Below are 49,534 nucleotides of genomic sequence, written 5' to 3'. Positions count from 1 at the left end.
AGCAGCATCAATTTAACGGGGAGTTGGTGTCCGGTTTTGTAGGGGCAAGTCCAATCGGCCTGTACTTGTCCTTCCAGTAAGAACATCAGGGTAGTAACCAGTATTAGGACACGCATAATCACTCCCAACGCCGATTGGTGGCTCGGACCGCAGCAGTTCCTGGACTGTAGCGGCCAGCCAGGCGATAGGGCGACAGGCCAACGGCGTAGCCGAATGCCAGCAGACGATTACGCAACGAACGGCTCCACCAGCCGTCGCGCTGCCAGCGTCTGGGGTCGATCTGTAATCCCCGCTCAAGGCGTACGAAGCGGCCAAGCCTGCGTAATCGGTCTATTAATTCAACCTCCTCGAACAATGGCCAGGGGCGATGTTGGCCGCATACTTGGTAGGCGCTAGCCAGGATGAACAAACCCTGGTCGCCATACGGCACTCCGAAGCGGTTGCGCACGGCGATCAGCTTTTCGAGCGAGCGGCTCTGCCAACAAGCGGGGCCGGCAAAGCGAAAAGCAAAGTAGCCGCCCACCGCGCCTGCATCGATAGCGGCACATAGCTTGGGTAGCGGATTGCCGAACAGTTGAGCGTCGGCATGCAAAAACCAGAGGATGGAGTACCGGGCATGGGCGGCGCCCAGGCGCATTTGTTCGCCGCGACAAGGGTGTGCCGGGAGCCATTGGGCATCATGCTGTAGGCAAATTTCGCGGCAATTTTGGCTGCGCGCCGCGTCGACCACGATAAGCTGCAGGACTTGTCGCGTTGATTGTGCGAGCCAGTTCAATTGGGCGAGCAGCTGGCGGAGCAAGTAACACAAGCGGTTAGACGTGCTCCCACGGCTGTTGAAGATAAGCGATCCGCCATAACAAAAACCTGAATCGAGGAAAGAACCATGCGCTACTCATGTCCCGACCAGCCCAATGGACAAAGCCATCGTCCGATCACCGCAATGGTGTCGGCCAGCGTGCTGGCAATGGCCCTAGCCGGCCCGGCGTTTGCCGCGAATCCCTGTAGTCCCTGTGCAGCCGAAGTCACACCAGCAACGATAAACCCATGTGCAGCAACGAACCCTTGCGCTGCGAAAAATCCGTGCGCCGCGAAATGTGCGCCTTGCGCGGCCAATCCCTGCGCCAGTAAAAACCCCTGCGCTGCCAACCCCTGCGCGGCGAAGATGAATCCTTGTGCGGTCAAGTCAGTCAAACGGCCGGCTGGCTACAAACCTTACCAAGGCTCCACCGCCGATCTACGGGCCTATGGCGAGAAGCTCTACGAGGATACGAAGCTGAGTACCAATGGTCTGTCGTGCGAAACCTGTCACCAGGGCGGCAACCTGTTCCAGGCGAGCTTTGCCAAGCCATTTCCCCATGAGGTGGACATGGCGAAGAAGCAGTTCGGCATGTCCCAGGTGTTCCTCGACGAGATGGTGCAGATTTGCATGGTCGCACCCATGGCGGCCAAAGCCCTGGATTGGGAGTCGAAAGAGCTGGCGGCGCTGGTCGCCTATACGGCCAGCCTTCAGACCAGTTTCAAACCGAGCCCCGGTTCGGTTAATCCCTGTGCCGCGAAAAACCCTTGCGCTGCCAAGAACCCCGGCGCGGCCAAGTAAGCATGGCGCCTTGATCGGAGCGGCCGCTCCTCCGCTCCGGTCCTTTTTGAGGGTTTGCGATGAATTCCCGACTTCATACTTTTGATACGGCGCTCCCGGAATTCGCCATCGAATTACCCGAGGCCCAGCAGCTGACGCCGTCTGAGCGCCAGTCGCTATTGACCGCGGCGCAGGAGGTCCGGCGCTGTCAGAGGGCGCTGTCCAAGGCCGATCTGAACGTGGTCGGCGAATTGCTCAAGGGGCACGATGGGTTCTACGAGATGAATCACTATCCCGATGGCGACGTGTATGATCGGGACAGCCATGCCCAGTATTATTATCACGCCCATCGTGAAGGCGGCGTCGAGCATGGTCACTTTCATACCTTTATTCGTGGCCAGGGCATTCCCCGCAACGTGCAACCTTTGTCCGCGCCAGAAAACAGCGAACCCTGGCCGAGTAGCGACGAGGCCATCGCTCATCTGGTCGCCGTGTCGATGGATGCCTGGGGGCAACCGATAGGCCTGTTCGCCTGCAATCGCTGGGTGACCGGCGAGACTTGGTATCCCGCCGAAGCGGTAAAACAAATGCTTCCGGTCTTTTCAATTGAGCATGCCTATCCGTCCTGGGCGACCAATCTGTGGTTGACCGCGTTGCTGCAGCTGTTCCGACCGCATATCGAGGCTTTGCTCGAACATCGCGACCGGGTTGTCGAGGCCTGGCGGGCGGCGCACCCGGGAGAGGACATCTTCGAGGACCGCGCGCTGGAGATCACCGGTTATCTACCTATCTCGGTGGATGACTGGGTAGAGGCGCTGACTCAGGTCTGACGCGCGTTTGCGGATCCCTCGGCAGGCCGCCGGTAACTGGAGCAGGCCATACGGGCGACCACCGGGGCTGCGTCATGAATTGGTGGGGCTGTCGGCACCATTATCGTCTCGCCGAGCGCGGTGGATTCCGAGCTGGAGCTGGGCAGTTCTCGTCCGGCAGGCCCCAGGCATACTGGGGTTCAATTAGCTGGCTATTCCTGCAGGTGCGGTAGAGCACCATAGCTTATGCAGTCGAACTGCCTGAAGTGTTGCGCCCCCTTGCAGTAATTCTGGCCGGGCTAGCGATGCTAGGCAGGTGAGTGGCGTCCGTCAGCTAAATTAAACTCCCGGCCCGGCTGCCCTGTCAGGTTCTAGACAACCTGATCCGATTTTTCTTTCCATAGGCAGTCAGCATTGAGGAAACATCATCCATGAGCGAACAGAACGACATCTTGTTTCGTAGTTTCAAGCTAGGCGATCTGACATTGCCCAACCGAATCATCATGGCGCCATTGACGCGGTCGCGTTCTTCTCAGCCCGGCGACGTACCTAACGAGCTGAACGTTGAGTACTACCGTCAGCGTGCCGGGGCTGGGTTGATCATCGCCGAGGCTACCCAGGTATCGTCCCAGGGCAAGGGCTATGCCTTTACGCCTGGCATTCATTCTGACGCTCAAATCGAAGGCTGGCGCAAAATCACCACGGCGGTGCACGAAGCGGGCGGGCGTATCCATCTTCAACTGTGGCACGTCGGACGCATTTCCCATCCGCAACTGCAGCCCAATGGCGAGACGCCCGTCGCCCCTTCGGCGATCAAGCCAAAAGGCGCGCAGACTTTCATTACCGCCGAATCGGGGATGGTCGAGATCCCTGAACCAAGGGCGCTTGGGACCGATGAAATTCCTGCGGTGGTGGAGCAGTTCCGGATTGGCGCGGAGAACGCCAAACGCGCCGGTTTCGATGGCGTGGAAATTCATGCCGCCAATGGCTATCTGATCGACCAGTTTCTTCGCAGCGACACTAACCAGCGCACCGATCAGTACGGCGGCTCTGTGGAAAACCGTCTGCGTTTCCCGATGATGGTAGTCGATGCGGTAATCGGAGTCTGGGGGGGCGAGCGTACCGGCATCCGAGTCAGCCCCACCGGCAGCTTCAATGACATGCGTGATGCCGATCCGGTCGCTACCTATGGCGCGTTCGCCAAGCGTCTCAATGAGGCAGGCATCGCCTACATTGAGGTGGTCGAAGATTCCTTCCAGGGCAATCTGGAGAAAGGACGGCCTCAGCCGGTTATCGATACGATCCGAGCAAACTTCAAAGGCCCGTATATCGGCAATGGTCATTACACCGCCGACGAGGCGCGACAGCGTATCGAAGCGGGGCTATGCGATCTGACGTCCTTCGGCCGTCCGTTCATCTCTAATCCTGACCTGCCGGATCGGTTTCGGCGAGGCGAGCCGTTGAACGAGTGGGATTCCAGCTCTTTCTATGGCGGCGACGAGCGCGGCTATACCGATTATCCGACGCTCGGGAATACCACCCGGCCGTGAGGTCTTTCAGGCGCGCTTACCAAGACGCCTTTCCGTGCGAAGCAGTGCAAAGACCTGTCGCTTAGGCAGATCGGTTGGAGGCCCTTTGACTTACAGGAGCTAGAGCTGGCGGGCAGAGAGTCAGAAGGAGTTTTCGGGCATTGCTGGCTAAACCGAGCGCTGCGAATTATCCATTAGAAAATCCGGGACGATGACTCGTCAGTCATCGTCTTGCTTACGTTTAGACCGCAAGCCCTGGCATCACCGCAAAATAGGCGTTGAGCATGTAAAGTCCCGACAATATGAACAGGATTCCGCCTATGCATTCAATTGCCTTGTTGAGTTTTCCAAGCCCCGCAAGCTTGCCAAGCAGGCCCATTGCGGTAGCTCCGATCGCAACCGGGATGCTTCGACCCACTGCGAATACCAACAACAGCAACATGCCATAAATCGGCGACCCAATGGCGGTTGCCACACCGAGCAGAATAACCAGTGCTGGTGTGCAGAATGGGCAGATAGCCACAGAAAAAGGCACGCCGAATGTGAATGCGCTCAAGGCGTTGGTAACGGGTCTGGCCTGTAGGCTGAACGTTGGAAGAGGAAGTCGCAGCCAGCCTGGCCACATCAGTCCCAAGATGATCAGGAGCGGGCCAAGTACCAATCCCCATGCCCTTCCAAGCAGTTGTTCAACCCAGGCACCGCCCATTCCGGCAATGAGGCCTAGCAAGGCATGAGTCGTAAGCATCCCCAGGATGAAAAAACCTCCGAAGATCCTTCCTTGCATGGGAGTTCGTGACTTTGTGACATATGCGAGTGAAACCGGGATTGCGGCAATGGCGACTGGATTGAAGCTAAAGAAAAAACCGGTTGCTAAAGCGATCCAGAGTGCACCGAGTCCAGGGTTTGTCACAGTCTGGCGAAGCGTTTCGAAATCCATTAGGACTTGCACTGATTGAGCAGAAAGGCTTCGAGCTGTCTAGCAGACGGCAGCGCTGGAAAAGCGAGCGAGCCGTCGATCGCAAGGGCCGGTAAGCTCAGCACGCCAAGAGACACAGCGTAATCAAGCTCTTCGATTACGTTAACTTCACGCCAGATAAGATTATTCTCGCCAACAATCGAGGCCGCGAGCGCACGGAGGGTGTGCTGTGTGGTTGTGCATTTCTTGCAACCTGGTGCGGCAATCATTTCGATCGTAACACTCATATCGACATCTCCTGAGTGCTCGTCTCCAACGCTTCGAGAATTGCGCATCTATCGGTAGGGGCGATACCGCCGTCGCAATCGCTTATCAACCGGTCAAGCGCCCGTGACATATCCTGTAAGCGGCGTATTTTGGTTTCAATCAAGAGCTTTTTCCTGATTGCCAGACCGCGTACATCGTCGCAGCACGCATGTTCCGATGTTTTCATCGTTAGAAGCTCTTTGATCTCCGAGAGGGTAAATCCTGAATTCTGCGCCTGTTTGATGAACTGAATTCGCCGCGCGGCTTCTTCACTGTACAAGCGGTATCCAGCGGCTGTTTTGGCTTCGGGTGCGATCAAGCCTTCCTTTTCATAATATCGAAGCGTGTTGGTACTGACTCCGCCATGGCGAGCGACTTTTCCGATGGTATCCATGCAAGCCTCCTTTTCGGTCACTCTAAACCTTGGCGTAACCACCAAGGTCAAGCATTTATCTAATTGAGCCCCGATAGTGCGCCGAGCCGTATCGGGGCTTGAATATCAGGCTTTACCCAGCCCAGCTACTCGTAAGGCCTCTTCGTCGATGCCGGTGCTACTGCAACATGCGGCGAGGTGGCCGTTGATGGCTACTGCCGGCACCGCGCGGACACCCAGATCGCGGGCACGTTTAGCGATGGCGATGTCGTTCATGTCAAGAACCACAACCTCGCAGGACGGGCAGGCCAGATGGTTAACTAGGTCCACTGCGTCCTGACAGGCTGGGCAGCCAGCGGTAAAAATCTCGATTCTTCGTTTGGTAGTCATGCGATCTCTCCTGAAACGTTGAGTGCATATCCGCAGGTTAGGTCTCGCGTTGCACGTTTGTACGTTAGTCTTTGGCCCGTGCTTCAAGGTCAAGCAGAAATCGCGTTCTTTATGTCATCAGCATGGTTTTGTCTTCAATCCGAACGATCACCAGCGCCATCAACTAATCCTGTTTCGTGCGATGGCAACGTCACGACAGAAACGCCTTCACACGCTGGGTGTATCAAAAATCGGAGTGAAATCGCTTCCAGGCATGGCCCGTCCTGCCGAAACGCCGACCGGTCGCTAGCTGAGGCGAAAACCTTCGGTAACAACCACCGCAGCATTGCGTGGATACCGAAGTGGTGCATCGTTTCGGTCTCCAAGAGCGGAAACGCTACCCGAGGGAACCGGGCGTCGAGGCGGGTCAGAACAAGAACAGATTGAAAAGCGCCTGGCGGGGCTGGGCTATGAACGCCGGCAGCGCTGTGGTTGCATTCCACGCGCGATAAACGAATCGCGCCTGTCCGACGGCTGTAGCGCAGGTGTGTGCCAGCCAGACGAAGAGGGGGCCAGCAGCGGGATGACGGAAACCGTAGAGACTTTGCGGTAACTGCTGCTCCGCTGGTAGATCTGGCCGCTTGGTTGCAACAGCCGTATAGCCTGCCGAGACGAGCCTGAAAACCTAGTCGGCCCGTCTGGCGAAAAACATCGGTCACCTGTCACGCCAGGCTTTGGACATGTTCGTAGCGCTGTACGCTTGTACTGCTGGCTCGAAGTTCGTGCTGCCCTCGCGATATGACATCCACAGTTGCATGGCGCACGCCACCTTGAACCGGATCACCCAACTTATCGCATCGCGGACCAAGGAGGCTGGATTGCCACTGGAGCCCTTCACGGCGCACTACCTGCGCAGGCTGGCTCCACGCTCAACGAAGTAGGCTTCAATGGCGACTGGATTGAGAAGTGCGGGCGCTCGAGGACCGGAGTGTGTTAGGACCGGTTAAGCCAATCCGTTCCGACAAGGCTGATATCACGACAGAAACACCATCTCCGGCGGTGTGTGCATCAGAAAATCTCGGTGAGAGATATTCCAGGCGTAGGCTCCGGCCAGCGAAAACACCAACAGATCACCAACGCCCAGAGCCGCCACAGCTTGATCCCGCGCGAGCACGTCCTTGGGCGTGCAAAGTTGGCCCACCAAGGTCACCCGAGCATTCTCCAGCGCCGCTGGCCCGCCACTTCGGACAATTTCGAATGGATGATCGTGGCCCTGTGCGGCGGGCGTGCGGAAATGATGCGTGCCGCCTCGAGCGACGGCAAAGTACAGGCCGTGGTTGCGCTTGATGTCCAGCACCTGCATGACGTAATAGCCACAGCTGGCAGCGATGAAACGGCCTATCTCAAATCGAATGCGCACCCCGCACATGGCCTCCTCGTCGATCAGGGCCGCAAGCGCCTGGCAGAACGCTGCCCAATCGAAGGAGCGCTCCGGGTCTTGGTAGTTGATGCCCATGCCGCCCCCGACATTCAAGGTCGGCAGTTGAAGGCCGTGCCGGTCGGTAATCTTGTGAAAGAAGCGAAAATATTCACGCATCAGCTTCAGATGAGCCTGGGTGTCGAGCTGATGGGAGAGCAGGTGGAAATGCAGCCCCTGAAGCTCCAAGAACGGCTCGGCGGCCAGCAGTGAGAACGCCTCATCCATGGCTTCCTCATCGAGCCCGAAAGGGGTGGGTTTACCCCCCATCACCAGCCGGCTATCGGGCGCTTCTTCAAGCTTGACGTTTAGGCGCAGGAACACCGGCGCAGGATTTCCATGGAGCTTGGCTTGAATGGCAAGACGGCGCAGTTCGCCGAGGCTTTCTACATGAAAAGCCGCTACGCCGCAGTCCAGAGCCGCGGCCAGTTCGCTATCCAGCTTGCCGGGACCGCCAAAAATCAGTGGTTTGTCAGGATGGTGCTGATAGAGCCAACGCAGCTCTCCACCAGAGGCCGCTTCAAACCCATCCACCCAAGGCGCCAGGGTCTGCAGGATCGGTGCTTCGGGGTTAGCCTTGGCTGCGTAAAAAAGCTCGCAATTCGCTGGCAGCACCGCCCGCATGGCTCGAATGTGTGCTTCCAACGCTGACAGATCGTAGACATAAGCGCACATAGGGTCCGCGCTTTTACGGCTCAGCTCGGTAATGGCCTGCCGGACGGATGAAGGCAAGCTCATCGGCAGTGCTCCACGCTTACGCCAAACGGGTTGGGCAGGGCGGTATAGCCTGCGTCGCGATCGGCGCGCATCAGTAGTCGCGTCGTGAAATTCTCCTTACTCGGTAACGGTGCGCCGGCGCACAGCTCGCGGAGCGGTAAGGGGTCGCCGTGAACGAGGCGTTGCGCCTCCAAGATTTCCCCGACGGTGCGCCAAAGACACCTTTCCAGCGGAGCGTCACCGTCCGCGAGGTGGAAGACCGCTTCGCCAAGGTTGTTCACCAGTGCGCAGTAAGCGACCCGCTTCCAGGCCTTGTCTTCGGTGTAGTACAGCGACTGCCGCGTACGCTGATCCAGGTGGGCGAGACGCTCGGGGGGCCAGTATTCAGGCACTAGCTTGGTACCCTCTAGGTCACGAATCCAGACGCGGTCGGGCAGACCGTGATCATCGAATCCGATCAGGGTGTTCTGCAGGTGCGGCTCCAGCGCTACCCCATGTTTAAACAGGCAGAACAGAACACCGACTAGCAGCCGTTCGGCATAGGCACCTAGCCAGCGCTCGGCGGCCTGTGCATAGTCAATGCCCTGTTGCGCGGCGTACTGCATGACGTTTTCGCGGCACGCGCTGTGGCCGCTCAGGGTCCAGGTGAACAGCGACATGGCGACCTGTGGTCGGTGCCGCAGGCGGCTGGCTGTGTCGAGGTTCTCCCGGTACAGGATGCCGAAGCATTCGGTAACCTCGCGAGCTTCTTCCAACGTGCCAAAAGACGAAAGATCCAGGCTGCTCGCAGACGGCTCAGGCATCAATGCGAAGTCGGGCTGCGCTCGCGCGAGGCTGTGCATGAGCGGCGTTAGCAACGCGGTCAGCGCCACAGCACTGTCCAGCTCGTACCAAGCGTTTTTGCGCACGCAGTTGGTCAGCCGTACGTGCACCGAGAATTTCAGGAAATGAGGCAGATCCGGATGGTACAGGGTGCGTACCGAGGACGTTGGGTAAAGCTCAAGCCCCCGCGGCCCCAGATATTCCAGTAGTCCCCCTTGGCATACACGCTGCACCAGCGGATCGGCCAAAATCCGCTGTACCTCCCAGGGGTGGCAGGGATACAGGTGTTCGCCGCCAGCGATTTGTGCAAGCAGCGGGCGCGGGTCGCTGCCCTGGTGGCGTATCAATGTCGGATCTATTTTAAACCAATGCAGCGCAAAGCGTGCGCCGACCTCCGGTGAGCAGGCGAGCAGTTCGCTTTCGGATACCCCGTCGCGGCTTTTGGGGGTCGGATGCAGCGCATGGCCCCACACCTGGCCCTGCTCGGATTGCAGCAGGCTGTCGTCCTGATCGTGATTCGCAGCGGCCCTATGCTGCAAAAAGAGACGGGTAATCCGGTGGCTGTTGCCGATCTGCTGCAGAAGCTCCGCGTGCCTTTCCTGGCCTTCCATGGACGCCAACAGTCGTCGCGCCAGACCATCCAGATTGAGCGGGCGCCAGCCTTGGCCATCGGTCTTGATATAGGGCGGGCCGATAAACCGGCAGCGGCCCAGGGCGCTGGTCCGGTCTGCCACCAACACCATTCGTGCACCGTCAGGCAACTGGATACCGACCCGGTGGCCGGTGACTTGGCGCAGGCTCATGGGGATATCCTGTGCCTGGCAAGCAAAGGTCGCCTGACCACGTGGCAATGCGTACTCGCGCAAATAGCAATTGACCAGACAATCAATGGCGTGGCGCTGGGCGTCGACGTCCAGTGCGCGGTCACGCGGAGAAAAATTCAACGCTACAGTCATGCCGGGAGCTCCTGTTGAGGGGCGACGAGAGGGCGCGCCAATGCCAACGCGGCGAGCGTGGCCAGGCATGCGACCAGAAAGGGAGAGGCCACGCCATGGGCGTGAGTGACCAAACCGGCGGCAACGCCAGCCAGAGCCCCGGCCCACTTGCCGCTGGCGTCATACCAGCCAAACAGGCGTCCGCTGGCGCCTTGCTGGCGACGCTGGCTCAGGCAGCGGTGCAGGCCGACGAAGCAGAGCAGCATGCCCAGCCCACCAATCAGGCGGAGCAGCACTAACAGCTCGGCCTGCTGCACCATGAATTGCAGAAGGTTGCTCAGAGCCAAAAGTGCCAGGCCGGGAACAAGCGCATTGCCGACGCGCTGCTGGGCCCAAGGCAGAGCCAGCAGATAGACGAGATGAGGCAGGCTATAGAGCAGCCCGATCATCGCATCGCTTTCGACTGCAACGGACTCGCCATACAGCACGAAATAGGGAAAGGTCACGACCATGGCGAAGCTGAAGAGAAACTGCACGCAAAGCAGACGCCACATGTCGTCTGGCAGCTCGCTCACCGGTCGCGCCTTGCTGCCGGCAGCGTGCGTCGGACGGGCTGCGTCGTCGGCAGGCAAGGGCAGGATCAGCAGCAGCGCGAGGAGCGGCAACCAGGTCAGGTAGCGATACAGCTCGATACCCAGCCCTCGGGTGGCGAGCAGGCCAATTACCACAGGCGCCGTGAGCATCGCCAGGCGTGCGGAATATTGCGTCCAGTTGAGCGCGCGGGAAAGATCCTCGCCCTTTAATTGCGTCGCCAGGTAGGCATTGGAAGCGGCCATGGCGCCGCCAAAGGTGCCTTGAATGACCAGGGCGAATACGAACAGCAGCAGACTTTCGCTGAAGCCGGCCAGCAGGAAGCCTAGCGCCAATCCGGCGTGGGCGCGCAACAGGGACAGGCGGCAACCATGGCGGTCGGCCAGTCTGCCCCAGATCGGCGCAGCCACTGCGGTGCAAATGGTCGGAAGCACATAGAGAACGCCGATCGCCCACCCCGGCACTGTCACCGCCAGGTCCTCGAGGATGCGTGGAAGGAACAGCGGAATGCCAAGGGCGGTGAAGGCCGAGAGGTAATGGCCGAGCAACACGGAAGCGATCAGTCGTTGCGGCATCAGATAGTGTTCCGCAGGAAATTGGCTGCGCTGTAGCCGTAGTACTTGTTGATGTCCGCCGCGCCGGACTGCTGTTTGCTGAACAGGCTGCCGGCGCTGAGCAGGTACTTGACCGGCAGGTTGGGCCGGTCGATCAGCAGCTGCCGCGCCTCCGCGACGGGCAGCCCTTCCTGTTCCAACCGCGCAAGGCAAGCCCCCAGCCGCTCGCGCATCCAGGCATAAAACTCCGCGCGGGTTACCAAGCCGGCCGTCGCCATGGCCTCCAGCGGCGCGATGATGTTGAGCTGGAGCGTGATGGTGCAGAACATCTCGGCCAGCGGCTGGCAATCGCCGACGCGGATGCGTTCGTCCAACAGCCGGCCGGGTGCGTCCGCCAACGCCGGACAGGCTTGCGTCAGGCGTGGCGCCCAGATCCGGCCGGCATCGTTGTCCTTCATTAGCAGGCGCATCGGCTTCCCGCTTTCCATAACCAGTACGGCATTTTGCTGGTTGGCCTCCAGCGCGATGCCATATCCGAGCCACAAGCGCAGATGGACCTGGAACAACAGATCCAGATATTCCCGCCACCAACGCCGCAGGTCGCCCTGATAGAAGCGTTCCACCAGTGCTTCCAGGAACAATCGATCGTCGGGCAGGGGGCTCGCCAGTGCCGCTACGGGCACCAGTAGCGCATTCTCTAGCTCGTCCGGGTAGCGTCGCAGGATGTAGGCCAGATGGCTTTGCCCGTCCACATGCGCGCCGTGCTGCTCGTCCACGTGCAGGTAACGGGACCCCAGCTCCGAGTCGTGGGCCGCCAGAGTCTGAAGGATGGTTTGGAAGAGATGACCGTCATATAGCGTGCTGGGTTTGATCAAACGCAGATTGCGCGCACCCAATGTGCGGACTAATAGCGGCAACTTAAGATGTTGGTGCGGGTGTTCGACCGGCATCAGCGTACGTACCGACAGCGTCGGTTCGACTTCCAGCGCACTGAGCGGCGCGCGCTCGCTGCCGTCCGGTACGCCAAAGCGATCCAGTTCCGGCCAGGTTAACGGATGCACAGGCAACAAGGCATGGGTCTTCGCGAGGTCGGGTTGCAGCCCCACGTCCTCGAAGCTGGGCCAACAGGCTGGCGGTGGACAGGTTAGCTCCAGGGTGACCCTGGGCACTGCCAGCCAATTCAAGCGGAAGCGCGGAGCGAACTCGGGCGCGTAGCGTTCAAGTGCATCAGCATCGAAACCGCTCTTGGCGCGAGCGGTAGGGTAGAAGGGATGGTCGAGGTAGCTGGCCAGGCGATCGATGCCAAGCTGGCGTCTGCCCCAGTTTGGTTCGTCGAGAATACCGATGATGTCTCTGGCTTTGGTGGCATAGGCCTGGCGACACAGCCGGCGGTGTTCTACCGCGCAATCGGCTTCTTCGATGTAACTGGCGAACAATGCGAGGCTCTCGTCGTCCAACCCGCGGGACAGGCGTTCGAGCCAACGGTGGTAGCCCTGCTCGAGCACGACGCTGTCGCCGTGCCGGTACAGCCAGCTGTCAGACACGGCGCTGTAGGCCTGCAAGGGCGCATCCAGGCGGACGGGTAGCCAGATGTCACCTTCGGCGAGGTTGACGAGGCATAGCCAGACGGCTGGAGCAGGCCCGGGCCAATGGTGCTCCAGCTCCCGCGGCAGAAGGGTGGGGCGAGCCTGGCTGACCAGGTCGCGAATGTTTTCGCGCAAACAGCAATCAATGATCCGTTGGCTGATTGCTGCATAGTCCTGCTGGACACGCGCCATGTTCAGTTCGGCGGTCATGCCAGCTCCCAATGCAGCTGTTCACGAGATTGCATGAGGTGAGCCTGTAGCTGTTCGGCATCCGGCGCGATCAGGCGCAGCACACCGAGATAGTCCTTGTTGGAATGACTGATGTGGACGTCGTCGCCGATCTGGCGCAACGCTTGATAATCCGTCAGGTAACCGTTGTGCTCTTGCACAAAGCTATCGGGAGCTGCCTGCAGGCGGCCGGCGCGCGGAGCGACGAGATAATGCACCAACGCTTGCGCCGTGCCGCTTTGATGCTCGCCCAGGGGCTCGCCTAGATGTAGGCTGATGATGCCGTCGAACCAGCCTTGCGGTAGCAGCCGGTCGAGCAGGAACTCACGTCCGTCACCGATACTGCGGTAGTTGATTTCCACCAGCACCGGCCCGTCGGCGGTGAGGATGAATTCGCTGTGGCAGACTCCGAAATTGATGCCGAAGGCCTGGATCTGGGCCAGCGCGGCGTGCCGGTGCGCCTGGCTCAGCGGCCCGTTCCAGAGGGCTTCGAGCTCGACGAAATGGGGAGGCGCACTCAGATGGACATCGAACCCGCCAATTGCTTGCAGGCGCTGCCCGTCCCCCAGGGTTTCCAGCGTGAATAGCGGGCCTTCGAGAAAGGCTTCGAGCAGCAGCGCACGGTTGGGCTGGCGTTGCCAGAACGTGCGGCAATGGTCGGCGAGCTCGGTCGCATCCCGGCACAGACGAACATCCAGGCTGGCTACGCCCTCGCGGGGTTTGGCCACGACCGGGAAGGGTATATCCGACGGGATCGCTATATCTGGCGTGATCACGCTGAACCATGGACAGGGCAAGCCAAGCTGGCCCAGTCGCTCACGCATGACCGCTTTGTTCTTGGCTGCATAGCACAACCGCCAGTTCTTGCCGGGGCAATCGAAGGCCTCGGCGACCAGGGCAGTGCTGGTTTGCAGATGATCGCTATTGGAAAACACGGCCAATGGTCTTTGACCGATGGCCTGTAGAAGCTCGATGACCGCGAGCGGATTGAAGACGTCACATTCATGGATATCTAGTCCGTCTGCCGAGTGGCCAAGCCTGTCCAGCTGGCGCCAATGGTCCTGAGCATGGTCGGTGATAAGCAGCACGGGGTAACCACGCTTGCGAGCCGCAGGAAGAAAACCTTCGGTTATGGCCAGCGTGGCGATGTGATTGAGTATGACGATAGGCCGCGGCATGTCGGTCTCCGGGGAATTAGAAGCGCCGCCCGTGAACCGGGCGGCGAGGCGGGTCAGAAGCGGTAGTTGACGCCCAGGGTCAGAGTCCGGCCCGGAGCGGGCTGGCGGCCCAAGGGGCTGGTGTCGATTCCGCGGAAGTAGTACTGGCGGTCGAAGAGATTGCTGACGCCGGCGGAGGTGGTCAGTACGCCGTCCTGGAGCTTGAACTCGCGTTCGATGGAGGTATTCCAGACCCAGTAGGCGGGCAGTTCACCCACCGAGGCGGTCGCGTTTTCCTCACGGCTGTTGGCTTCGTCGGAATAGGCGCTGCTCACGTAGAGACCATCAAGGCTGTAGGTCCAGGACCCGGCGAAGCGGTAACGACCGTCGACGGTGAACTGATGCTTGGAGCTGTACGGCACTTCGTTGCCCTTGAACGCGCCGGTGCGCTGTTCAGCTTCCAGATAGGCATAGCCGGCATGCAGGTCCAGGGCGGGCAGTGCTGCCGGAGTCCAGAATACTTCGGTCTCGATACCCTGATGACGGGTACTGCCAAGGTTCCGGAAGCTTCCATTGGAGAACACGATTTGGTCGTCGAAGTCGATGCGGTACAAGCCGAAGTCGACCCGCAGATTATCCACCGGGGTGAAGCGCACGCCAGTCTCGTAGTTCTGCGAGATTTCCGCCTGCACGACGCCGTCTCGAACAATCTGGAACACCTGCGGCACACGTAGCGAGCGCTGGGCGTTGGCGTAGACGAACCAGTCGTCGGTGGCCTGGTAGCCGATGCTCAGGCCGGGCAGCCATTCTTCTGCGATGTTTTTCTGTGGCGTTTGAATGGCACCATTGACCGAGCCTTCATATTCCATGGTGGCATGCTCATAGCGTATGCCGGGGGTAATGGTCAGGCGGTCGTCGAGCAGCTTGATCTCGTTGCTCACGTAAGCGGCCTTGCCCTCGGTATCGAAAACCCAGTCACGCACTACCCTGGTAGTGCCAGTGCTCAGGTCCAGGTTATTGACGTCGAAGTCGACGTTTTCCTTGACCAGGCGCGCGCCGAGCAGCCAGGTCTGGCTGACGCGATCACCGTCAATGCTGAGGCTCAGGCGCGGCTCGCTGCCCCATACGCGAAAATCGCGTGGCGCGTCCTGGAAGCTGGTTGGCGCGGCATCGGGCGTGAATGGCAGGCCAATGAGGAAATTGCGATAGCTATTCTGGGCGAAGTTGGTCCAGCTGAACTCCACTTCGTCGAACGGGCCCATTGCGCCGAAATACTGGGTGTAGGTGCCCCAGACGCGGTCGCTGTCGCCTTCGAAACGGTCAAGGTTGCGGGTCGATTGGCGCGGATCGTCCTTGTAGTCGGCTACGCTCAGTGCGCCAGCCAGGTCCATGTCAGCTTTGTAGCGCTGCACACCGAAGCTCAGGCTGCGCAGGTCATCGATGTCCCACTGGCCGCGCAGGCGGTAGTTCTGGACGTCGGTGTCCGAATGCTCGCGGCCGTACTCGCCGTCGACCGTATTAAGGTCCAGTTGCAGACCGAAGTTGTCGGTCAGGTAGCCCCCAGTACCGATATAGCTGTCCCACAGACGACGACCACCAGCGGCGAAGGTGACGCGTTCCTGCAGCGTGGTTTCCCAGGTTTTAGGAATCGGCGGGCTGATGAAATTGATCACGCCGCCAACGTTGTTCGGGCCGTACTGTACCGCCGCACCGCCACGGACAACGTCGATGCGCTCGGTTGTCGCCAAGGTCTGCGGGAACAGCGACAGGCTGGTCTGGCCGTAGGGGGCCAGCGCCAAAGGAATACCATCAGACAACGCCTGTACCCGGCCACTGCGGCTTTCATAAAGGCCTCGCACGGAAAGCTGCGGGAGAACCCCGGTGCCGGTTTCGTCGAAAATCTTCACGCCCGGAACCCGCTGCAAGGCGTCGTCGAGCCCACGGGTGCTGGCTTTTTCCAAGGCCTGTGCGTCCACTACGCTACGGCTGCCGGGATAAGTGAGGACTTCCTCATCGCTCGCGGTGCCGAGGACGTCTCCTTTGATGACCATCGAGTCCAGGGTGAGCTTTTTGTCCACGGACTCCTGGGCTAAGGATGCTTGTGCCACGGCTGCCGCGAGTAGACCGACGGAAAAACAGAGCTCACGGGATTTCCTAATCATTAGGTTCCATTTCCTTTTTTATGGGGTTGGTGTGGTCAGGTTTAGCAGCCGGCTTTTCAGGGCGTTGAGTAACAAGCCGCGATCTTCGCCGGCGAGGTAGCTGCGAATGCCTCGGGTTCGCCAATGCTGCAGTTGTTCAGAATTGCGAGGGTTGGCGCAGAAGGGAACATCCGCAGCGGCACAGGCGTCGGCCATCTGCTCAAGGGCCTGCCAGACCTGCGAATCGAACGGATCCGGGCCGAGCCCGAGATCAAGCGCCAGATCAAGGGCGCCTTCGAGAATCATGGCTACGCCAGGCAGTTTTAGAATGGCCGGTAGCGCCGCGAGACCGGCTGTGCTTTCAATCATCGGGATGATGCGCGGTTCGGCATTGACCCGCTCGATGTAGGGCTGAAGCGGCAAAGCGCCAAAGCCGGTGCCGCGCCCGCCGGTAATGCTGCGCCGCCCCTGAGGAGGGAACCAGGAGGCTGCTATCGCGGCCTCGACTTCCTTCACGCTTTCGACGCGGGGCAGAACGATGGCGTCAAACCCAGCATCCAATGCTCGCCCGATCAGCTTAGTATCGACAGCAGGCACACGTAACCAGGCAGCGATACCAGCGTGTTCGCAGGCGCGAAGGCAATGCATTAGCTCTTCTTCGGAGCGTAAGAGGTGCTCCATGTCGAGGACGAGAAAGTCGTATCCAGCGGCGGCGCTCATTTCGCAAAGGAGCGGGGAGGGAACGGAATTCAACAGGCCGTAAATGTCCTTCCCTTTATTCAGACGGGACATGGCGTAATCGGGCTTGAGCATTTGCTTTTCGGCACGCTAAAACTGTAAATGGTTTGTAAAATCTAAACGATAACTAATCGCGAATGCAACCGTGTATTAAATGCTGGATTGGCTATGGCGACAGAGAGGAGGGCGGCGCGACCGGGGAGGAGGGCTGTTGGGCGCACGTAAATCTTGCGCTACGTTTCGGGCAACACAGGCGTTTTGCAAGTGGGACGGGGTTCTTGTTGCATGCAAGAGCATTGGTTAAGAGAGCTGAAGAGGCTAGAATTTGAGGCGATTGATTATGGTGTCGCTAGAGTCGTCACCCTTCGAATTGCTCCATCTTCCGCGAGATACAAGAGCCTAGCGGGATGACGGTAGAATCGACGGTAAATTGTACATCGATCAAATTTAGTCTCTGTAACCATGCGGGTTTAGGCGACCTATTGATGATGGAGTGGGTTTTTTACCCCATGGCTCAGATCGCCTAAGAGAGTGCTGACAACCGCTTCCTCTGGAATAGCGAGTCCTTGGGTGTCCATAGCAGCGTGCAGCTCCTTGTCCCATAGAGCCTCGACCCCAAAGATGTCCAAATCGCGCGGTCGTGTCGGCGTTACCATCACCGCCTCGAGGTAGTCTCTGCACCCGAATCGCCAAGGGGCCGCCTGCCAAGTACGCATAACGTGGTTGCCGATGGCGATCCCTGGCCAGTCATAGTCGCCGTGGTAGTGCAGGTGTGCGCCAGCTGTGATCAGTTGGTCGAGCAGGACTCGCTGTGCAGCGGCGGGCATGCCATCGGTGCACACCAATGGAGCACTGTCGGTACCCAGACGGTCGGCGACGATGGCCACGATGTTCGGGTTCTCACACACGTAGATATTTCGCCCGTCTACTTGCCAGGAATATGGCTTGCGAACCAGTTGCCGCAGCGAGAGGTAGCTGGGTTCGCCTGGCAGCCAAGTGCGGGGGGCATCCGGTGCCGCAGGTAGGTTGAGAAAGAGTGCAGGGCGGGCCAGCTCGTTGACGAGTACTCCCGCTCTTGACCAGACTTCGCGTAGCCGCTCCTCGGTGCCGCCACCACTCTCGGCTGCTGCTTCATCCTCCAGGGAGGTTCTCGTGCGCTCATGCAGGCGCCACGCCGACAGTACCAGGCTCGCTACAGGCCGACCGGCATCCAGTGCATGGGCATCGCCCAGGGTTTCGGCGGCCAATTGCGAGCGAGGCAGTCCCTCCACGGGCAGGCGACAGAGCACGCGGTCAACTGCTGCCAGCAGTTGTGTGGCGCGCGTGGGATCGCGTCCCAGACGCTTGAGCAGAGGCATGGACGTAGCGGTATCCTGCAGCCAGGCGCGAAGGAGAGGGCCATCCAGCTGCTCCAGCGCATTTTGTAGCGAGTCAGCTAGCCCAGCGGCGCGCAACCGTCCATTGAGGTCAGCAATGTCCAGCGTCATCGAGCGCGCTATGCGCGAGGGGCGGCCAGTCAGTTGGCAAAGAGCCGAGTATTCCACCGGGTCAAGGTTGTTCAAGTGAATCGAGGATAGCGTCTCCTCTGCATCGGCCAGTTCAAAACGGCGGCGCAGGCGCTGACGTAAGGCAACCAGTGCTGGTTCACCCAGCAGACGTTGTAGACGTGAGTCAGGGATGGTCTTCATACCAGGGGGAACCTGCGGTCAGGATCTTCTTCGAGTCGCTTTGCACGACCATCCCAGGTCCAGCGCGAGACGAACACCGCGTCGATACCTTCGCGGCGCTGCAACTGGCAAATCGACACGCCAGGTAGCTCCGCGTAGCAGGCCCACTCCCGTTCGCTGGTGATGACGAAGTCCAGGTCGAATTCCCGCACCAGTCCCATGCAGTGTGCCCGAGCGGTATCGTCGATACCGGCGAAGGCTTCGTCGAGCAGCATCAAGCGTGGCGCCAACGGACTGCCACCGTGGCCGTAGAAACTGGCGATGGCGGCGAACAATGGCACGGTCAGGCCTAGTGCGCGTTCGCCGCTGGAGGCGGGGCCGGACAACTTACGCCACTGGCCATCCTGCTGGCGCTGGATGCGGAAACGGTGCCAATAGCGGTAATCCAGAGCGTGTGCGAGTTGCTCGAGTAGGCTTCTGCCGGCGCTGTCGGCGTCGGCCAGGGCGCGTTCGGCGGCGATCTGCTGTTGCAGCATGACGCCTACCGCACGCCGGTCTTCAGTCGACCAGAGGTCGGCGCTGGTATTTAGCAGGCTTTTGCGGGCGGCCTCCAGGTCAGCCGGTGCGCCTTCCGCGGTGGATAGCGGCTCCCATAGCAGGCGGTAGCGCACGCCCGTGCTGGTTGGGCGTTTGTGCAGTTCGTGGTTTATCGCCTTGACGCGGTCGTCGGCAGCCCGCATCAGGCGCTGGAGTTCGGCGGCGATCTCCGCCTGAAGGTGGTTTTCCAACACTTCGCGTTCGCGTGCCGACAACAGTTCGCTGCGCTGGGCAATGTCCTCGACCAGCAATAATGCGAGCGTGTCGGGACGCTCGGCACGGTTCTGGTACTGGATGGTGACGGTGATGCCCCAGTCGTTGGGTTCCGAGATGGCCTGGTGGTTCAAGGCGCTCAGCCCGCGCTGCAGTTCGCTCAGGTCTTCGGCGGTCCGTTTCTGTACGCGGGCCCAGGTGGCCTCGTCATCGGCGATGTCAGCCAGCGCCTGTTCGATGCGGCGGGCCAGATTCAGCGCCGGGTCGATGCTCCAATGCTCAGGCAATTGCAGGTCCGGCAATGCGGCTGCCAGCAGGCCGCTGGCGCTGAAATGGCGAAGGCGCTCAGCGGCCGTAGCGCGCTCGTCGCTACGCTCGCTCAGTGTCTGCTCGGTGCGTTCGACATGCGCTGCGGTCACGGCCAGCCGCTTTTCCGCCTCGCCCAGCGCCGTGCGGCGCGTTTCGGCGTCCTGCTCGGCCTGGGCACGTCCAGTGCGCGCAGTGGCCAGTTTGTCCAGCAATTCTTCCACCTGCTGGCCGATGGACTGGCGTAGCGTCTCGAAGCGGATCCGGGCCTGTTCGGCCTGCTCGTCGGCGACCATCAGAGTTTCCTCGGCCTGTTCCAGCACCCTGCGCGCTTCGCCTTCGCGTTGTTGCTGCTGGCACTGATCGGGCCATGCGCGCTGCCACTCGCGTGCCGCCTGGACCAGATGCGCCTGGGCATTGGCGAAGTGTTCCAAGGCCTCTTCGGTTGCCGATAGCAGCTCGGGGTCTGCCGGCAGGCGCAGGTCGGTCGCGTCGTGGTGTAACTGCTCGCGTGCCGATTGCCATGCGTCTTTGGCTTCCTGGCTGCGTGCTTCTGCCAGCACCAGCAGCTGCCGGGTCCGATCGACATCACGAGCGGCCTGCAGCGCGGCAGCAATCGCATCGTGCAGCGGGCGCTCGGAGGGTACGCTTTTCCGTTCCCGTTCGGCTTGGCTGCGCTCGGCGGCCAGGGTTTCGTATTGTCGTTCGAGCTTGGCTTGCGCCATGTCGAGTTCGGCGAGGAGGGTGGCGAGTGCTTCCAGCCGTCGTTGCCGCGCCAGTTCCCGAGCGCTGCGGCCGATGTAGCCTGCCTCGGTTTTTTTCCAGGCACCTGCCAGCGGCCCCAGACGATAGCGGCCATCAGGTGACAGCCAGGCTTCGGCATCGCTAGGCTCCTGCGTGCCGTAAGCCACGCCTGCCAACAGAGCAGTCAGCATTGCTAGTGCGATCGGGCAGGCCTCGGGTAATGCGGGAATCAGCGCAGCGTTCAGGTTGGCACTGTTCACTGGCGCGCGCTGGTGCCAGCTGCTATCCAGCAGCGGAGTACCGTCGCTATCGCTCAATACCCCATTAGGCGACAGCCAGGCGTCAAGCAGGCCGCTGGCTTCCAGGGCGGCTTCCAGCCCGGCACGTTGCGCGGCATCCAGGCTCGGGTGGAAGTCCACTACGTGCCAGAGCGGCGCGCCGTGCCGTTGCAGACGCACGCCACTGGCTCGAGTGGGCGGCTCGGCGGGCAGCGCATCTTCGCCGGCGGCCAGGCGGGTGCGCTCGTCCTCGATATCGGCGCGCTGTTTGTCCAGGCCTGCGAGGTTACTGTCCAGCTCCGCCTGTTGGGCTGCGTGTCGTTGCAGCGTCGTCTGCCAGGCGCTATCCAGTGCCACTTGCGCTGGGTTGTCGCCTTCCGGGTGAGCCGCCCACTCGGCCAGTTGCAGCAAGGGCTGCTCAGCTTCGAAGCGCAGTTGGACGAGGCTTGTGCAGTGCTCGGACCAGGTTCCGAGCAACGCGCTGCCTGCCTGTTCGGCCTGCTGGTCGGCCCGCTCGCGCTGTGCCAGCGCTATGCCCATTTCACTGCGAATGGTCCGTAAGTTTTCTTGCTTGTCCGCCAGTACCGCCTGGCGCTGGCTGACCTCTACGTGGCGCTGACGCAGATGGACGATGTCCTGGCGCCGATTCCTCACCAGCTCCCGCAGGGCTTCTTCAGCTGCCCCGTACTCGGGTGGATGTGCCGCCAACGCTTCGGCTTCAAGGCTAAGCAGCGGGTTGATTGCGAGGTCAGCGGTTATAGCAAGTGCCTCGGCCGCGTCCTGCGTGCGAGTACGCGCCTTGTCCAGCTCATCGCGAGCCTGAGTGGCCGCAGCGGTCCGCCGCTGGCTCAGTTCTACTTCGCTATTGAGTTTGCTACGCGCTTCATCGCGCTGTCGGCTTGCCGTGTGAGCTGCACGTTGCCGTTCGGTGGCATTGCGTTCTTCCAGGGCAAGACGGTTGGCATCTTGGTTGGCGGGATCGCTCTGCAGCGTATCCACCAGCTCTCGGGCTGCCGAATACGTCAGCTTCGCCGCCTCGTGCGCCGCAATGGCCTCACCTTGCGTGCTCTGTGCCCTGGCGAGTTCAGCCTGCGCCTGATGGCGGGCCTCGCTGGCGTTGTCGAAGTGGGTTTGAGCTTGGCGTAGTTCGCGTGCCTGGCGCCGCGCCAACATACCGGTGTAGATGCGGTAGCGCCGTTCGAACTGGGTGACGGTTCGCTCCAGTAGCCGCGTTTCCTCCAATTGAATGCGATCTTCTTCCAGCTGGTTGAGCGCCTCGGCCACATCGCCCAGCAGTTCGGGTGGTAACGGAGGCAGTGACTCGCTCAGGGCATTGGATAGGCCGGTTTCGTCGGGTTTCTTCGACAGTTGTGGCTGGCGTAGCTGGATCAGCGTATCCATCAGAGCGTCATAGCGCCGTGTCCCTAGCTGGAACAGGCGCTCGTCCACGGCACGGCGATAGAGCTGATGGTTTTCGAATAGTTGGCCTCGTCCTCCAAGCGCATCGCGCAGGCGTTCGCGAGTAAGGACCTGGCGCTCGGCAGTGGTTAGCCAAAGGTCTTCGCCGATACGTGGGTCTACTGTCGTGCCGTCACCTTCGACGATGAAAAACCAGCTGTCTACCTGAGCCCGGCCATCGACTGCCGACAAACCGACCCCGAGGGTCAGGTAGCGGGGGCGGCCATCGCGCTCGCGTCGGCCGAACTCGATCCAGCTGTAGCCGATACGGCGGGGATAGCTGCCGACCAGGAGGTTCCAGGCCATCTTCTTGCCACTATCGCCGTCGGGCTCGACGCGCGACGAGCGCAATTGTGCGTCCAGCAGCAACGGTAAGGTCAGCGACAGCACCTTGGACTTGCCGGTGCCGTTATTGCCGCGCAGCAGTAAATGGCCATCGTGAAACCAGAATTCCTCACTGTCGTAGTGGAACAGTTCAACGAGCCCCAAACGCAGGGGTTGCCAGCGATCACGCTGAGGCTCGGGCAATGCGGGGCGAGAGGAGGTGATGAAGAGGTCACTGGTCATGCGTCAGGCTCGGATAGAAACAGGGATTCGGCACTCTGGACGTTGCGCACCTCGGTCTGCCCGAGCGAAAAACGGGCAATGGCGGGCAAAGGGTGCACGCTGTGCGCATCGCGTAGCATCAGGCCCAGACGACATAGACGCGCAATGGCTATTTCCCCCAGCTCGTGTTCGGCCCCTGGCGCGCGCGCCGACTTGCGCCAATAGCGGCCATACCGTCCCGCGGCCTCGCGCAGGAACAGGGCGATTTCGCTTTCGGCCACTCGCAACGGGGCACGGTTTTCCCGCAGACGCCGGGCCAGGTGCTCCGCTACCAGCAGTGTCACATGGGCCTCGGTGCCTTCGGCGGGCATGGCCACATCGGTTAGCTGCCCGCTCTCGTCGATCAGCGCCAGGCCTTCAGCACGTTGCTCAGCGACCATTCCGGTGGCTTCACACAGGCGGTTGGCGAGAACACCGCGCTGATTGACGAAATAGCTGCGCGCCTCTTCGTCCAGGGTGTCGGTATAGAGCACAGGATCGTCGAGCAGGCGTCGCGCTAGGTGGTGGCGTATGGCATCGCGCCTACCCTGTTCGCTGTCCACCATAAAGCCAACCACCAGTGCATGCAGCCGCGCCTCGGTATCTCCCGGAGTCTCTTCTTTGCTCCAGGTCGACGGGCCGCGCACCGCCGCCAGCAGGCCGGCCAGCAGACGACGATGAATGTCGTAGAGCGCGTCGGACTGTGGCCCGCTGCCGTCCTGAACGAAGCTCTCTTCCTCACCGGCGACTCGTTCGAGGATGCCTTGATCCAGTAGTGTGCGGCACACCATGACCAACTCGCGTCTTTCGGCAGCACCGTACAAGGTGAAGGCGAAGCCCAGGGCTTCCAGTGTCGGGTCGGCGGCTTGTTGTACGATCCGTTCGCCGATTTGTCGCAGCGTGATCTGCGGGTCGGCTCGCTCCAGCACTGCAGCAGCCAGACACAGCAGTACATAGCGACGCCGGTCGTAGTCCGGCAGGCCGCGGGTCGGGTCGGACAGGTCGGCCGGACGCTTGAACAGGCGGGCACCCTCGCGGTCCACATACAGCGGCCAGCCGGCCTCGCGGGCGAACCACTCGCGCAGACGCTCGGCTTGGCGCCGTACGGCGGGGAAATCAGCGTTCCCTGGCGGCATGAGCGGACACATCAGCAGGCTGCGTAGAGCCCGGCGGAATTCGTCTTGCTGCTGCGCCTTCTGCGTTTCTCCGACATGCCGGATGCCTCGGCGGGACGAGGGCGTGCTCATGATCTGTCCTCGGTGAGCCGGATCGTCAGCAGATGATCCCGGCCGGAGAACACCCCGGCTACCGTGCAGATTCGAGCACGACTGCCTTCAGCCAGAGGCTCCAAGCGAATATGCAGCAGACCGTCGCCGGTTTGACGCTCGACAGGACTGTTCGGGTCATGTTGTTCGGCCAGTGCTTCGCCAAGCAATCCCAGAAAGAGGCCGAAGGCATGCACGTCGAGCTCGCCCAGCTCCGATAAACGCGTCGGGCGACCGGTCGCCAATCGCCGGCGCACGGCCTCGACCTGGCGCGACTCCTCTGCCAGTTGCTGAGCCATCAGTGCACGATCCCGGCTACGATCCCGCACTTTAGCCAGTGCGCTACGCGGCGCGGCTTCGCCGTACTCGCGCAAGCGGGGATTGATGATCAGCGGAGGTGCATCCAGCCAAGAGGTGCTCGCTGGCACGTCGTCCGCATCAGCAATCTCAAGCGAGAAGTGGCGTGCTGGCTGCAGCGAGAATGCTGCATGCGCGAGGCGGTGGGTATCGTCGTCGCTGTCGCATGCGGCGAACCACTGCGCCAGCACTCGGAAATCGGCCGACCGGTCGCTGCGCCCGCTGCGTCGCTCATTGATTGCCGCGATAGCACTTAATAATTGCGGAATCGCCGAGCGCGCCCGAGCACGCAGCAGTTCTGCTTGAGGTGGTTCGTTGCCGGTGGTCAGAAACCAGCCGCGCAATCCTTTCCAGCGCTCGTGCCAGATGTCCTGGCGACGCTGTGTTTCCTCCGTCTGCTCGCCAGTGCCGTAGGGGGAGGCATCACGCGCTTCACGTGCAGCGACTTGGCGCAAGACGTAGTCGATGGAGGCGGACAACTCAAGCAGTGTCTGGGCAATGACATCGGAGCGGCGGATCAGATCGCCCATGAAACGCTCGAGATAGTCGATCAGTCGTCGCTTGTACGCGACCAATGTGGTTGCGTCGGCCTGTTGCAGTTCTAGACTACGTGCCACTCCAGCCATGAACGCCTGGGCGTTTTCGGTGAGGCCCTCAAACACTCTCACCAGGTCGCGTAGAATCTCATGCGCCTTGGCGGTATCAAGGTCGTTGACGGATTGCGCCGCAGCTATCAATCGCTGCAAGGCTCGCAAACGGCTGTCGATGTCCTCCAGCGCGACTGTCTGCAGTTCTGCACGGTGACGGAGGCTTTGCGCGAATGCTATCAGGCCGGCCTCTACCGCCTCGCCGCCGCGCGAGAGCCGATAGAGAAAACGTGCTCGATAATAATCGTTGAGCGTGGATACGCGCGTCATGTCTGGCTGTGATTCGAGATTGCCCCAGGCAGCTAGCTGAGCCAGTGCTGCGGCAATCTCTTCCTGAGCAGGTGGCGTTCTGTTACCCCAATTCGCCTCGGACAATACTTCGTCGGGCCGCAATTGCAGGCGGTACTGGCGCTTGGCGGCAGCGAACACCTCCATGATGGAGCGATAAAGGGTCGCTTTTTCCGCAGTGGCGTGGCGGAACAAGTCCGCAGAAGTCTCAGGCCAAGATGAATCGCGAATCACCAAATTTTCCCCAGTGACCTTCCGTGATCGATGAGGCCATTCTTCAGTCATCTTCGCTATTTGCCAAGCTTCCCTTTAAGCCAAATGATATTGGAGTGGATGACCTGGTTTACTCATCGTGTCGATGATGAAGATATGTCTGTGTGCTCTTGAATAGCTTTTGCGACGACCCCTGCGAACAGAGAGGAGCGCGATAGGGAGCTTTGGCGCTAATGGAGGGGGTTTTGGCGCGGCAATAGTTCAGCATTTCTCCGTGCACGGCCCGACTTTCCAAGGCCGGCCTTGAGTCGTCCAGCCAGGGCGCGTGGCATAGAGCGTCGTGGCCCTCTCGGCGTGCCCGACTATGCCGTCTTCGCGCACGTAGAAACCGGAGAAGGCAAGGACCACATTGAGTTCGTCGCGCCGCCAGGAGAACGATTGCGGGCTGTAGTTCCCCGGGCTCATCGCGCGATTGATGAATGATGAGATGGTTGCCGACATGGTGCCGGTTCTGTGCGCCGAGCAGCGCATTGAACAATCGCTTCCACTTGGTCATGCCGGGGGACGTATTGGTAACCTCGATTTCTTGCAGCAGCCGCTCGATCTGCATGCCGCTCTGGCCGCGCTCGGTAACGGCGAGCACGGCATGTGGCTTCAAGACGCTGTGAGCTGAGGGGCAATCGCGTCGCTAATGCCTGTCTCCCTCGTCAGCATCAGATGATCGCCTGCAAGCCCTTGTCGGCGATGACGTTGAGCAGCTTGAGGGCCGGCCCGGTGGGATGAGTGTCACCTTGCTCCCACTTGCGTACGGTCGAGGCCGATGTATGCAAATGAAGAGCGAACACCGGCTGGCTGAACTTCAAGGCTTCGCGCAGGCCTTTGATGTCGGCAGCGCTGAACTCCCGTACCGGTGGCGGGCAGATAGCGTCGAACTCGCGCATCGTTACCTTGCTGATTGCTCCCGCTTCGTGGAGCGCAGCTAAGTCGCCACGTAGGGATTCAATGATCTTGCTCACAATGCACCTCCAATAACACGCCTGACTGCAACGCCTTCGACAAGGCTCCGGCGGACAGTTCCAAGAGCACCTTGCCGGCGAATTGCAGCGCTTTCTTCTCGTCCTGCGTGATGTTCGCCTTGTCGCTCTTGGGAAACCCATGCAGGAACACATAGCGGCTGCCGACTCGGGCCGACAGCAAGGTGCGGTAGCCGCCGCTCTTGCCGCCGCCTGGACGCGCCACCCGTTTCTTATAGAGATGGCCGCCCAGGTCCCCGTCGATCAGGCCGCCTTCCATCTCCTTGACAGCCTTGCACAAGGCGGCGTCGGGTAGCTTCTCGTCCGCCTGCCACCGAGCAAATTCCTTTCGCTTGAAGATGCAGGTCATCTCCACCTCCAAACTATACCCGTAACGGGTATAGTTTTCCAAGTGTAGGCGCGCTGCGCGGATGGGGAAGGGCGGCGAGACGGAGACACCGCTTGGTACAGGTCACTGATCATATGGTTGCCTCTTTCGAGTTTTGGCTAGCACCGATAACCGTCTTGCGTCGGTTTGCCACCAGTTCGGCTGCCTTGCGCACCGGGTCGTCTTCGGTATGGACGTAGCGCATGAACATTGCCACGGTTTTGTGCGCAGTCAGCGCCATGCCAACCTTGACCGAGATACCGGAGTTGGCGATGTCGGTGGCCGAGCGATGACGGATGCCGTGGGTGCCCACTCTCGGCACACCGGCGCGATCGAGGATGCGCCGCCAAGCGTTGTAATAGGCGTGGGGGCTGAGCGGTTTGTCGCGGTTACGGGTCGCAGGGCAGACGTAGGGCGAATTGCCGTAGCGAGGCGCGTTTTCCAGTAGGCGGCGGGCTTCCATGCTCAAGGGTTTGGACATATCGCCGGTCTTGCTATCCGGCCAGACGACCCGGCTGTTGGGCAGGTCGAGCCAGTCCCATCGCAGCAACAGAACTTCTGACATGCGGGCTGCGAATTCGAACTGGAGGCGAATAGCCAGCAGGTAGGTCGGATGTTCCAGCTCCTCGGCCTCCGCCTTGTCCAGATAGGCAAACAGCTTGACCATTTGTTCGTCAGTGATAAGTCGGGTCGAGCCTTTCTCCGGGTACTTGGATACGTGACGGCATGGATTCGAGCCATCGGCGCGGTAGCCCCACAGCTCAGCCAAGTTGAACATTTTGCGCACGCAGGCCAGTACCCGATTGGCCTGCGTCGGGGATTTCTCCATGCACTTCATCAACGCCGTGATGTCGTGGCGCGTTACCTCGTGGGCCTTCTTGCTGCCGAAGGCTGGGACGATGTATCTGTCGATATGGTACCGGTAGCTATATTGCGTGCTCGGCTTGTTGCGCACCTTGGAGTGATCTTCCATGAATCGGTTGCAGAGTTCCTTAACCGTCGGCGCCCTGCGAGCCTCTGCCTTGTCGTGTCCGGGATCGCCGCCGCGCCGGACTTCGGCCAGCCAGTCCTGCGCCAGTGACCGGGCCTGTTCGACGGTCAGCTCGCCGAACTGACCGAGTGCCGGCTTGCGGCGCACGCCAGAGTTCGTGCGGTACTGAAGCATGAACACCTTTCGCCCGGTTGGTGTAACTTTGCACAAGAAGCCCGGAACGATCGTGTCCCGAAGCTCAACGTCGCAGGTTCGTGCTTGAGCCGTGGCAACAACGCTTTTTGTCAGCTTGATCTTCGCCATGATGTGCTCCTGAAAGCCCAATCCCAGGGGCCTGCTAGGAGCCAGGCGAAAGAGGATCGGGGCGGTTTGCGTAGCGCACCGGCATATGATCCAAAACGTGGGCTCTGCGGAAAACCTGCTGCAGCAAGCTGTATCCAAGCCGAGAGAATGCCCGGTGCGGAACGCATGCTGTCGCTTAAAATCCCTCATCCGAAAGGGTATGCGGGTTCGATTCCCGCTCCGGGCACCATGGACGTGTCTTGGTTCATTGTTTGCTGCACCTTGAAAACCGGCCTTTCGAGCCGGTTTTTTCGTATCTGGGTTAATTGAACGCTTCGGTTGCCACATGACCAATGGCAACCCGTCTACCTGAACGCAGTGGCCCGTCACTCCTCTTATCAGTACAGGGCAACCGAACAGAAAGAGGTGGACGATGAACGACCAGAGCGACGATCGGCAGCCGTTGGGCGAACCTCGCGCTAACAGCAACACTGACATCGGTGATGACGATGGCGTACTGATTCCGGGCTCTGCACCGCCGTTAAGTCCGGGACGCACGGACGTGAACCCAGATGATCAGCCGGGCGTCGACGAATTACCGGGAGATGGGCTTGAGGTGCCGCAGGCCAATGCTGACGACACTCCAGCCGAGCGTGAGACGCCTGATATCGATGTCGACAAGGCCGAGATGGACGACGCACCGAACCCGCGGTAGAGCCAGGCGCATTAAACCCGACACGCATCAACTCATGATCTTTATGTGGCACCGTCCTGCGTGTCTGGACCTATAGTTGCCGCGAGCTCATTTCAGCGTTTGCGAGAATCAAGGCTGCAGGGGGCCTCGTTCACATGCGTCGAGTCAGATTGCCACTCGTAAAATGTAGCGTTATCGCCGGACTGACGTGGTTTCTAACCGGTTGCAGCGGCATAGAAACGGTGCCGCTCGCAGACGGAATCGATGAATACGTGTTTGCGTGTACGAAGGATGCTGGACAGCCTGGCTGCGAGACCCAAGCGCGTGAAGTCTGCCAAGAGGGTTACGAAATCCTGAGCAGCGAAGAAGATTTCGATCGCAAGGAACTGCGTGTCCGTTGCGCGGAAACAAGGTAGCGATAGCTTATTTTTTGCCCGTCACCGAGTAACGGCTGTTGCTCGATGACGGGCAGGAACGACAGGTCTATTGCTCGGCGTCGAGCAGTTCTTGTGCCTGACCCAGAACCTCAAGCGATTGTTCGTGATTGCCAGCCTTATGCAGCTTTTCGCCTTCTGCGCGGAGCTCTTTCACTCTGGTCAGAGTTGCCGGATCGCTTGGTGGGTTGGCTTGCAGCTGTTCGTCGATCCTGGCCATATCCTGCGGGCAATGCATTGCCCAAAGTGGCGTACTGACGGCGATAGCTGCGATGAATAGCAATGTGCGGCGCATGATATTGGTCTCCCGATGAGGTGGCTCCACCAGTATAGGAGGCATCCGGAAGCTATGCGGATTTCTGACACCAGGTCGCCGAGCAGCCGATCTGTAAGGCTGCGGATAGTTATCGTACAACCGCTGGGCTATGATACGGGTTACTTCGCTTCATAGAGATCGATCTGCCCATGGAAAACCAGAGCGTCCAGCCTCGTATCCGCCGAAAGCACCGCAGCCTTGCCCAGGAGCTGGTGACAGAGCTGTCTCAGCAGATACGAGACGGCGTTATCAAGCGCGGCGACAAGCTGCCTACTGAGTCGGCAATCATGCAGGCTCAAGGCGTGAGCAGGACGGTTGTGCGGGAAGCGATTTCACGGCTGCAGGCGTCAGGTTTGGTCGAAACGCGCCATGGTATCGGCACTTTCGTGCTCGATACCCCCAGCACTACGGGCCTTCGCATCGACCCGGCAACCATTGGTACGCTGCGCGACGTGTTGTCGATACTCGAATTGCGTATCAGCCTTGAGGTCGAGTCGGCCGGATTAGCGGCGATGCGTCGTTCGGCCGAGCAACTGGCGGCAATGCGAGCCTTTCTGGATTCGCTGCAACAGAGCACAGCGCTTTCCAGCGAGGCGGCGGTGTCTGATTTCCAGTTCCATTTGCAGATCGCCGAGGCGACCGGCAATCGCTATTTCACTGACATCATGAATCATCTGGGCACAGCGATCATTCCGCGTAGCCGGCTCAATTCGGCGCGCCTGGCCCATGATGATCAACCTCATTATCAGCAGCGCCTCGGTCGTGAGCATGAGCAGATCTACGACGCCATTGCCCGCCAGGATGCGGAGTCTGCCCGCGCCGCGATGCGGTTGCATCTGACCAACAGTCGCGAGCGGCTGCGCCAAGCGCACGAAGAGGCTGAAACTGACAAGGTCGAGTGAACATCTGCCCCGGTTCATGACTGTGACGCATACTGCAGCGAGCGGCTCGTGGGGTAGCGGCGCTGTGCCGGGCTCATGGAAGTGTCCAAGTCGGTAATTAACTGCTCCTCGAACGCCAAACAAACGCTTTCCTAACCCCATCCGGCAGCTCAAGCGTTCCGTCGTGGTAGCGACTTGGCTGAAACGACAAGGTCGACGTTGCGCCAAGACCGCTATTCTCAGCGGGCCGAGCGCCAAGCCGCTTGTTCCTCTCGCCTCAATGCCTGCGGTAAGCCAGCAGAACGATACCGCTGACCACGATCAGGCCGCCCAGGACCTGCCAGGGCCCGAGCAGCTGGCCGAGCACAAGCCAGCCCAAAAGCATGCCAGCGACCGGCTCCACGTTCATTACAGGCGCATTGCGTGCGATATTCAGGCGCGGCATGCAGATGAAGAGCGTTGAAAAAGCCGCCCCATAGAGCAATACCAAGCATCCCAGGGCGATCCAGCCAGCGCTTGCGCTGGGCAGGCTCAGGCCACCCGGTATTAGGTCACTGGCGCCGAGCAGGGCGGAGGTGCCGAATACGACGATCAGCGTCAGCATGCTACGCACCGAACCGGCCATCTTCGATAGCTTGTGCTCGGTAACCCACAGTGCGATAGCGAATACCACGGCCGCGGTCAGGCTGAACAGGATGCCAGCGACCCACTGACCATCCGGCGCCTCGCTGCTGATCAGGCGTGCCGGGACGTCCAGCACGAGCACCAAGCCGAACAGGATCATGCCCATGATCGCCAGCGCCTGGCGGGTCGGCCTTGGGCCGCCTAGCAGCCAGGTCAGCAGCGCCAGCATGATAGGCGACAGATTCACCACCAGCAGAGCCAGCGCCACGGGAATGCGCGCCACGGCCGAATAGATGCAGAAGCTCTGTACCGCGATCAGCAGGCCGAGCAGGGTCTGCCAGCGCCAGGTGGCGCCGCTCAGGCGCAGGGATTCGCGCCGCCAGAAGACCAGCGCGCCCAATGCCAGCAGGGTCACCCCGGCACGGCAGAGCATGGCCAGCAGCAGGCCGGTGTCATGATCGAAGGCAATCCGGGCGGCGATATGGTTGCCTGCGAACGAGCAGGCCAGGGTGGCCAAAACCAGTACGGCGATATGGCGTGGGAATGGAGCGGCAGTTTGCATGGGGGTCAATCCTGTCCTGGGCGGAATCTGTTCCGTTCGGCCTGTACCTACGTGGCACCAGTGGCTTTTAAATGTTTATGGTTGGCGGGCTTGCAAAGAAAAACGCCGCCCGGGTGGGCGGCGTCCTTGTTCGTGCGATGAGACCGTCAGAGCACCATGCTTGGCAACCAGAGCGAGATCGCAGGGATGTAGGTCACGGCCATCAGAACCAGGAACAGAGCGCCGTAGAAGGGCAGCAGCGCCTTGACGGTATTTTCGATGGTCACCTTGCCAACCGCAGCACCAACGAACAATACCGCACCTACCGGTGGTGTTATCAGTCCAATTCCGAGGTTGACCAGCATGATCATGCCGAAGTGTACGGGGTCCACACCGATGCCTGTAATTACCGGCATCAGGATCGGCGTCAGGATCAGAATCAGCGGCGCCATATCCATCAGTGTGCCCAACACCAGCAGCATCATGTTGATGCACATGAGGATCACGTAACGGTTGTCCGACAGCGTGAGGAACATCGTGGTGATCTTTGACGGGATTTGCATCAGCGTCATGATGTAGCCGAAGCTCCCGGCGAAGGCGATCAGGATCATCACCACCGATAGCGTGCGGACTGTGCGGTGCAGCAACTTGGGCAGTTCGCGCCACTTATAGTCGCGGTAGATGAACATGGTCACGAAGAACGCCCAGACGACGGCGATCGAGGCGGACTCAGTGGCGGTGAACACGCCGGAGAGGATGCCGCCAAGAATGATGACCATCGTCATCAGGCCCCAGAGTGCTTCAACACAGATCTTCAGCGCTTGCTTGAGCGGGACGACTTCGCCTTTGGGGTAATTGCGCACCCGAGCGAAGATCAAACACATGGTCATCATCACCGCGCTTAGCAGCAGTCCCGGACCGATGCCGGCAATGAATAGCGATGAAATAGAGACAGTGCCGCCTGCAGCCAGCGAATACAGCACCGAGTTATGGCTGGGCGGCGTCAGAAGTGCCTGGACCGAACCGCTGACCGTAACCGCCGTGGAGAACTCGCGCGGGTAGCCTTTTTTCTCCATTTCCGGAATCAGCACCGAACCCACCGAAGCGGTGTCCGCCAGTGACGAACCGGAGATGGCGCCGAAGAACGTGGAGGCCATGATATTGACCAGGGACAGGCCACCCCGTACGAAGCCGACCAGCACGGCGGCGAAGGCAACCAGCCGCCGCGACATGCCGCCTTCGGCCATGATGGCGCCGGCCAGCACGAAGAAGGGGATCGCCAGCAGCGAGAATTTGTTAACACCACCGACGACTTGAATCATTATCGCGTCGAATGGAATATCGATCCACCAAGCACCGATCAAGGCAGAGAGGCCAAGGGCGTAGGCCACCGGGACGCGCAGAAGAAACAGGACGGCAAAGCTGCCGAGAAGAATCAGGGCATCCATTTACACCGCCTCCTTACTGTCTTCGACCAGCTCATAATTAACTGCACGTCTGTGGCTCTGGTCGCCGAAAATCAATCGCTCGAGGACGAATAGGAAGGTGATTGCACCCCCGATCGGGACGGGGGAATAGGTAATGCCGACGCGCAGCGTAGGAAGGGTGCTCATGAACTGGTTCCAGGTCGCGATACACAGCTTGGTGCCCCAGATAGCCATGAACAGGCAGATAATGCCCATCAGGATTTGAACAAGCAGCTCGACGTGACGGTGCATGTGCTCAGGTAAGCGGTCGACGAACATAGCTACCGCCATATGTGCTCCGGCTCGATAGCTAGCCGCCGCACCGATAAATGTAAAAATCACCATCAGCAAAATGGCAACGGGCTCAGGCCATCCGGCTCCGGTGCCAAGCACGTAGCGCGCGAATATCCCCCAAGGGATGATCAAGGACATGACCACAATGGCCATTCCCGCGACCCAAACACAGGTCATGTAGATCGCGTCATTGACGCGCAGCAGCGTGTTTTTCATCAGACTTCACCGCAAGCGTGGCGACGGACGTAGGCCCGCCGCCACGAGGTTTTTCAGAAAGAACGAATTACTGGACGGCTTCGATACGCTTGATCAGTTCGGCGTAAGGCGCGCCGTACTTCTCGCGTACCGGAGCGGTAGCGTCGTAGAAGGGCTTTTTGTCCACTTCGATGAAGTTGACGCCTTCGGCCTTGAGCTTGGCTACGCTGCTGGCGGTCTTCTCGTCCCACAGCTTGCGCTCTTCCATCTGCGCTTCCTTGGCGTACTTCTTGACGATCTCCTGCTGCTCAGGGGTGAGCTTGTTCCAGGTCGTCTTGGAGATCACGATGGGCTCGGGCAGGATCAGGTGCCCGGTCAGCGAGTAGTTCTTGGCGGCGCGGAAGTGGTTGTGCTCGAGCATGGTTGGCGGGTTGTTCTCGGCACCGTCGACCACACCGGTCTGCAGCGCACTGAAGATTTCGCCGGTATTCATCGCCACGCCCTGTGCGCCCATGGCATTCAGGGTGTCGATGAACAGCGGGTTGCCCATCACACGAATTTTCATGCCCTTGAGGTCTTCAAGATTGTGCACCGGCTCTTTGGTATAGAGGTTGCGCACGCCGCCGTCCATCCATGCCAGGCCGACCATGTTGAATTCGGAATTGGTGATCTTGTCGAGGATTTCCTGACCGATCTCCCCGTCGATGACCTTACGCATGTGGTCATGGTCACGGAACACGAAGGGCATATTGAAAGCGTTCACGTCCGGAACGACCGGGCCGAGCGTGCCCAGGCTGACGCGCGTCATCTGCACCGCACCGATCTGTACTTGCTCGACGACTTCTTTTTCGGAGCCAAGCACGCCGCCCGAGAACATGCGGAACTTGAGCTCACCGTTGGTGGCCTCTTCGATTTTCTGCCCCATGTGTTCCTGCGCCACGACGGTCGGGTAACCGGCCGGGTGGATCTCGGCAATCTTCAACGTCATGGCAGCGTGCGCCGCGCTCGACATGCAGAAAGCGAAGGGAAGTGCCGCGATGAGCAATTTGCGTTTGAAGTTCATGTGTATCTCCATCTTGTTGTTGTTGGTGTGCAGCGTTGGAGCGTCAAGGCCAGGTAAATGCAAGCCTGTCCTTGGCAGGTGAAGCGTCAGCGAAAGCGAGGTTCCTCCAGTCCGGCAACACCGGGTCGCAGGGCGAACACACCGCCCGCTAACGGCTGATCGGAGAGATCGCCGCCTGGCCGAATGGATGTGACGAACAGGGTGTCGAGGCCAGCGCCACCAAAGGCGCACATGGCTGGCTTCTTCACCGGCACTTGCAGCGAACGGTCAAGGCGGCCGTCTGGCGTGAAGCGGTGGATCAGGCCGGCGTCGTTGCCGCAGATCCAATAGCAGCCGTCGACGTCCACTGCGGCACCGTCTGGGCGACCGGCATATTGATTCATGTCGACGAACAGCCGGCGATTGCTCGGGGTGCCGCTGTCGATGTCGTAATCAAATGCCCAGATGCATTGCACGCTGGGATGCGAGTCGGAGAGATACATCGTTCGGCCGTCCGGGCTGAAGCCCAGCCCGTTGGGCACGATGAAGTCATTTAGCTGCGCGCCGAGCGAACCGTCGCTGGCCGAACCATCGAACTGGTACAGCGCGCCAGCCGGGATGCCGGCGGCCATATCCATGACCATGGTTCCAGCCCAGAAGCGACCCTGCCGGTCGCAGCGGCCATCGTTGAAACGCATGTTGCCGTGGTCATGCCGCACGTCGGCGAGGCGGGTTGCGCTAAGTGTGCCGTCGACCTGCGGGACGATATCGAAAATGCCGTCTTCCATGCCTGCGACCCAGCGATTGTCTTCGCCCTCGCGGCGAGCGATGCAGGCGATCATCTGCTCGGCGGTCCAGCGGGTTACCTTGGCATCCGACGCCTGCCAGCGCAGCAGTTGGCGGTTGGGAATATCGACCCAGTACAGCGCTTGCTCATGCGCAACCCAGACCGGGCTTTCCCCGGTCGCGTTCTGCGCATCGACTATCAGTTCTGCTTGGTTTGCCATGGCGATTCTCTTGTTGTTCTTCGCGGCGTGGCTGGAGATCAGTCGTCGAAGGGACCTGCCTCGACAAAGGCGCCGCCCTGGTAAATCGCCGCTGGGTCGTTGGCGGAGTAGGGCGGCTGGGCTTCGACTTTGTCGCGGAACACTTCGGAACTATCCTTGGGTTCGAAGCCCAGGCGCGCCGCCATGTGGTTGTCCCACCAAACGTCGCGGTTCGCCGAAGCACCGTACACCACGGTATGTCCGACATCAGGGGTGAACAACGAGCGGCCAATCAGGTCGGTCAGGTCGCGATAGCTGAGCCAGGTGAACATCATTCGGCGGTTGAGCGGCTCAGGGAAGGAGGAGCCGATGCGGATGCTCACGGTTTCGATGCCGTAGCGATCGAAGTAGAAGCTCGCCATGTCTTCACCGTAGGACTTTGACAGGCCGTAATAGCCATCCGGACGGCGCTCGGCGCTGGCGTCGATGGTCTCGGTCTGCTTGTAGAAACCGATGACGTGATTGGAGCTGGCAAAAATCACGCGCTTGATGCCGTGCTTGCGTGCGGCTTCGTAGATATGAAATACGCCGCGGATATTGCCTTCGAGAATTTCTTCGAAAGGCCGCTCGACTGATACGCCGCCGAAGTGCGCGATCGCATCGACGCCTTCACAGAGGGCATGTACAGCAGCTTTGTCTGCAAGATTGCACTGCACTACTTCTTCGTATTCGCCAGCAGCAGGTTCCATGGCGGCGATATCGGAGAGGCGAATGATCTTGGCATAGGGGCGAAGCGTTTCACGTAATACCTTGCCCAGTCCTCCTGCGGCGCCTGTCAGCAGGAGGCGATTGAAGGGTGTGTGAGCGGTCGTCGTGCTTGTCATTGTGGTCTGCCCGTCGCTTATTGTTTTGATGTCATCGGTTGTCGGATGACTTGAGTGGATTATTTCTGCCACCCTTCAACTTTGTCAACCCGCGCGGCGATCTTCTTGCTGTTGCCCAGGAGGGTTGCCAGGGGTGGAGAAACCTTGTGTCCCCTCTGTATCTAGCATTCTGCCTGGAGCCGCAAGCTTCAGAGGCGCTTTCTAAGCGTCACGCTATCGGGCGGCGCCTGGCAATTACATACCACTAAAGTCGAGTAGGACTCTTGCCTCATAAAAGGGGCGGCGTAACGGATCATATGCCTGAGGTTGTATGATGACCATTCTGCGCGTAGGGTGTTTTCCAGGCGTGCCATACGCACAGGCTCCAAGGCTGGGACCTGCCGCCACGAAGCTATCGGCGAACCCGCGTGGCACGGATCCGTGACGTCTGGATGCCGGCTAGGAGCTGATCGTCCGTGACAGTGCCTGATGTTTTTCAGAGCTTGAATGCAGTCACCATAGGCTGAATCGGGCTGTCACTTTTTCGAAGGCCTGTGATTGCGCGTCATGGTTCGCTCGAGCAGGTCGTTGAGTTCTATCACCAGGAGGTTTTATGAATGACAAGCCTGCCATGATCTGTGCTGATGACGACCGTATCGCCTGGCTGCGCCTGCGCTCGGTTGCACTGCCGCTAGCCAACCCTATCAGCGATGCAAAGGTGCTTACCGGCCGACAGAAGCCGATGACCGAGATCGCCATTCTGATAGCCGAGATCGAAACCCGCGACGGCCACCAGGGGCTGGGTTTCAGCTATTCCAAGCGCGCCGGTGGTGCCGGACATTTTGCCCATGCCTTGGAGGTTGCGCCCAACCTGATCGGTGAGAACCCCAGCGATATTTCCAAGCTGTGGGACAAACTGTGCTGGGCTGGCGCTTCGGTGGGTCGCAGCGGCTTGGCCACCCAGGCCATCGGCGCTTTCGACGTCGCCCTGTGGGACCTCAAAGCACGCCGTGCCGGGTTGTCACTGGCGCGTTTGCTCGGCGCTCAGCGCGATTCGGTGCGCTGTTACAACACCTCTGGCGGTTTTTTGCATACGCCGCTGGATCAGCTGTTAAAGAACACCGATCTGTCGCGAGAGAAAGGTATCGGCGGTATCAAGCTCAAAGTCGGTCAGCCCGACTGGGCGCTGGACCTGCATCGGGTCGGTGCGGTGCGCCAGCACTTGGGCGAGGCGTTCCCGCTGATGGTCGATGCCAACCAGCAATGGGACCGGCCGACTGCCCGCCGTATGTGTCGGCGCCTGGAGCCGTTCGATCTGGCGTGGATCGAGGAGCCGCTGGACTGCTACGACGCCGAGGGGCACGCCGAGCTGGTGCGCCAGTTCGATACGCCGATCGCCACCGGCGAGATGCTCACCAGCCCGGCTGAGCACTGGGAATTCATTCGCCAGCGTGCTGCTGATTTCTTGATGCCGGATGCTCCGCGCGTGGGCGGTATCACCCCCTATATGCGGATACAGACCTTGGCCGAGCAGGCCGGCATGACCCTGGCGCCGCACTTCGCCATGGAGCTGCACGTGCACTTGGCGGCGACCCATATTCACGAGCCTTGGGTCGAGCATTTCGAATGGCTGGAGCCGTTGTTCGAGGAGCGCCTGGAGATTCGCGACGGGCGCATGCAGGTGCCAAGCCGGCCCGGTCTGGGGTTGAGCCTGAGCGAACGGGTAGCCGGCTGGACGGTGCAGCAGGCTGAGGTGGGTCAGCGCGTCTGAGTGGTTTCGCTGGCCGAGTGGCGCACCGCATCGCGAAGCGCGGCAACGGCGGGATTGTCGTTGTCTTCGCGCCAGACCAGGTGCAGCTCGCTGTGCACTCCCATTGGCAGTTCGAGAGATCGCCAGCGCACTCGCTCGAAGCTCACCGCACTGGCGCTGCGCGGCACTAGCGCCAGACCCATGTCGGCGTTGACCAAGGACAGGATGGTCAGGGTAGTGCCGAGCGACTGCACATAGTCCGGTTGCACGCCGCTGGAGCGGAACATGCCGGTGAGCAGTTCGTTGAACGGCTGCCAGGCCGCATGCGAGTAAATAATGAACGGTTGGCCATGCAAGGCAGCAAGTCCAAGCGGTTCCTGCGTTGCCAGCGGGTGCTCGCAGGGCACGGCCAGAATGAAGGGTTCGCGCACCAGACATTCGTTGATCAGCCCTGGCTGATTCAGAGGTGCGCGCACGATCGCCAAGTCGATGCGTCGGGTATGCAGGGCTTGCAGTTGGTCAAAGGTCGTCATTTCCTGCAAGGCAATTTGCACACCGGGGCGGTCGCGCCTGGCCTGTGCCACCACCCGAGGCAGAAAGTCGTAAACCGCGCTGGCGACGAAGCCGATGCTCACAGTCCCGCTTTCCCCCAAAGCAATCAGGCGTGCAGTCTGTGCCGCCCGGTGGGCCTGTTCGAGCAGTGCCTGAGCTTCGACGAAGAAGGCGCGACCCGCGGCCGTCAATACCACCGTGCGGGTGCTGCGGTTGAACAGGGCAACGCCCAACTGATGCTCCAGCAGCTGAATTTGCCGGCTCAACGGCGGCTGAGTCATATGCAGGCGCTCGGCGGCGCGACGGAAGTTCAGTTCTGCGGCCAGCGCGGTGAAGCAGCGCAGTTGGGCTAAGTCGAACATTGATCCATTTCCGGTATCAATCGAGTGGCTGATTAGATTAGACCTGTATCAATCTAGCCGTCCATCATGCCGTTCCGGCCTTGCAGCGCCTGTTCTGGAGAAGCACATGATGAATCCGTACATCCCTGACCGCATCACTTGGATTGGCCTGCGCTTGGTAGAGTTGCCGCTGTCGCAGGCGGTGAGTGACGCCAAGGTGGCGACCGGACGACAGAAACCGCTCGAGTCGGTCAGCCTGCTGTTTGCAGAGATCGAAACCAGCCAGGGGCATTCCGGCCTTGGGTTCAGTTACAGCCTGCGTACAGGTGGGCCGGCGCAATACGCTCATGCCCGGGAGATTGCGCCGCTGCTGATCGGTGAGGACCCCAACGACATCGCCCGACTCTGGAGCAAGATGATCTGGGCCAGCGCGTCGGTCGGGCGTGGCGGCGTCGCCGCACAGGCGATCGCAGCTATCGACACGGCGCTATGGGATCTCAAGGCACGGCGTGCCGCGCTGCCGCTATCCAAGTTCCTGGGCGCGCGTCGCAGTGCGGTACCTTGTTACAACACGTCGGGCGGTTACCTGCAGGCGTCTATCGAGGAGATTGTCGACAAGGCGACCCAATCGCGGGAGCGGGGTATCGGCGGCATAAAGATGAAGGTCGGTCAGCCCGATCGGCGAGCGGACCTTCAACGCGTCGACGCCTTGCGCAAGCATCTGGGCGATGAGGTCCCGCTGATGGTCGACGTCAATCAGCAATGGGACCGGATCACCGCGTTGCGCATGGGGCGTGAGCTGGAGCAATACCAGTTGGAGTGGATCGAGGAGCCGCTGGACGCTCATGATGTGGTCGGGCATGCCGCGCTCGCCGCTCAGCTGGACACGCCGGTGGGCACCGGTGAAATGCTCACCAGCGCCGCCGAAGCGCTGGGCTATGTCGATAGCGGCGCGGTAGATGTCATCATGCACGATGCTCCGCGGCTGGGCGGCATTACGCCATTCCTCAAGGTCGCGAATGCAGCGGAGCAGCGCGGCATGATCATGGCCCCGCACTTCGTCATGGAGATTCATCTGCATCTGGCCGCTGCCTACGAACATCAGACGTGGGTCGAGCACTTCGAGTGGCTAGAGCCGGCTTTCAACGAGCGGCTGGAGATACGTGACGGGCAGATGATCGTGCCGGACCGTCCCGGATTGGGGCTGAGCCTGCATGAGCAGATTGCGGGCTGGACGCAGGCACGGTGCGAAATCGGCAAGCGCCCCTGAACGAACGACCGCGCCAAAGGCGCGGTCAGTGATCGAACGAGGCGCCCAATCGCAGCAACGAGCGGGCGTTTCGCGTTTAGGTGCTCTGTAATTTGGCTATGACACTTTTGCGGTGACGCAGCGCACTGACCAGATGCCAGCCCACCGAGGCCAACGCCAGGAACAGGAAGCTGGCCGAGATCGGGTTGGTGAGAAAGCCCATAAAATGACCATCCGACAGCATCAGGCCGCGGCGCAGATTGGTTTCCGCCATAGGCCCCAAGATGAAGCCGATGATGAAGGGCGCCGCAGGCATCCCGCCTTTGACGAATCCGTAACCGATCAGACCGAACAACAATATCGTCCAGACATCGAACACACGGCTGCTCAGGCCGAACGCACCCACCACGCACAGCACCAAGATGATCGGCAACAGAATGTGCTTGGGTACCTCCAGTAGCTTGATGAAAATCCGCAGTCCATAGAACTCCATCAGCAACATCATCACCGATGCCAGAATCAGCGCAGCGAAGATGGTGTAGACCAGCGGGCCCTGGCTGATGAACAGCAGCGGTCCGGGTTGGATGCCATGAATCATGAAGCCGCCGAGCAGAATCGCGGTGACGGTGTCGCCCGGAATGCCGAGGGTCATCAGCGGGATCATGGCGCTGCCAATGCCGGCATTGTTGGCGGTTTCGCTGGCGACCACGCCCTCGGGGGCACCCTTGCCGAATAGCTCGGGATGCTTCGAGCGTTTCTTCGCAACGATGTAGGAGACGATGTTAGAGGTGCCTGCGCCAATACCCGGCAGAATGCCGATACCGATACCGATCAGGCCCGAACGGAACGCATTGGGGAGCTGGCCGACGAATTCCTTCATGGAGAAGCCGAAGCCCTTGACGTTCTTCGTGCTCACCGAGGCGATCTTGCTCTTGTGCGCTGCGCGGCCGGTTTCGGCGATCTTGATCACTTCCGCTACCGCGAACATACCGATCATCACCGTGAGCATGGCGAAGCCGCCATTGAGGCTGGGTGAATCGAAGGTGAAACGGCGGATCGCATCGACCGGCGCGATGCCCACGGTGGAGAATGCGAAACCCAGTACGCCGGCATAGATGCCTTTGAGCAGCGAGCCCGTCGACAGCGTCGCGATCAACGTCAGCGAGAAAATCGCGATAGCGAAGTATTCATGCGGCCCGAAGCGCAACGCGACTTTGGCCAGCCAGGGTGCAATGGAAAGCAGGGCGACGATGCTGAAAATGGTGCCGAGAAAGGAGAACACCACGCCCAGCCCGAGGGCCTTCATGCCTTCGCCCTTTTCCATCATCGGTCCGCCATCGAACGTCGTGGCGATGGAGGCGGGAGTCCCTGGGATCTTCAACAGAATCGCCGAAATCAGGCCACCCGACGTGGCGCCAACGAACAACGCGACCAGCAGCGACAGCCCGGCAGCGGGGCCCATCGTGTAGGTGAGTGGCAGACAGAGCGCGATGGCCATCGTCGCCGACAATCCCGGTACCGCGCCGAAGACGATGCCGACCGCCACGCCAAGGGTGATCAGAATGAAAATATAGGGCGAGAATACGGCGCCGAAACCGGTCTGAAAAAGTTCGATCATGATCCGTCTCCTAGAATTTCAAAAAGCCGGTCGGGAGCATCAGATCGAAGCCCTGGCGGAAGGTGACGAAAATGAAGGCCGATGACACCACCGCGATAACGATATAAGCGATGTGGTTGATCTTGCGCTCGCGGGGCGTGATCACGATGAACTGTGCATACAGATAGAGCACTGTCATGAGCGGGAAGCCGACCTTCTGCAGCAGGGCGACGTACACGGCGATCAGTCCCAGCGTTTTGAACACGGTGGGGTAGTCCGGCGGTGTGTTGTCGGACGGCTCGGCGTCCACGTCTGGATCAGCCGGAGGTTGAATCGCTTTGGTCGCAGTCACCAGCTGCAGCACGCCAAGCAGACACAGCCCGATCGACAGCACATAGGGAACGGTAGAAGCGTCAATGAAGCCTTTGCGCGGAAGGTTGATGGTCAGGAACAGGTAGAACAGGCCGGCGCCCAGCATCAGGGCTCCGACCAGTAACTCCTTTCTCTTGTAGGTATCCATGGGACGGCTCTCGATTCAGAAGAAAGGCTGCCGGGCGCAGCGACTGCGCCCGGCAATGTGTCGCAGGCTTACTTGCTCTGGCGCAGATCGTCCTTGTATTCCATGAACTGCTCACGGGTGTTCTTCAGGCGGTCGATGGAAGCATCGGTACCGAAGTAGCTGACCGGTTGCTTGAAGGTCTTGCGCAGCTCTTCCTCGTACTCAGGCGTCTCGGTGATCTGCTTCACGATGCCTGCCATCTTTTCGATGATCGCCGGATCGGTGCCGTCCGGAAACGCCACTACGTAAGGCTTCTCCATGACGAAGTCGACGCCTTGCTCTTTGAAGGTCGGTACGTCGCCGAGTAGTGGGTTGCGTTCGTCGTTGGGCTGGCCGAGGGCGACCATCTCGCCGCTGGTGACGTAATCCTGAACCGAGCCGTAGCTGATCGCGGCGAGGTCGATACGGTTACCCAGCAGAGCGACAACTTTCTCGGATACCGTGCCGGCATCGACCATCTTCAGCTTGGTGTCGGTCAACCCTTCGAACATCAGGCCCTGCAGGTGCGAGTAGCTACCCATCTCGGTGCCATAGGTCACGCTGCTCGGTTCGGCCTTGGATTTCGAGATCAGGTCTTTCAGCGAAGTAAGCCCCGATTCCTTCGATGCGACGAACACGGTGCCTTTGTCCACGCCGGCGATGCAGCAGATATCGAAGGCATCGAGGCTGTCTTCGGTCAGTCCCGCCACTTCGTTGACGATTAGCTGCCCAGTGTGGGTGAAGAGGATGGTGTTGCCGTCAGGATCGGCCTGCTTAACCTGCTCGGCAGCCAGGGTGCCGCCGCCACCGGCGACGTTGGTAATGACCATCGCTTCGCCGGTGATCTTGGTGAAGTACTTGGCCATGGTGCGGGCGTTGAAGTCGGTATCACCGCCAGCGTTGGCAATGACCACGACTTGTACCGGGCGAGTGGGCCATTCGGTCTCAGCGGCAAACGCGCTGCTGACGGCAGTTGCCAATACAGCGGACACAAGGGAGGCGCAAATTGCTTTTTTCATTGTTAAGTCTCTCTCGGTGGTTGGGGTTGCGGCGCTTCGTTTTATCGTTCTGGTTGTAGCTCACGTTTGATGTTAGGGACGACCCAGGCTGGGTTGCTTGGGATCGTATTTCCAGCCAGGGACCAGGTACTGCATGGCCATGGCATCGTCTCGGGCGCCGGTGGCGACCTTGTTGTAAAGCTCGTGCGCGGTAGCGATTCGATCCATGTCCGGTTCGATGCCGAGGCCGGGCTTGTTCGGTACCTGCACCTCGCCGCCAACGATCTGCAGCGGTTCGCGGGTCAGGCGCTCCTGGCCTTCTTGCCAGATCCAATGGGTGTCGATGGCGGTGATGTTGCCCGGCGCGGCGGCCGCGGCATGGGTGAACATCGCCAGCGAGACGTCGAAGTGGTTGTTCGAATGCGAACCCCAGGTCAGGCCGAACTGCTCGCACATCTGCGCCAGCCGTACCGAGCCTTGCATGGTCCAGAAATGCGGGTCGGCCAGCGGGATGTCGACTGCCTCTAGGCGCAGCGAATGACCCATCTGCCGCCAGTCGGTGGCGACCATGTTGGTGGCGGTCGGAATGCCAGTGGCGCGCTTGAACTCGGCCATGATCTCGCGGCCGGAGTAGCCGTTTTCCGGTCCGCAAGGATCTTCGGCGTAGGACAGGACGTGCCCTTGGCCTTTGCACAACTCGACGGCCTCGGCCAGCGACCATGCGCCGTTAGGGTCCAGCGTGACGCGTGAATCCGGGAAGCGCGCCTTGATGCCGGCAATCGCCTGCATCTCTTCGCTGCCGCGCATCACGCCGCCCTTGAGTTTGAAGTCCTTGAATCCGTAGCGCGCCGTGGCGGCTTCGGCAAGCCGTACGATGGAGGCTGGGGTGACTGCTTGCTGATGGCGGAGGTGGTACCAGTCATCGGCCGAACCGGTACCGGCCAGATAGGGCAGGTCGGTGCGAGTGCGATCACCTATATAGAAGAGATACGCCAGCATCGGCACGCTATTGCGCTGCTGGCCGCTGCCGAGCAGCTCCGCCACAGGCACGTCGAGATGCTGGCCGAGCAGATCGAGGAGGGCGGCCTCGACCGCAGTGATGACGTTGTCCAGCCGCAGGTTGATCTCGTGCGGTTGCTTCAGCACGGCGGCTTCCGCTTCAGACGTGACCTCATGCTGAGTAGCCTGCGGACCCTTCGCCGAGCCGCCGGCGATGGCGCGGCGCAACGCATTCAGTACACCGTTGTAGCGACCTATCGGCTGGCCAATCACCAGACCCTTGGTACGTTCGAGCGCTTGGCGGATGCCTTCGCCGCCCGGCACTTCACCGATGCCGGTGCGCCCGGCGCTGTCCTTCAGAATGACCAGGTTACGAGTGAAATAAGGGGCATGAGCGCCGCAGAGGTTGAGCAGCATGCTGTCATAGCCCGCTACCGGTATGACTTGCATCTCCTTTACTACCGGTGTCGCCGTCTTTGCATCTAGCATCTGCTGTCTTGCTCCTGCTTATTGTTGTGAGCGAGGGTTGTCAGTTGCGCGGCATGGACAGGGCGGCCAGCGCCCTTTTTGCCGTAGTAGTGAAAAAGTCGCGCTGCCTTGAACCTCGGATGGAAGGATGCTGTAGGCGTGTTTGTATTCTGAGGATGCGGCTTATGTAGCCTTGGTACTGTTCGATGCGGGCGACAGAGTTCATCGAGACGGGCGCAAACGCATGATGGCTCACCTGCATGGGCGCACAGAGCGAGTAGGGTTTGCGCTGCGGGGCGCAAGTAAAGCGCGGAAAAATCATGGCTTTTTAGCTCTGGTTGTTTTGCTGTCATACGTTGTCGTATGACTAGGTGGAATTTTTATCAGTGGCGATGGTGGATGTCAAATGACTAATGTATGGAAATCGCCCTGTATGACCGTCTGGTAATGATCTTGTTTCGCTTCTTGTCCTGAATCAGTTCGCCAGTATTTATTAGAAGGGCGTTTCGATGCTTTGTAGGCATGGCCATCTGTTGACGAGAAAATCTTGAACAAAACAGGTGGCATCTCTCAATGTTGTACGATAACGTATCTACAAGGCTGCGGCCCTATTTCCATATACCGATAGCTTCACAGGATGCTCGAACAATGAACCCACAAGAACTGAAGGCCATCCTCTCTTCTGGTCTGCTGTCTTTCCCGGTCACCGATTTTGACCAACAGGGCGACTTCAGCCGTGCCGGCTATATCAAGCGACTGGAATGGTTGGCGCCCTATGGCGCAACGGCGCTTTTCGCCGCGGGCGGCACTGGCGAGTTCTTCTCGCTGACACCTCAGGAATATCCGGATGTCATCAAGACCGCCGTCGATACCTGCGCAGGCCAAGTGCCGATTCTTGCTGGCGTCGGCGGCCCGACCCGTCAGGCCATCGCCTACGCACAGGAAGCCGAGCGTCTGGGTGCGAAGGGCTTGCTTTTGCTGCCGCATTACCTGACTGAAGCCAGTCAGGAAGGCGTTGCCAGGCATGTCGAAGAAGTCTGCAAATCGGTCAACATCGGCGTTGTGGTCTATAACCGCAACGTCTGCCGTCTGACCGCGCCGCTGCTTGAGCAACTGGCCGAGCGTTGCCCGAATCTAGTGGGCTACAAGGACGGTCTGGGTGACATCGAGCTGATGGTTTCCATTCGCCGTCGCCTCGGCGAGCGCCTGACCTACCTGGGCGGCCTGCCCACCGCCGAAGTCTACGCAGCCGCCTACAAGGCGCTCGGCGTCCCGGTTTATTCGTCGGCCGTGTTCAACTTCATTCCCAAGACGGCAATGGATTTCTACAAGGCTATTGCCCGTGACGACCACGAGACCGTTGGCAAGCTGATCGACGATTTCTTCCTGCCGTACCTCGACATCCGCAACCGTCGCAAGGGTTACGCGGTCAGCATCGTCAAGGCCGGTGCACGCATCGCTGGCTATGACGCCGGCCCGGTACGTGCGCCGCTGACCGATCTGTTGCCTGACGAATACGAAGCGCTCGCCGCGCTGATCAAGAAGCAAGGCGGCCAATAACGGTCCGGCCCGACCTATCACTCGCCCCAACCGCCGAGATGCAGGTGGCCGTCCCTTCGGACGCGCCTCTGCCGGCGGACATCACGAAGGAGAGAGTCCCGTGGCAGACGCACAACGTTACGACAACTACATCGATGGCCAGTGGGTAGCTGGCAAGAACTACCAGGCCAATATCAATCCGTCCGACCTTTCGGATGTGGTCGGTGAATACGCCCAGGCTGATGCCACGCAGGTTGAAGCCGCCATCGCCGCCGCCCGCAAGGCATTCCCCGCTTGGTCGACTTCCGGCATTCAGGCACGCGCCGATGCGCTGGAGAAAGTCGGTCTGGAAATCCTTGCTCGTCGCGAAGAACTCGGAGCGCTGCTGGCCCGTGAAGAAGGCAAGACCCTGCCCGAAGCGATCGGCGAAGTCGCTCGCGCTGGCAACATCTTCAAATACTTTGCCGGCGAATGCCTGCGCCAGGCCGGCGAGACGTTGCAATCCGTGCGTCCGGGCGTGAGCGTCGAAGTCACTCGCGAGCCGCTGGGCGTCATTGGCCTGATCACACCCTGGAACTTCCCGATCGCCATTCCGGCGTGGAAGATTGCTCCGGCGCTGGCCTACGGCAACTGCGTGGTGATCAAACCGGCTGATCTGGTTCCGGGCTGCGCCTGGGCGATCGCCGAGATCATTTCCCGCTCCGGCTTCCCCGCTGGCGTGTTCAACCTGGTGATGGGCAAGGGCCGTGAAGTCGGCGAAGCCATCGTCAACGACAAGCGCGTCGACGGCGTCAGCTTCACCGGCTCGGTAGGCGTTGGCCGCGGCATCGCCAACACCTGCGTCAACCGTGGTGCCAAAGTACAGCTGGAGATGGGCGGCAAGAATCCGCAGATCATCCTGGATGACGCCGACCTTAACGTAGCCGTCGAACTCGCTACCCAGAGCGCGTTCTACTCCACCGGCCAGCGCTGCACGGCGTCCAGCCGGATCATCGTGACCGAAGGCATCTACGATCGCTTCGTCGAGGCCATGATCGAGCGGATCAAGAAAATCAAGGTCGGCTCGGCACTGGAAAAGGGCGTCGATGTCGGCCCCGTGGTTTCTCAGGCGCAGCTGGATCAGGACCTGAGTTACATCGCGCTCGGCAAGGAAGAGGGTGCACGCCTCGCCTGCGGCGGCGAACGTGTCAGCTGCGGCACCGAAGGCTACTACCTGGCTCCAACACTGTTTGTCGACAGCACAGCCGACATGCGCATCAGCCGTGAGGAAATCTTCGGTCCGGTGGCCAACGTGGTTCGCGTCAAGGACTACGACGAAGCGCTGGCGATGGCCAACGACACCGAGTTCGGTCTGTCGGCGGGCATCTGCACCACCTCGCTGAAGCACGCCAGCCACTTCAAGCGCCACTCACAGGCGGGCATGGTGATGGTCAACCTGCCGACCGCAGGTGTCGATTACCACGTGCCGTTCGGCGGTCGCAAAGGGTCGTCTTACGGTCCGCGCGAGCAGGGGCGCTATGCGCAGGAGTTCTACACCACGGTGAAGACTACCTACATCGGCTGATTAGAGCTGCGCTCGGCATACGGCGCGATTCGGCGAATTCGACCGGATCGTGCCTTCAGCCGGCTCGTTACGTTTTTCCGCAGTCGTTCCATAAGAACAGTCGGACCATAAGAACAATAGAGAGAGGCGTATGAACAACCCAGTGCATCAAGGCGCTCCGGTAATTACCGAACTACAAGTGGTTCCGGTCGCCGGTCAGGACAGCATGCTGCTCAATCTGAGTGGCGCACATGGTCCGTATTTCACCCGCAACATCCTCATTCTCAAGGACAGCGCCGGCAATACAGGTGTCGGCGAAGTCCCCGGTGGCGAGTCGATTCGTCAGACGCTTGAAGACGCTCGCGCCATCCTCGTTGGCCAGTCGGTCGGCAACTACAACGGCCTGCTGAATCAGGCGCGCAAGGCGTTCGCCGATCGTGACTCCGGTGGCCGCGGCCTGCAGACCTTTGATCTGCGCATTGCCATCCACGCCATTACCGCGCTGGAATCGGCCATGCTCGACCTGCTCGGCCAGCACCTCGGCGTGCCGGTTGCAGCACTGCTCGGTGACGGCCAACAGCGCGACGAAGTCGAGATGCTCGGCTACCTGTTCTATATCGCCGACCGCAACAAGACCGACCTCGGTTACCGCGACGAATCGAGCGATTCGGACGATTGGTTCCGCGTGCGCAACGAAGAAGCGCTGACGCCGGAGACGGTCGTGCGTCAGGCCGAAGCCGCCTACGCGCGTTATGGCTTCAAAGACTTCAAACTCAAAGGCGGCGTGCTGCAGGGCAGCGAAGAGGTCAAGGCGATCCGTGCGCTGGCTGAGCGCTTTCCCGATGCACGCATCACCCTCGACCCCAACGGGGCCTGGTCGTTGGCCGAAGCCATCGATCTGTGCAAGGACCTCCACGGCGTGCTGGCCTACGCCGAAGATCCCTGCGGCGCCGAGAACGGTTATTCCGGGCGTGAAGTGATGGCTGAGTTCCGCCGCGCCACGGGGCTACCGACCGCCACCAACATGATCGCCACCGACTGGCGGCAGATGGGTCACACGATCCAACTGCAGTCCGTGGACATTCCGCTTGCCGATCCACACTTCTGGACCATGAGCGGTTCGGTGCGCGTGGCTCAGATGTGCCATGACTGGGGCCTGACCTGGGGCTCGCATTCCAACAACCACTTCGACATTTCGCTGGCGATGTTCACTCACGTCGCAGCCGCCGCACCGGGCAAGATCACTGCGATCGATACCCACTGGATCTGGCAGGACGGTCAATATCTGACCCGTGAGCCGCTGCAGATCGTGGGCGGTAAAGTCGCCGTACCGGCGAAGCCGGGGCTGGGTGTTGAGCTGGATCGGGATGCGCTGCAAAAGGCTCACGAGCTGTACCTTGAAAAAGGCCTGGGCGCACGTGACGACGCCATCGCCATGCAGTACCTGATCGCCGAATGGACGTTCAACAACAAGCGGCCATGCATGGTGCGTTGATTCACCCTACCGT

Annotated in this window: 43 protein-coding genes and 1 pseudogene; 12 read left to right on the top strand and 32 right to left on the bottom strand. The window is 60.4% G+C overall.

Translation table 11 applies throughout. The features are described 5' to 3' along the window. Positions 1–118: 118 nt before the first annotated feature. On the bottom strand, positions 119–799 hold the full coding sequence (locus AC2LD7_RS16065; RefSeq protein ID WP_484598732.1) for a glycosyltransferase: 681 nt from the start codon (positions 797–799) through the stop codon (positions 119–121). A gap of 363 nt (positions 800–1,162) precedes the next feature. On the opposite strand from AC2LD7_RS16065, the gene AC2LD7_RS16060 reads away from it, so the two are divergent. The 3 genes from AC2LD7_RS16060 to AC2LD7_RS16050 all read left to right on the top strand — a co-directional run bounded on the left by AC2LD7_RS16060 (position 1,163) and on the right by AC2LD7_RS16050 (position 3,935). Continuing rightward, positions 1,163–1,597: a hypothetical protein gene (locus AC2LD7_RS16060; RefSeq protein ID WP_484598730.1), complete on the top strand. Its 435-nt coding sequence runs from the start codon at positions 1,163–1,165 to the stop codon at positions 1,595–1,597. Positions 1,598–1,656: 59 nt separating this feature from the next. Next, complete coding sequence (locus AC2LD7_RS16055; protein ID WP_484598729.1) at positions 1,657–2,406, top strand: DUF6969 family protein; 750 nt, start codon at positions 1,657–1,659, stop codon at positions 2,404–2,406. 410 nt (positions 2,407–2,816) lie between these two features. Further along, the gene (locus AC2LD7_RS16050; RefSeq protein ID WP_484598728.1) at positions 2,817–3,935 is read left to right on the top strand and encodes an alkene reductase; all 1,119 of its coding nucleotides are present in this window, start codon (positions 2,817–2,819) and stop codon (positions 3,933–3,935) included. A gap of 220 nt (positions 3,936–4,155) precedes the next feature. On the opposite strand, the gene AC2LD7_RS16045 is transcribed toward AC2LD7_RS16050, so the two are convergent. From AC2LD7_RS16045 to AC2LD7_RS16030, 4 genes are all read right to left on the bottom strand, one after another. Next, positions 4,156–4,851, bottom strand: coding sequence for a cytochrome c biogenesis CcdA family protein (locus AC2LD7_RS16045; RefSeq protein ID WP_484598727.1), 696 nt, complete (start codon positions 4,849–4,851; stop codon positions 4,156–4,158). Continuing rightward, entirely contained in the window at positions 4,851–5,117 is a 267-nt protein-coding gene (locus tag AC2LD7_RS16040; RefSeq protein WP_484598726.1) for a thioredoxin family protein, read from the bottom strand. The genes AC2LD7_RS16045 and AC2LD7_RS16040 overlap by 1 nt, the downstream gene beginning before the upstream one ends. Then, positions 5,114–5,530, bottom strand: a complete 417-nt coding sequence (locus AC2LD7_RS16035) for a heavy metal-responsive transcriptional regulator (RefSeq protein WP_484598725.1) — start codon at positions 5,528–5,530, stop codon at positions 5,114–5,116. Before AC2LD7_RS16035 ends, AC2LD7_RS16040 begins: the two co-directional genes overlap by 4 nt. 105 nt (positions 5,531–5,635) lie before the next feature. Next, positions 5,636–5,899, bottom strand: coding sequence for a thioredoxin family protein (locus tag AC2LD7_RS16030; protein ID WP_484598724.1), 264 nt, complete (start codon positions 5,897–5,899; stop codon positions 5,636–5,638). Between the two features lie 686 nt (positions 5,900–6,585). Here AC2LD7_RS16030 and AC2LD7_RS16025 point away from each other — a divergent pair. After that, positions 6,586–6,869 (top strand): annotated as a pseudogene (locus tag AC2LD7_RS16025) (tyrosine-type recombinase/integrase); the annotation flags it as partial. Between the two features lie 42 nt (positions 6,870–6,911). Here the strand turns inward: AC2LD7_RS16025 and AC2LD7_RS16020 are convergent. From AC2LD7_RS16020 to AC2LD7_RS15965, 12 genes are all read right to left on the bottom strand, one after another. Continuing rightward, positions 6,912–8,093 (bottom strand): type III PLP-dependent enzyme, encoded by a 1,182-nt coding sequence (locus tag AC2LD7_RS16020; RefSeq protein ID WP_484598723.1) that lies wholly within the window; start codon positions 8,091–8,093, stop codon positions 6,912–6,914. Continuing rightward, entirely contained in the window at positions 8,090–9,850 is a 1,761-nt protein-coding gene (locus AC2LD7_RS16015; protein WP_484598722.1) for an IucA/IucC family protein, read from the bottom strand. The genes AC2LD7_RS16020 and AC2LD7_RS16015 overlap by 4 nt, the downstream gene beginning before the upstream one ends. After that, the gene (locus AC2LD7_RS16010) at positions 9,847–10,995 is read right to left on the bottom strand and encodes an MFS transporter (protein WP_484598721.1); all 1,149 of its coding nucleotides are present in this window, start codon (positions 10,993–10,995) and stop codon (positions 9,847–9,849) included. The genes AC2LD7_RS16015 and AC2LD7_RS16010 overlap by 4 nt, the downstream gene beginning before the upstream one ends. After that, complete coding sequence (locus tag AC2LD7_RS16005; RefSeq protein ID WP_484598720.1) at positions 10,995–12,770, bottom strand: IucA/IucC family protein; 1,776 nt, start codon at positions 12,768–12,770, stop codon at positions 10,995–10,997. The genes AC2LD7_RS16010 and AC2LD7_RS16005 overlap by 1 nt, the downstream gene beginning before the upstream one ends. Beyond that, entirely contained in the window at positions 12,767–13,966 is a 1,200-nt protein-coding gene (locus AC2LD7_RS16000) for a siderophore biosynthesis protein PvsA (RefSeq protein ID WP_484598719.1), read from the bottom strand. Before AC2LD7_RS16000 ends, AC2LD7_RS16005 begins: the two co-directional genes overlap by 4 nt. A 53-nt stretch (positions 13,967–14,019) precedes the next feature. Next, entirely contained in the window at positions 14,020–16,107 is a 2,088-nt protein-coding gene (locus tag AC2LD7_RS15995) for a TonB-dependent receptor family protein (RefSeq protein WP_484598718.1), read from the bottom strand. Between the two features lie 18 nt (positions 16,108–16,125). Next, positions 16,126–16,899, bottom strand: coding sequence for an HpcH/HpaI aldolase family protein (locus AC2LD7_RS15990; RefSeq protein ID WP_484598717.1), 774 nt, complete (start codon positions 16,897–16,899; stop codon positions 16,126–16,128). A 404-nt stretch (positions 16,900–17,303) separates the two neighbouring features. Next, positions 17,304–18,512, bottom strand: a complete 1,209-nt coding sequence (locus AC2LD7_RS15985; protein WP_484598716.1) for a TIGR02679 family protein — start codon at positions 18,510–18,512, stop codon at positions 17,304–17,306. Then, positions 18,509–22,654 carry a TIGR02680 family protein gene (locus tag AC2LD7_RS15980; RefSeq protein WP_484598715.1) on the bottom strand — a complete coding sequence of 1,382 codons (4,146 nt, stop codon included), beginning with the start codon at positions 22,652–22,654 and terminating at the stop codon, positions 18,509–18,511. Before AC2LD7_RS15980 ends, AC2LD7_RS15985 begins: the two co-directional genes overlap by 4 nt. Beyond that, positions 22,651–23,919: a TIGR02678 family protein gene (locus AC2LD7_RS15975; RefSeq protein WP_484598714.1), complete on the bottom strand. Its 1,269-nt coding sequence runs from the start codon at positions 23,917–23,919 to the stop codon at positions 22,651–22,653. Before AC2LD7_RS15975 ends, AC2LD7_RS15980 begins: the two co-directional genes overlap by 4 nt. Next, complete coding sequence (locus AC2LD7_RS15970; protein ID WP_484598713.1) at positions 23,916–25,463, bottom strand: TIGR02677 family protein; 1,548 nt, start codon at positions 25,461–25,463, stop codon at positions 23,916–23,918. The genes AC2LD7_RS15975 and AC2LD7_RS15970 overlap by 4 nt, the downstream gene beginning before the upstream one ends. Before the next feature lie 240 nt (positions 25,464–25,703). Next, complete coding sequence (locus AC2LD7_RS15965; protein ID WP_484598712.1) at positions 25,704–25,943, bottom strand: hypothetical protein; 240 nt, start codon at positions 25,941–25,943, stop codon at positions 25,704–25,706. Here AC2LD7_RS15965 and AC2LD7_RS15960 point away from each other — a divergent pair. Further along, positions 25,930–26,115, top strand: a complete 186-nt coding sequence (locus AC2LD7_RS15960; RefSeq protein ID WP_484598711.1) for a hypothetical protein — start codon at positions 25,930–25,932, stop codon at positions 26,113–26,115. The two genes, AC2LD7_RS15965 and AC2LD7_RS15960, sit on opposite strands and share 14 nt — an antisense overlap. Before the next feature lie 40 nt (positions 26,116–26,155). On the opposite strand, the gene AC2LD7_RS15955 is transcribed toward AC2LD7_RS15960, so the two are convergent. The 3 genes from AC2LD7_RS15955 to AC2LD7_RS15945 form a co-directional block, all read right to left on the bottom strand. After that, a complete protein-coding gene (locus AC2LD7_RS15955; protein ID WP_484598710.1) occupies positions 26,156–26,458 on the bottom strand; it encodes a helix-turn-helix domain-containing protein in 303 nt (100 codons plus the stop codon). Beyond that, positions 26,442–26,825 (bottom strand): type II toxin-antitoxin system RelE/ParE family toxin, encoded by a 384-nt coding sequence (locus tag AC2LD7_RS15950; protein WP_484598709.1) that lies wholly within the window; start codon positions 26,823–26,825, stop codon positions 26,442–26,444. Before AC2LD7_RS15950 ends, AC2LD7_RS15955 begins: the two co-directional genes overlap by 17 nt. Positions 26,826–26,934: 109 nt before the next feature. Next, complete coding sequence (locus tag AC2LD7_RS15945) at positions 26,935–28,137, bottom strand: tyrosine-type recombinase/integrase (protein WP_484598708.1); 1,203 nt, start codon at positions 28,135–28,137, stop codon at positions 26,935–26,937. Positions 28,138–28,549: 412 nt separating this feature from the next. Between AC2LD7_RS15945 and AC2LD7_RS15940 the strand changes: the two genes are divergently transcribed. After that, a complete protein-coding gene (locus AC2LD7_RS15940; protein WP_484598707.1) occupies positions 28,550–28,831 on the top strand; it encodes a hypothetical protein in 282 nt (93 codons plus the stop codon). A gap of 462 nt (positions 28,832–29,293) precedes the next feature. On the opposite strand, the gene AC2LD7_RS15935 is transcribed toward AC2LD7_RS15940, so the two are convergent. Continuing rightward, a complete protein-coding gene (locus AC2LD7_RS15935) occupies positions 29,294–29,539 on the bottom strand; it encodes a hypothetical protein (protein WP_484598706.1) in 246 nt (81 codons plus the stop codon). A 170-nt stretch (positions 29,540–29,709) separates the two neighbouring features. On the opposite strand from AC2LD7_RS15935, the gene AC2LD7_RS15930 reads away from it, so the two are divergent. Then, complete coding sequence (locus AC2LD7_RS15930) at positions 29,710–30,462, top strand: FadR/GntR family transcriptional regulator (RefSeq protein WP_484598705.1); 753 nt, start codon at positions 29,710–29,712, stop codon at positions 30,460–30,462. Between the two features lie 256 nt (positions 30,463–30,718). On the opposite strand, the gene AC2LD7_RS15925 is transcribed toward AC2LD7_RS15930, so the two are convergent. The 6 genes from AC2LD7_RS15925 to AC2LD7_RS15900 all read right to left on the bottom strand — a co-directional run bounded on the left by AC2LD7_RS15925 (position 30,719) and on the right by AC2LD7_RS15900 (position 36,473). Further along, positions 30,719–31,627 carry an EamA family transporter gene (locus AC2LD7_RS15925; protein ID WP_484598704.1) on the bottom strand — a complete coding sequence of 303 codons (909 nt, stop codon included), beginning with the start codon at positions 31,625–31,627 and terminating at the stop codon, positions 30,719–30,721. A gap of 146 nt (positions 31,628–31,773) precedes the next feature. Further along, complete coding sequence (locus AC2LD7_RS15920) at positions 31,774–33,054, bottom strand: TRAP transporter large permease (RefSeq protein WP_484598703.1); 1,281 nt, start codon at positions 33,052–33,054, stop codon at positions 31,774–31,776. Continuing rightward, on the bottom strand, positions 33,055–33,582 hold the full coding sequence (locus tag AC2LD7_RS15915) for a TRAP transporter small permease (protein ID WP_484598702.1): 528 nt from the start codon (positions 33,580–33,582) through the stop codon (positions 33,055–33,057). It lies immediately after the preceding gene. Positions 33,583–33,649: 67 nt separating this feature from the next. Next, a complete protein-coding gene (locus AC2LD7_RS15910) occupies positions 33,650–34,624 on the bottom strand; it encodes a TRAP transporter substrate-binding protein (RefSeq protein WP_484598701.1) in 975 nt (324 codons plus the stop codon). A gap of 86 nt (positions 34,625–34,710) precedes the next feature. Continuing rightward, positions 34,711–35,610, bottom strand: coding sequence for an SMP-30/gluconolactonase/LRE family protein (locus tag AC2LD7_RS15905; protein WP_484598700.1), 900 nt, complete (start codon positions 35,608–35,610; stop codon positions 34,711–34,713). A gap of 38 nt (positions 35,611–35,648) precedes the next feature. Continuing rightward, positions 35,649–36,473 (bottom strand): NAD-dependent epimerase/dehydratase family protein, encoded by an 825-nt coding sequence (locus AC2LD7_RS15900; RefSeq protein ID WP_484598699.1) that lies wholly within the window; start codon positions 36,471–36,473, stop codon positions 35,649–35,651. Positions 36,474–37,065: 592 nt separating this feature from the next. On the opposite strand from AC2LD7_RS15900, the gene AC2LD7_RS15895 reads away from it, so the two are divergent. Next, positions 37,066–38,223, top strand: a complete 1,158-nt coding sequence (locus AC2LD7_RS15895; protein WP_484598698.1) for an L-talarate/galactarate dehydratase — start codon at positions 37,066–37,068, stop codon at positions 38,221–38,223. Here AC2LD7_RS15895 and AC2LD7_RS15890 read toward each other — a convergent pair. Continuing rightward, complete coding sequence (locus AC2LD7_RS15890) at positions 38,211–39,116, bottom strand: LysR substrate-binding domain-containing protein (protein ID WP_484598697.1); 906 nt, start codon at positions 39,114–39,116, stop codon at positions 38,211–38,213. The genes AC2LD7_RS15895 and AC2LD7_RS15890 overlap by 13 nt on opposite strands. Before the next feature lie 106 nt (positions 39,117–39,222). On the opposite strand from AC2LD7_RS15890, the gene AC2LD7_RS15885 reads away from it, so the two are divergent. Then, positions 39,223–40,365, top strand: a complete 1,143-nt coding sequence (locus AC2LD7_RS15885) for an L-talarate/galactarate dehydratase (RefSeq protein ID WP_484598696.1) — start codon at positions 39,223–39,225, stop codon at positions 40,363–40,365. Between the two features lie 76 nt (positions 40,366–40,441). Here the strand turns inward: AC2LD7_RS15885 and AC2LD7_RS15880 are convergent, their stop codons facing one another. The 4 genes from AC2LD7_RS15880 to AC2LD7_RS15865 all read right to left on the bottom strand — a co-directional run bounded on the left by AC2LD7_RS15880 (position 40,442) and on the right by AC2LD7_RS15865 (position 44,965). Further along, a complete protein-coding gene (locus AC2LD7_RS15880; protein WP_484598695.1) occupies positions 40,442–41,962 on the bottom strand; it encodes a tripartite tricarboxylate transporter permease in 1,521 nt (506 codons plus the stop codon). Between the two features lie 10 nt (positions 41,963–41,972). Continuing rightward, complete coding sequence (locus tag AC2LD7_RS15875; RefSeq protein WP_484598694.1) at positions 41,973–42,461, bottom strand: tripartite tricarboxylate transporter TctB family protein; 489 nt, start codon at positions 42,459–42,461, stop codon at positions 41,973–41,975. A gap of 68 nt (positions 42,462–42,529) precedes the next feature. After that, positions 42,530–43,498, bottom strand: coding sequence for a tripartite tricarboxylate transporter substrate binding protein (locus AC2LD7_RS15870; RefSeq protein ID WP_484598693.1), 969 nt, complete (start codon positions 43,496–43,498; stop codon positions 42,530–42,532). Positions 43,499–43,570: 72 nt separating this feature from the next. Next, positions 43,571–44,965 (bottom strand): enolase C-terminal domain-like protein, encoded by a 1,395-nt coding sequence (locus tag AC2LD7_RS15865; RefSeq protein ID WP_484598692.1) that lies wholly within the window; start codon positions 44,963–44,965, stop codon positions 43,571–43,573. Positions 44,966–45,592: 627 nt separating this feature from the next. Here AC2LD7_RS15865 and kdgD point away from each other — a divergent pair. From kdgD to gudD, 3 genes are all read left to right on the top strand, one after another. Next, positions 45,593–46,504 carry a 5-dehydro-4-deoxyglucarate dehydratase gene (kdgD, locus tag AC2LD7_RS15860; protein ID WP_484598691.1) on the top strand — a complete coding sequence of 304 codons (912 nt, stop codon included), beginning with the start codon at positions 45,593–45,595 and terminating at the stop codon, positions 46,502–46,504. Positions 46,505–46,604: 100 nt separating this feature from the next. Beyond that, positions 46,605–48,047 carry an aldehyde dehydrogenase family protein gene (locus AC2LD7_RS15855; RefSeq protein WP_484598690.1) on the top strand — a complete coding sequence of 481 codons (1,443 nt, stop codon included), beginning with the start codon at positions 46,605–46,607 and terminating at the stop codon, positions 48,045–48,047. A gap of 130 nt (positions 48,048–48,177) precedes the next feature. Further along, positions 48,178–49,521: a glucarate dehydratase gene (gene gudD, locus AC2LD7_RS15850; RefSeq protein ID WP_484598689.1), complete on the top strand. Its 1,344-nt coding sequence runs from the start codon at positions 48,178–48,180 to the stop codon at positions 49,519–49,521. Positions 49,522–49,534 lie beyond the last annotated feature (13 nt).

It is taken from the genome of Stutzerimonas sp. (assembly GCF_982611455.1).
The sequence above is the reverse complement of the archived record's forward strand: the minus strand, read 5'-3'. Positions and strand labels throughout refer to the sequence as shown.

Bases quoted from the DNA above. Each gene is read 5' to 3' on its own strand.
- AC2LD7_RS16045 (WP_484598727.1), bottom strand. From the start codon at position 4,851: ATGGATTTCGAAACGCTTCGCCAGACTGTGACAAACCCTGGACTCGGT.
- AC2LD7_RS16020 (WP_484598723.1), bottom strand. From the start codon at position 8,093: ATGAGCTTGCCTTCATCCGTCCGGCAGGCCATTACCGAGCTGAGCCGT.
- AC2LD7_RS16060 (WP_484598730.1), top strand. From the start codon at position 1,163: ATGAATCCTTGTGCGGTCAAGTCAGTCAAACGGCCGGCTGGCTACAAA.
- AC2LD7_RS15895 (WP_484598698.1), top strand. From the start codon at position 37,066: ATGAATGACAAGCCTGCCATGATCTGTGCTGATGACGACCGTATCGCC.
- AC2LD7_RS16050 (WP_484598728.1), top strand. From the start codon at position 2,817: ATGAGCGAACAGAACGACATCTTGTTTCGTAGTTTCAAGCTAGGCGAT.
- AC2LD7_RS15965 (WP_484598712.1), bottom strand. From the start codon at position 25,943: ATGTCGGCAACCATCTCATCATTCATCAATCGCGCGATGAGCCCGGGG.
- AC2LD7_RS15880 (WP_484598695.1), bottom strand. From the start codon at position 41,962: ATGATCGAACTTTTTCAGACCGGTTTCGGCGCCGTATTCTCGCCCTAT.
- AC2LD7_RS16030 (WP_484598724.1), bottom strand. From the start codon at position 5,899: ATGACTACCAAACGAAGAATCGAGATTTTTACCGCTGGCTGCCCAGCC.
- AC2LD7_RS15950 (WP_484598709.1), bottom strand. From the start codon at position 26,825: ATGACCTGCATCTTCAAGCGAAAGGAATTTGCTCGGTGGCAGGCGGAC.
- AC2LD7_RS15930 (WP_484598705.1), top strand. From the start codon at position 29,710: ATGGAAAACCAGAGCGTCCAGCCTCGTATCCGCCGAAAGCACCGCAGC.
- AC2LD7_RS16040 (WP_484598726.1), bottom strand. From the start codon at position 5,117: ATGAGTGTTACGATCGAAATGATTGCCGCACCAGGTTGCAAGAAATGC.
- AC2LD7_RS15935 (WP_484598706.1), bottom strand. From the start codon at position 29,539: ATGCGCCGCACATTGCTATTCATCGCAGCTATCGCCGTCAGTACGCCA.
- AC2LD7_RS16035 (WP_484598725.1), bottom strand. From the start codon at position 5,530: ATGGATACCATCGGAAAAGTCGCTCGCCATGGCGGAGTCAGTACCAAC.
- AC2LD7_RS15870 (WP_484598693.1), bottom strand. From the start codon at position 43,498: ATGAAAAAAGCAATTTGCGCCTCCCTTGTGTCCGCTGTATTGGCAACT.
- AC2LD7_RS15920 (WP_484598703.1), bottom strand. From the start codon at position 33,054: ATGGATGCCCTGATTCTTCTCGGCAGCTTTGCCGTCCTGTTTCTTCTG.
- AC2LD7_RS15875 (WP_484598694.1), bottom strand. From the start codon at position 42,461: ATGGATACCTACAAGAGAAAGGAGTTACTGGTCGGAGCCCTGATGCTG.
- AC2LD7_RS15865 (WP_484598692.1), bottom strand. From the start codon at position 44,965: ATGCTAGATGCAAAGACGGCGACACCGGTAGTAAAGGAGATGCAAGTC.
- AC2LD7_RS16010 (WP_484598721.1), bottom strand. From the start codon at position 10,995: ATGCCGCAACGACTGATCGCTTCCGTGTTGCTCGGCCATTACCTCTCG.
- AC2LD7_RS15995 (WP_484598718.1), bottom strand. From the start codon at position 16,107: ATGATTAGGAAATCCCGTGAGCTCTGTTTTTCCGTCGGTCTACTCGCG.
- AC2LD7_RS15985 (WP_484598716.1), bottom strand. From the start codon at position 18,512: ATGAAGACCATCCCTGACTCACGTCTACAACGTCTGCTGGGTGAACCA.
- AC2LD7_RS15905 (WP_484598700.1), bottom strand. From the start codon at position 35,610: ATGGCAAACCAAGCAGAACTGATAGTCGATGCGCAGAACGCGACCGGG.
- kdgD (WP_484598691.1), top strand. From the start codon at position 45,593: ATGAACCCACAAGAACTGAAGGCCATCCTCTCTTCTGGTCTGCTGTCT.
- AC2LD7_RS15990 (WP_484598717.1), bottom strand. From the start codon at position 16,899: ATGCTCAAGCCCGATTACGCCATGTCCCGTCTGAATAAAGGGAAGGAC.
- AC2LD7_RS15910 (WP_484598701.1), bottom strand. From the start codon at position 34,624: ATGAACTTCAAACGCAAATTGCTCATCGCGGCACTTCCCTTCGCTTTC.
- AC2LD7_RS16000 (WP_484598719.1), bottom strand. From the start codon at position 13,966: ATGCCGCGGCCTATCGTCATACTCAATCACATCGCCACGCTGGCCATA.
- AC2LD7_RS15885 (WP_484598696.1), top strand. From the start codon at position 39,223: ATGATGAATCCGTACATCCCTGACCGCATCACTTGGATTGGCCTGCGC.
- AC2LD7_RS16015 (WP_484598722.1), bottom strand. From the start codon at position 9,850: ATGACTGTAGCGTTGAATTTTTCTCCGCGTGACCGCGCACTGGACGTC.
- AC2LD7_RS16055 (WP_484598729.1), top strand. From the start codon at position 1,657: ATGAATTCCCGACTTCATACTTTTGATACGGCGCTCCCGGAATTCGCC.
- AC2LD7_RS15960 (WP_484598711.1), top strand. From the start codon at position 25,930: ATGGTTGCCGACATGGTGCCGGTTCTGTGCGCCGAGCAGCGCATTGAA.
- AC2LD7_RS16005 (WP_484598720.1), bottom strand. From the start codon at position 12,770: ATGACCGCCGAACTGAACATGGCGCGTGTCCAGCAGGACTATGCAGCA.
- gudD (WP_484598689.1), top strand. From the start codon at position 48,178: ATGAACAACCCAGTGCATCAAGGCGCTCCGGTAATTACCGAACTACAA.
- AC2LD7_RS15975 (WP_484598714.1), bottom strand. From the start codon at position 23,919: ATGAGCACGCCCTCGTCCCGCCGAGGCATCCGGCATGTCGGAGAAACG.
- AC2LD7_RS15900 (WP_484598699.1), bottom strand. From the start codon at position 36,473: ATGACAAGCACGACGACCGCTCACACACCCTTCAATCGCCTCCTGCTG.
- AC2LD7_RS15945 (WP_484598708.1), bottom strand. From the start codon at position 28,137: ATGGCGAAGATCAAGCTGACAAAAAGCGTTGTTGCCACGGCTCAAGCA.
- AC2LD7_RS15940 (WP_484598707.1), top strand. From the start codon at position 28,550: ATGAACGACCAGAGCGACGATCGGCAGCCGTTGGGCGAACCTCGCGCT.
- AC2LD7_RS15890 (WP_484598697.1), bottom strand. From the start codon at position 39,116: ATGTTCGACTTAGCCCAACTGCGCTGCTTCACCGCGCTGGCCGCAGAA.
- AC2LD7_RS15925 (WP_484598704.1), bottom strand. From the start codon at position 31,627: ATGCAAACTGCCGCTCCATTCCCACGCCATATCGCCGTACTGGTTTTG.
- AC2LD7_RS15980 (WP_484598715.1), bottom strand. From the start codon at position 22,654: ATGACCAGTGACCTCTTCATCACCTCCTCTCGCCCCGCATTGCCCGAG.
- AC2LD7_RS15915 (WP_484598702.1), bottom strand. From the start codon at position 33,582: ATGAAAAACACGCTGCTGCGCGTCAATGACGCGATCTACATGACCTGT.